Genomic DNA, 57,671 nt, shown 5'->3' with positions numbered 1-57,671 from the left:
CGCCTGCCGGACCTCGCCCTCGCCGCGCCGGCCGACACGCTGCCGGTCCGCGGCGCGACCGAGGTGCAGGGCGTGGCCGAATTGCCGGTGACCTGGTGAATGTGAATCCGTACCTGGCGGTGGACCAAGACCTGTGCATCGGGGCGGCACGCTGCGTGCTGGCCGCACCGGAGGTGTTCGACCAAGGCGACGACGGGCTGGTCCGGCTCACCGCCGCCGGTACCCGGGCGACGCCGGACGCCGTCGGCTGGGCGGCTGTGGACCGCGCGTTGCGTGCGTGCCCGTCTGGTGCGGTCCAGCGGGCCACCAGTGAGAAGGGACGCTGAGCCATGCGGGTGTTGTTCGTGCCGCTACCTTGGCCGACCCACATTTTCCCGGTCGTCGGGCTCGCCTGGGCGTGCCGCCTCGCCGGCGGCGACGTCCGGGTGGCGGTCGACGACTCGATGACCGATGTGGTCGTGACGGCCGGGCTTACCCCCGTGCCGTTGGGCGACGGCTTCGACTTCATGGCCGACCTGCGCACCACCCGTGAGTTGCCGCCGTGGGACGGACCGGGCGCCACGCTGACCGGGTCCCAGCGCAGCCGACCACTGGACCGCTACCTCAGCGTCGCCGAGGCGCAGATCGACGCCTTGTCGGCGTTCGCCGGGCACTGGCGGCCGGACGTCGTCGTGTTCGACCCGATGAACTTCGCCGGGCCGCTGGTCGCCCAGCAGCTCGGGGTGCCCGCGGTACGGCACCTGTGGGGACCGGACATCACCCGGCTGCTCGGCTGGCCGGGCATGGGCAACGCGCAGATCGAGTGGCCCGAACGGCTCGCGGACCTGTTCGCACGGCATGGCGGGAAACCGGTCGACGATCTCGCGGCGCTGACCGTCGACCCGTGCCCGGCGGTGTTGCAAGTGGACGGTCACCCGCATCGCGTCACGATCCGGCCGGTGCCCTACAACGGTCCCGGCTGGCTGCCGGACGACCTCGCGGCTGCTCCCGCGCGCCGCCGGGTTCTGGTCACCTGGGGCACCGCCGCGACGCAAGTCGGTGGGGCGAAGGAGTTCGGCGTGCCCAGGATTCTGCAGGCACTGGCCGATGAGGATGTCGACGTCGTGGTCGCGGCCACGCGACGCGACGCCGAGCAGTTGGACTCGGTGCCGGCCAACGCGCGTGTGCTGACCGGCGTGCCGCTGCACACCGTGCTGCCCACGTGCGCCGCGATCGTGCACCAAGGAGGTGGCGGAACCCTGCTCACATCGGCGTTCTACGGCGTCCCGCAGCTGGCTGTGGTCACCGAGCCCAATCAGCGGATCACCTCGGCCGGGCTGCCGGACACCGGGGCAGGGGTGCTGATGCCGGTGCAGGACGCCGAACCGGAACATGTCCGCGCAGCGGTCTGGCGGCTGCTCGACGAGCCGGCATACCAAGCCGCCGCGGCCGGCTTGCGCACGCAACTGCTTGCCCAGACCCCGCCCGCGGAGCTCGCCGCACGGCTGCGCGAGCTCGGCTGACAGGAGCACCAGTGAAACTCAATGATGTCCACTTCCTCGGCCTCGGCGTCCACCTGCCGGAGATCGTGCCGGTCGGCTGGGCGATCGAGCGGGGCTTCGTCGATCCGCAGGATGCGGCGCGCTCCGGCCTGCTCGGCGCCGCAGTGGCGGGTGATCTGCCCGCTCCTGACATGGCGCTCGCCGCTGCCCGCCAGGCCATCGAACGATCGGGACAGGACGCGGGTTCGCTCAACGCGTTGCTGTACGTGGAGGCCTACCACTCCGGCCCGGAGGGCTGGCTGTCGCATTCCTGGCTGCAGCGTCACCTGGTGGGCGGGGACGTGTTCGCCACGACCGTCAACCAAGGCTGCAACGGCATGTTCGGGGCGCTACAGCTTGCGGCCGACCGGCTGACGGTGGACCCCAGCCGTCCCGTGCTGATCGCGGCGGCGGACAACATCGGCTCGTCCAACATCGACCGGTGGCGGTGTCTGCGGCCGGACTTCCTGGTCGGCGACGCGGGCTCGGCCGTCGTGCTCGGCAGTGGCGGGCCGTCGTTCGCGCGGATGCTGGCCATCGACTCGGTCACCATCCCCGAATACGAGGGCATGCTGCGCGGCGACGAGCCGATGTTCCCGTCCAGCGCCGCCCTCGGCCACGAGGTCGACTTCACCTCCCGCCAGGAGGAGTTCGAGAAGGCCACCCCCGGGCACGAGATCGGCATGGCCGTGGTGCGGACCCGGGAGGTGCTGCTGGACCGGCTGCTCGCCGACGCCGGGATCGCGATGGGACAGATCTCCCGGGTCGCCTACAACCACGGTTCGCGCGACTTCGTCGAATCCGGTCTGATGGCCATGCTCGGCCTGCCGCTGGAGCGGTCGACCTGGGAGTTCGGCCGCGGCGTCGGCCACCTGAGCGTGAGCGACCACCTGATCGCGATCGAGCACCTGCTGACCACCGGCGAACTGCGGCCCGGCGACCACCTGCTGATGCTCGGCATGGGGCCGGGTATCAACATCGCGGGCGCGGTGCTGGAACTCACCGACGTCCCCGCGTGGGCTGGCTGAACGGATGGATTTCGGTTGGACGGACACACAACGCGCACTACGGGAGCGAACCCGTGACCGCGTCCGGACGTCGCTGGCCGGCGAGCCGGGCCCGTTCGACCGGGCGCGGTGGCGGTTGCTGGGTGAGCTCGGTGCGCTTGGCCTGCCCGTGGCGCGGGAACACGGCGGCCAAGGGCTCGGCGCTCTCGACACCGCGGCGGTGTACGAGGTGCTCGGCGAGGAATGTGCCGACACGGGCCTGGTATTCGCCGCGGCGGCCCACTTGTTCGCCTGCGTCGTACCGATCGCGGAGTTCGGCGATGACGCTGTGCGCAAACAGCTGCTACCAGGACTGTGTGCCGGTGAGCTGATCGCGGCGAATGCGATGACTGAGACCGAGGCGGGCTCGGACGTCTCAGCGATCGAAGCCGTTGCCACCGAGGTGCCTGGCGGGTTCGTGCTCAACGGCCACAAGAGCTTCGCCAGCAACGGCCCGGTGGCCGACGTGTCCGTCACGTACGCGGTCACCGATCCGGCTGCGGGTCCGTTCGGCCTCACCGCCTTCGCCGTCGACACGGCCTCGGAGGGTGTCCGGCTCGGTGAGCCGTTCGACAAACTCGGCATGCGAGGCTGCGTGGCGGGCACCGTGACCTTTGCGGACTGTTTCGTGCCGATGGAGCGGGTGCTGGGCGAACCGGGCCAGGGAGCGGCGATCTTCCAGCACTCGATGGGCTGGGAACGGGCCTGCCTGTTCGCGCTTTATCTTGGCGTGCAGGACCGTTTGCTCAAGCAGTGCGTGACACACGCCCGCACCCGGCGCCAGTTCGGCCGGCCGATCGGTGAGTTCCAGGCCGTCTCGCACCGCATCGCCGAGATGAAACTGCGGCTGGAGGCAGCGCGGCTGCTGGTGTACCGGACCTGCTGGGCGATGGACGAGGACGAGCCGGCCGGGCTGCACGCCGCGCTGTCGAAGCTCGCCGCGTCGGAGGCCGCGCTGGCCAGCGCGACGGACGCGATCCGTCTGCTCGGCGGCCAGGGTTACCTGACCGGGTCCGGCGCGGAGGCTGCGGTCCGGGACGCACTCGGCGGAATTCTGTTCTCCGGCACGACAGATGTCCAACGCATGCTCATCGCGACGGAGCTGGGACTGTGAAACTCCTGCACGATCTGGTGGTTCGAGCGGCGGCCGCGGATCCGCCCGCCGTTGCTGTCTACAGTGGACCAGACAGTACCAGCTACGGCGAGCTGGACGCGTTGGCCGGTCGCTACGCGAGCGCACTGGTCGTCGCGGGTGTCCGGCCGGGCGACCGAATCCTGGTCTGGGCCGAGAAGAGCGCCCACGTGATCGCCCTGATGCAAGGCGCGTTGCGCGTCGGCGCGGTTTACGTCCCCGTCTCCCCGGTCAATCCCGCCGAGCGGGTGAACCGGATCGCGGACAGTTGCCATCCCGCCCTGATCGTCACCGACCAGGACCGGGCGGACGCGCCATCGGTCACGCTGGCACAGTTGCTCGAGCGGGGCGGGCAAGCGGCGGCGCCCGTGGCCCTGGCCCCGGACGATCCGGCATATATCCTCTACACGTCCGGGTCCACCGGCGAGCCGAAAGGCATCTGCCTGAGCCATCGCAACGCGCTCGCGTTCGTGGACTGGGCCGTCGGGACAACCGGTCTCGGCCCGGGGGATCGGCTCGCCAGCCACGCCCCGTTCAACTTCGATCTGTCGGTCTTCGACCTCTACGGTGCGTTCGCGGCCGGCGCGTCGGTGGACCTGCTCGCCGCCGACCAGGCGTACTCGGCCGAAGGTCTCACCGAGTTCCTGCGCGGTCGTGGGATTACCTGTTGGTACTCGGTGCCTTCGGCTTTGCAGCTGATGATGCGTCAGGGCGGACTGCTCGACGCCGTCCAGCCGAGTTCGTTGCGGGTCTGTGTGTTCGCAGGTGAGCCGTTTCCATTGCCGGAGGTGCAGCGGCTGCGCCGGGCCTGGCCGGGCGTGCGGCTACTGAACTGGTACGGCCCGACCGAGACCAATGTGTGCACCTCCTACGAGGTCACGGACGCCGACCTGACGCGAACCCGGCCGTTGCCGATCGGCGCCGCGTGTTCGGGCGACACCGTGTCGCTGGCTGACGATGGCGAGATCGTCGTCGACGGGCCGACCGTGATGCTCGGCTACTGGGGCCGGCCGCGGCACGAAGGCCCGTACCACACCGGGGATCTCGGCCGTTGGGACGAGCACGGCAACCTGGAGTACCTCGGCCGCCGCGACGCGATGGTCAAGGTGCGCGGGCATCGGGTGGAACCCGGTGATATCGAAGCGGTCCTGGTCACTCACCCGACCGTCGTGTCGGCTGCGGTCGTGGTGTCCGGCACCGGTCTGGACGCCCGGCTGTCCGCCTTCGTCGTCCCGGCGGCCGGTACGCGGCCGAACTTGTTCTCCCTCAAACAGCTGTGCGCGCAACGGCTTCCGCGCTACATGATCATCGACCGGCTGACAATGCTGACCGAGTTTCCCCGCACGCCCAACGGCAAGACCGATCGCGCCGCCCTGCGTGCGATGGCGTCCGGCACGGCAGCACACCCGACAGCGACCCGAGCGGGGGTATCGTGACGATCGAGGACCAGGAACTGCTGCGGAGGATGATCCGCATCCGCGTGGTCGAAGAGGTGCTCGCGGACACCTACCGGGATGAGCAGGAGATGCGCACGCCGGTGCACTTCAGCATCGGCCAGGAGGCGTCCGCGGTGGGCGTGTGCGCCGCGCTCGGCACGTCCGATCTGGTCTACAGCGGACACCGCTGTCACGCGCAGTACCTCGCCAAGGACGGCAATCTCAATGCCATGGTCGCCGAGCTGTACGGCCGGGAGACCGGGTGCACGCGTGGCCGGGGCGGGTCGGTGCATCTGGTCGACGAGGCCGCCGGATTCGCTGCCTCGTCGGCCATCCTCGGCGAGATGATCTCTGTGGCCACCGGGGCCGCCTGGGCGCTGGCCCGGCAGGCCACCGGGAGCATCGCGGTCACGTTTTTCGGCGACGGTGCCGCCGAGGAGGGCGTCTTCCACGAATCGCTGAACTTCGCGGCACTGAACCGGCTGCCGATCATCTTCGTCTGCGAGAACAACGGATATTCGATGTCCTCGCCGCTCAGCGCCCGGCAGCCACCGGGGACGAGCATTCTCCGTTGGGCACAAGGGCTTGGTGTCCAGGGAGTGCCGGCGGACGGCAACGACGTCTTCGCTGTCGCCGCCGCGGCCGGCGAAGCCGCACGGCGGGTGCGAGCGGGCGAGGGCCCGTACTTCCTGGAGCTCGCCACGTATCGCTGGCGCGAACACGTCGGGCCCAACCGCGACGGCCGGGACGAGGCCGAAGTGGACTCTTGGGTCGCGCGCTGTCCGATCCGGCAGGCGACCGACGCGTTGCGTGCTGCGGATCCAGACATCGACCAAGCCGTCGTGCGGTGGCAGAGCGAAGCTCGCGCCGAGATCGCCGAGGCGATCGCCATGGCCAAGACGAGTTCTTTTCCCCCAGTGGCGGACCTGCTGCACGGTGCGTACGGACGTTAGAGGAGAGGCAGCAGCCGATGCGTGTTCTGAAGTACAGCGAGGCGATCGCCGAAGCGACCGTGCAATGCATGGCGGCCGACCCCTCGATCCTGCTGGCCGGCCAATGCGTCGACGACGCGAAGGGCATCTACGGCACCACAGTATCCGCGGCCCGGCGGTTCGGACCCGCGCGGGTCATCGACATCCCCAACTGTGAGACGGCGTTCGCCGGCATGGCGGTCGGCGCGGCTTCACGCGGCCTGCGACCGCTGGTGACCTATACCCGCGACGACTTCATGTTCCTGGCCATGGACGGCATCTTCAACCTCGCGGCGAAGTGGCGGTACATGTACGGCGGCCGTTCGGGTGTCCCGGTCGTGATGCGCGGCGTGGTCGGTCACGGCTGGGGGCAAGGCGCAACGCATTCGCAGAGCCTGCACACCGTCTTCGGGCATTTCCCTGGGCTGCGCGTGGCCACCCCCGCGTCGCCGGCCGACGCCAAAGGGCTGCTGGTCAGCGCGCTGCGTGGAGACAATCCCGTTGTACTGATCGAGAACCGTGGTCTCTACGAGAGCGTCGGCGAGGTGCCGGAGGAGCTGTACGAGGTTCCGTTCGGCAAGGGCCGGATCGTCCGGGCCGGCGACGACGTGACGATCGTGGCGGTCTCGTTGATGGTCCGGGAGGCCGAGCGCGCGGCGATGGCGTTGGCGGAGCAAGGAGTCAGCGCGGAAGTGGTGGATCTGCGGAGCATCCGTCCGCTGGACGAGGAGATCGTCCTCACGTCGGTGGCGAAGACCGGTCGGTTGGTCATCGCGGACACCACGTGGGCGCGGTACGGGGTGGGTGCGGAGGTCGCCGCCGTCGTGGCCGAGCAGATGCCGTCCGCGCTGCGTGCCCCGGTCCGGCGGATCGCCCCGCCCGACTGTCCCGCCCCGGTGTCGTGGCCGCTGGAGGAGGCGTACAACCCGGATGCGACGGACATCGCGCAGGCGTGCCTGGCCGTGCTGCGCTCCGGCCAGGACATCCTGGTCAAGCAGGACGAGTTGGCGCGTGACTTCGTCGGCCCGTACTGAGCGATCGCGAAAAGGCCGTTCAGCGCGCTGAACGGCCTTTTCGTCGTATCCGGTCTCAGCATGGCACGATGGCGATGAACCGGTCCTGCCAAAGCTGGTGCAACTCGGTGCGCAGCTCGTCGGTGAGTGTTCCGATCGGCGTCTGGCTGTCGGTGCGGCTGAGCACGGCGTAGGCCTCCGGCGAGACGGTGCGGCGCTTTCCCTTGGCCAGTGCGAAGAACAGCTCGTGGGTGACGACCCGGCGGCTGCCGTCGTGCTGGACTGATTCGGCCAGCCGGACCGCGGCCGGCAGGACGACGGTGCAGGTCTCCAACGCCGGACGGCCGGGCTTGTCCTTGCGGCGCACCAGGAAGTCGCCGATCACCAGCCGGTCCAGGCCGGTGGTCAGATAGGTGGCCAGCGCGTCGCGGACGTTCTGCACGATCGGCTCGGCGTGGTTGTTGAACGACGTGTTGAGCAGCACCGGCACCCCGGTCCGGTCGCCGAACCTCGTGACCAGCTCGGAGAACCGCGGGTTGGCGGCCGGGTCCACGACCTGGACCCGGGCCGTGCCGTCGACGTGGGTGACCGCGCCAAGGGCGGCCCGGTGTTCCTCCCGGACCGGCAGCACGAACGACATGAAGTCGAAATTCCCCTCGGCGGAGGGGATTTCGAAGTACTTCTCGGCGGCCTCGGTGGTGACCACGGGAGCGAACGGCCGGAAGCTCTCCCGCATCTTGATCATCGCGTTGATCCGGGTCTGGTTCTCCTTCGGCCGCGGATCGGCCAGAATGCTACGGTTGCCGAGCGCCCGCGGGCCGAACTCGGACCGGCCCTGCACCCACGCCACCACCGAGCCGTCCGCCAGCAGGTCTGCGGTACGGGCGACGATGTCGTCGCATTCCTCGAACTCGACAAGCGGTTCCCAGGCGAGCAGTTCGGTCCGGATCTGGTCGCGGTTCCCGATCCCAGGTCCCCAGTTCGCGGCGTGCAGCTGCTTCGGAGCACGGTCCCGCTGGTCGTCCGCGGCGAGCGCGGCACCCAGTGCGGCGCCGGCGTCGTGCGAGGCCGGATGGACGAAGACCCGGTCGAACAGCCCGGAGCGCAACACCTTGCCGTTCATCGTGCAGTTGTGGGCCACCCCGCCGGACAGGCACAGATCGCCCAGTCCCGTCGCTTCGCGCCAGTGTGTCAGCGCGTGCAGGGTGATCCGCTCGACCGTTTCCTGCAGTGCGGCGGCGAAGTCCTTGTGATCCTGGCCGAATCCCTCACCACGTCGCCGCCAGGTGAACCCGTTCATCGCGAAGGCCGGCAGCAGCGCGCCCAGGTCGAGGTCGAAGGCGCCCTTGTCCCGCAACGTGTAACAGCCGTCGAACGCCGGCCGGTAGCGCTCGGGATCGCCGTAGGGGGCCAGGCCCATCACCTTGTACTCGTCGCCCATCTTGTACCCGAGCATCGCCGTGCCGATCAGGTAGAGCCTGCCGAGCGAGTGCATGACCGAGTGGGTGGTCAGCTGCTCGAGTCCGCTCTCGGTGCCGCGGTAGAACGTCCAGGACTCGTCGTCCCCGCGTGCGTCGATCACGACGACGAGCGCCTCGGACATGCCTGAGTGCGCGAACGTGGCGGTGGCGTGTGCGAGGTGGTGTGGCGTGTAGCTGATCCGGTCGGCCGGGAAGTCGGTGCCCAGCTCTTCGGCAAGCCGGCGGCGCACCAGCTCCCGGGAGTACACCACCGGGATGTCCGGGTTGTTCATGTACTGCATGTGCAACTGGGCGTCGAGGAAGTCCTCACGGAAGTAGTAGGAGATCCGGTCGACGTCCGCGAGCGTGACACCCGCCTCGGCCAGGCAGGCGCGGACTGCCCTGGCCGGGAACTTCGTCGTCTGTTTGATCCGGTTGAGCCGTTCCTGTTCCACGGCGGCCAGCACGTGTCCGTCCCGCAGCAGGCAGGCGGCCGCGTCGTGGAAGAAATTATCCTGGATGTCCGGAGTGAGCTCGACGTCTTCTCGTGAGAATCCGCCGCTCAGGCCGAGAACGAGCATAGCTGTCACCGATCCCAATTCGACCGTGAAAAGACACGTCATCGCGTGGAACGCACGGATAGCCGGGCGGATTTCGAACTGCGTTCCTGGCCATGAGCAGTATCAACGCGCCCGCGCGGGTGTCAAGCCGAAAGGGTCGGCCCCGGCGGCTAGGGGGCGGTCCGGGTCGGCTAGGGGTGGGACTCGCCGCGGGCCCTACCTAGCGTGCGAAAAGGGCGGACATATTTCGGTTATCGGCACGGGATTTCACAATGCCTTGGGGACGGAATGCGGTGACAACCGAGACGACAATCGAATCAGGGCCGGTCGCGGTGGTCGGGTTGGCCTGCCGGTTGCCCGGGGCGCCGGACGCCGCCGCGTTCTGGCGGCTGCTCGCCGAGGGCGGCGACGCGGTCACCGAGGCGCCCGCGGACCGGTGGACCGATCGCGCCGGTGGCATCCGGCGTGGCGGTTTCCTCGACTCGATCGACACCTTCGACGCGGACTTCTTCGGCATCTCCCCGCGGGAAGCCGCCGCCATGGATCCCCAGCAGCGGTTGACGCTCGAACTCGGCTGGGAGGCCCTCGAAGACGCGGGCATCGTGCTGTCGACGGTCAGGGCGAAGCGGACCGGTGTGTTCGTCGGGCTGATGGCCGACGACTACGCGGCGCTTCGCGCCCAGCACGGTGCCGCGGCGGACAAGCACACGCTCACCGGCCTCAACCGTGGTGTGCTGGTCAACCGGCTCTCCTACTTTCTGGGGGCCACCGGCCCGAGCGTCTCGATCGACAGTGCGCAGTCCTCGTCCCTGGTCGCAGTCCATGTCGCCGTGCGCAGTCTGCGATCGGGCGAGTCGGAGCTGGCGCTGGTCGGCGGTGTGAACCTGAACATCCTGGCCACGACGACCGAGGCGGCCGACCGGTTCGGCGGGCTTTCCCCGGACGGCCGCTGTTTCACCTTCGACGCCCGGGCGAACGGTTACGTCCGCGGTGAAGGTGGCGTGATCATCGTGCTCAAGCCGCTGGCAACCGCGTTGGCGGACGGCGACCGGGTGTACTGCGTGCTGCGCGGCAGTGCGGTCAACAACGACGGCGCGACAGACGGGCTCACTGTGCCGAGCCGGGCCGCGCAGGAAGCGGTGTTGCGAGCCGCGTACGCCGATGCGGGGGTGCAGCCCGCCGACGTGGGTTACGTGGAACTGCACGGCACCGGCACGCGGGTCGGTGATCCGATCGAGGCCGCCGCGTTGGGCGCGGTGTTCGGTTCGTCCCGGCCGGTCGGTTCGCCACTGTTGGTCGGTTCGGTGAAGACGAACATCGGTCACCTGGAAGGTGCGGCCGGGATCGCCGGGCTGGCCAAGGCGGTGCTCGGCGTCCGGTACCGGACCGTGCCGGCCAGCCTCAACTTCGCCACACCCAACCCGGACATCGCCCTGGACGGGCTGCGAGTGGCGACTGAGCCGACGCAATGGCCCAGTGGCCCGGCCGTGGCGGGAGTGAGCTCGTTCGGCATGGGCGGCACCAACTGTCACGTCGTTGTCGCGGAGGCGCCGGAACCGTCTGCTCGCTCAGCCGGAACCGTTGCCACCGCACTGCCGTGGGTGCTGAGCGCGCCGAACGAGCCCGCGCTGCGGGCGCAGGCCGCACGGCTGGCCGGGCATCCGGTGGCAGGACTGGCTGATGTCGGCTTCTCGTTGGCCACGACCAGGGAGATGTTCGCCAACCGCGCTGTCGTGATCGCCGCCGACGAGGCCGGGTTCCGCTCGGGTCTGACGGCGCTCGCGGCTGGCGAACCGGCGCGGGAAGTCGTGCGCGGGCGAGTCGCCGACGAGGCCGGGCTCGCGTTCCTGTTCTCCGGCCAAGGCAGTCAGCGTGTCCACATGGGACTGCAGCTGAAGGCCGAGTACGGCGGTTATGCCCGCGCCTTCGACGAGGTCTGCGCGGTTGTGGATCCCTTGCTCGACGAGCCGTTGGCGCGAGTGCTGGGTGATGCCGGAAAACTCGGCCGGACCGGTTTCACCCAGCCGGCGTTGTTCGCTGTCGAAGTGGCGCTGTTCCGGCTTTTCGAACAGTGGGGTGTGCACCCGGATCTGCTGATCGGTCATTCGATCGGCGAACTGGCGGCCGCGCACGTGGCGGGGATGCTGTCCTTGGCGGACGCGGCGAAGGTGGTCGCCGCTCGCGGCCGTCTGATGCAGCGGCTTCCGTCGGGTGGCGCGATGCTCGCCGTCGACGCTTCCGAAAGCGAGCTCCGGCAACACGTTGCCGAGTCTGATGGACGGATCGACGTCGCCGCCGTGAACGCCGCCGACGCGGTGGTGCTGTCCGGCGACGCTGAGCCGTTGCGTGCCCTGGCGGCCGAGTTGACCGCAGCCGGGCACCGCACGCGCATGCTGCCGGTGAGCCACGCGTTCCACTCCCATCGGATGGACCCGATGCTTGAGGACTTCGGCCGGGTCGTCGCGGGCGTCAGCTGGTCGGCGCCGGCCATCCCGATCATCTCCACGCTGACCGGCCGGCGACTGACCACCGCGCCCGACCCGGACTACTGGGTGCGCCAGGTCCGTGAACCGGTGCGGTTCGCGGACGCGCTTGCAGCGGCGGATGCGGCCACGTTCGTCGAGATTGGACCCGACGCGGTGCTCACGGCGTCGGTACGCGCCCGCGGAGCGGCCATATCCGCGTTGCGCCGGGACCGCCCCGAGCCAGCCGAAGTGCTGTCCGCTGCGGCGACCGTGTTCGCACGCGGTGGCACGGTCGACTGGGCGGCCGTGTTCGACGGCCGGGGTGCGAGCCGCACGGCATTGCCGACCCATGCCTTCCAGCGCCAGCGTTATTGGCTGGGCGAGGCCGTAGCGCCACCTCCGGTGGAACGCGCCGCTCCGATGGCAGGTGTGACCGGGCCGGCCTTGCTCGACCTGGTCCAGTCCACGACCGCGCTGGTGCTCGGGCACGTGACACCGAGCGCGGTCGACCAAGACCGGACGTTCCGTGATCTGGGCATCGATTCGCTCGGTGCGGTGGAGCTGCGCGACCGGCTCGGTGTCGCGACCGGCCTCGATCTGCCGCCGGGGATCGTCTTCGACTATCCGACCGCACGGCTGCTGGCCGAGCACTTGCGGGCGGATGCCTCGCCGGTCTCGGACGTGCCGGCCACCCCGGCCGGTGAGCCGATCGCGATCGTGGGCATGGGCTGCCGCTATCCGGGCGGCGCGGATTCCCCGGACCGGCTGTGGCAACTGGTCACGGATGGGGTCGACGCGATCTCCGGCTGGCCGGACGACCGCGGCTGGGATCTGCCCGAAGCGTCCGCAGTGCCCAAACGCGGCGGATTCCTTCCTGATGCCCCCGAGTTCGACGCGGACTTCTTCGGCATCTCGCCGCGTGAGGCGCTGGCGATGGACCCGCAGCAACGCCTGCTGCTCGAAGTGGCCTGGGAGGCGATCGAACGGGCCGGCCTCGACCCGCTGTCGCTGAAGGCGAGCCCGACCGGGGTGTTCATCGGTGCGACCGCCCAGGATTACGGGCCACGCCTGTACGAGCGGGCCGGCGAAACCGACGGATACCGGCTGACCGGCACGACCGTGAGCCTCGCTTCCGGCCGGCTCGCCTACACGTTCGGTCTCGAAGGACCCACGATCACCGTGGACACGGCGTGTTCGTCGTCCCTGGTCGCGTTGCACCTGGCCGCACAGGCGCTGCGGCAGGGCGGATGCACGCTCGCGCTCGCCGGCGGCGCCGCGGTGCTGAGCAACCCGGGGATGTTCACGGAGTTCAGCAGGCAGGGCGGGCTCGCCCCGGACGGGCGCTGCAAGGCGTTCGGCGCGGGAGCCGACGGCACTGGCTGGGCCGAGGGCGTCGGCGTTGTTGTGCTCGCCCGGCTGTCGGAGGCACAACGGCGTGGGTTGCCGGTGCTGGCCGTGCTCCGCGGCTCAGCGATCAACTCCGACGGTGCCAGCAACGGCCTGACCGCCCCGAGCGGGCGGGCCCAGGAACGGGTGATCGGCCGCGCACTGGCCGACGCTGGACTGGAGCCGGCGGACGTCGACCTGGTCGAAGCGCACGGCACGGGCACGAAGCTGGGTGATCCGATCGAGGCCGCGGCACTGCGGGCCGGCTACGGCCGGGACCGTGATCGTCCACTGTGGATCGGATCGCTGAAGTCCAACATCGGGCACACCCAGGCCGCCGCCGGGATCGGCGGGGTGATCAAGGCCGTGGAGGCGCTGCGGCGGGGAATTCTCCCGCGCACTCTGCACGCTGACGAACCGTCGCCCTACATCGACTGGGCCACTGGCCCGCTGTCGCTGCTCACCGAAGCGCGGCCGTGGCCGGAATCCGGTGCGCCGCGCCGGGCTGCTGTCTCGTCGTTCGGGATCAGCGGGACGAACGCCCATGTGATCCTCGAACACGTGCCCGCGACGGAGATGCCCGAGACGCATCCGACCACTGTGGACCAACCGGTGCCGTGGGTGGTGTCGGCACGGAGTGCGGAGGCCTTGCGAGCTCAGTGCGACACGTTGCGGCACGCCGTTGACTCATTCCCGGCGGACATCGGATTCTCACTGGCCACATCGCGGGCCCAGCTGTCCCATCGGACCGTTGTCTTCGGCGGGAACACAGCCGAACTGCTCGAACGGCTCGTCCAAGCCGACGCCGGGCCGCCCGCGGAGCCCGGGAAGACAGCGTTTCTCTTCAGCGGACAAGGCAGTCAGCGGGCCGGGATGGGACTCCGGCTCGCGGCAGCGTTCCCGATTTTCGCGCTGGCGCTCGACACCGCGTGCGACCTGTTCACCCCGCACCTGAACCGCCCGCTGCGGGACGTCCTGTCCGATGTGGACCTGCTTGACCGCACGGAGTACACCCAGCCGGCGCTGTTCGCGCTCGAGCTCGCGCTCTACCGGTTCGCCAGGAAGTTCGGCCTGGCACCGGACTTCGTCACGGGCCACTCGGTCGGCGAGCTGGTCGCCGCACACGTCGCCGGTGTCTTCTCAGCCGAGGACGCGGCACGACTGGTCGCGGCGCGCGGTCGGCTGATGCAGCAGGCGCGGCCGGGTGGGGCGATGGTGGCTGTCGAAGCCGGCGAGTCCGAACTGGCCGGGCTGCCGGCCGGGGTGGCGCTGGCCGCGGTCAACGGGCCGCGGTCGATCGTGCTGGCCGGCGACCCGGATCCGGTTGCCGTCGTGGCGGACTCGTGGCGCGAGCGTGGCCGCAGAGTGACTGTGCTTCGGGTCAGCCACGCGTTCCATTCCCCGCACATGGACTCGGTACTGGCGGAGTTCCGGGCGGTGGCCGGGGAGATTTCCTATTCGGAGCCGCGCATACCGGTGATCGCCAACCGGACCGGCAGGCCGGCGACCACCGGTGAGTTGACCGACCCGGAATACTGGGTCCGGCACGTCCGGGACACGGTTCGGTTCGGCGACGGCGTGCGCGAACTGCACGAGCAGGGCGTCACCCGCTACCTCGAAGTCGGGCCCGGTGCGGTGCTCGGCAGCGCCGTCCTGGACTGCCTTGGCGAAGAAGCGCCTGCCCCCATGGCGTTGCTGCGAGCCGAACTGTCCGAACCAGACTCTTTCCGGACGGCGCTCGCGGCCATGTACCTCCGCGGTGCGGATGTCGACTGGACGCCATTCTTCCCTGATGCACGGCGGGTGGATCTGCCCACGACGGTCTTCCGCCGACGCCGGTACTGGCTGGCCCCCACACCGTCGACCACTGCGGCGCACCCGCTGCTCGGCACCGGCGTCGACCGTGCCGGTGGTGACGAGATCCTGTTCACCACAACACTGTCGCCGAACCAGCTGCCCTGGCTGGCCGACCACGTGGTTGGCGGGATGCCGCTGCTGCCCGCGACCGCGTTCCTGGAAATGGTGCTGGCGGCAGCACATTCCACGGGGCACGCGGCGGTCGGCAGCCTGACGATCGTCGCGCCGCTCCCGGTACCGGCCGGTGCCGAGATCGAATGCCAGGTCGCGGTGTCCGGCCATCAGTTCTCGATCCACGCTCGCCGGCCTGGGCAGGACTGGGTGCGGCATGCCGAAGGCGTCCTCACCGAGGTGAGCGAACCGCCACCGGCCGCGATCGCGCGCCCGGCGACAGCGGCCGCGGTCGAGCTAAGCGGATGCTACGAGCGACTTGCCGTACAGGGCTATGAATACGGGCCTGCCTTTCAAGGGCTGCGTGCGATGTGGCGACAAGACGGACACGTCTACGCCGAGATCGAACTGCCCACCGAAGCCGAGGATCCGCGCTTCGGCCTGCATCCGGCGTTGCTGGACATGGCCTTACACCCGCTCGTGCTCGACGCCGGGGAACTGCTGCTTCCGTTTTCGTGGAGCGGGGTAAGGCTGTACGGGACTGCGACCACGACGCTGAACGCGCATTGGGCGCCGGCTGGGCAGGCCATGTCGCTGACCCTGACCGACCCCGAGGGCCGGCTGGTGGCGGTGGTCGACGAGCTCACCTTGCGGCCGGGGGCCACGCTCAGCACACCGCTGTACCGAATGGCTTGGACACCAGTCGAAGCCCTGAGCGGCACGCCGGATGCCCATGTCTCCTTCGAGGTTTCGACCGGGCGGACCGCCGACGACGCACGGGCCGAGCTGCATCGGGCGCTGGCTCGGATCCAGGACTGGCTCGCCGCCCCGGGGACCGGCGCCCGGCTGGTGTTCGTCACCCGGCGCGCCGTGGCCGTCGAGCCCGGCGAGGAGATCGAGGGCGGCGGCGCTGTCCTCGGGCTGGTTCGCGCGGCCCAGGCCGAACATCCGGACCAGTTCGTACTCGTGGACACCGACGGGTCCCTGCCGGTCGACCGTGCGTTGACAGGCGATCCACAAGTGGCTGTACGCGACGGGCGAGTTCTGGTGCCACGGCTGACCCGGGCCGCCGTGGCACAACCCACGCCGTGGCCGGACGGAACAGTCCTGGTCACAGGAGGAACCAGCGGGCTTGGTGCCCACCTCGCCCGGCGGCTCGTCACCCATCACAACGTCCGACGGCTGCTGCTGGTGAACCGCCGTGGCCCGGAAACGCCTGGTGCCCTGCAGTTCGCCGAGGAGCTACGGGTCCTCGGGACGTCGGTACGGATGGTCGCCTGCGACATCACCGACCGGGACGCCGTCGCCGCGCTGCTGGCCGAAAATCCCGTCACCGCGGTCGTACACGCGGCGGGCGTGCTTGATGACGGGACCGTGACGACGTTGACACCAGAGCGGGTCGACAAGGTGTTCGCCCCTAAAGCCTCCGGTGCCTGGCTGTTGCACGAGTTGACCGCTGATTTCGACCTGACGGCGTTCGTGCTGTTCTCCTCGGTCGGCGGGGTGGCCGGCCGGCCAGGACAGGCCAACTACGCCGCCGCGAACACCTATCTCGACGCACTGGCCCAGCATCGGCACGCCCGTGGACTGCCGGCGGTCAGCCTGGCGTGGGGTCCGTGGATCGGGGTCGACGGGATGGTCGACCGGCTCAGTGCGGCCGACCGCGAGCACTGGACCGAAGCCGGCCTGCCGCCGTTGACAGTGGCGGAGGGTGACGCGCTCTTCGATGCCGCGTTGTCCGCCGGATCCGGGATGTTCGTGCCCGCGAAGGTGACGGCGTCGTCGACGCTGCTGCGCCGTAAGACCACACCGTCCAACGGGACGTGGGCCGCGCGGATCGCGAGCCTGCCCGAAGCCGAGCGGCACCGGCGGGTGCTCGACCTGGTTGTGGCAGCCGGTGCCGCGGTGTTGGGACACGCGGATCCCGCACACTTGCGCCCCCGGGTCGCCTTCCGCGAGCTGGGCTTCGATTCGCTGGCCGGGCTCGAACTGCGCAACCGGCTCGGCGCGGCGACCGGGCTGCGGCTGTCGCCGACTGTGGTCTTCGACCACCCGACTCCGCACGCGCTGACCCAGTTCCTGCTCACCATGCTCGGCGAGTCCACGACCACCGCTGAGCCCGTCCGCGGCACGGCCGATCCCGCGGAACCGATCGCGATCGTCGGGATGGCGTGCCGCTACCCAGGCGGTGTCACTGGTCCCGGGGAGCTGTGGCGGCTTGTCGCCGAAGGCGTCGACGCGATCGGCGAATTCCCGGTGAACCGCGGCTGGCCGACCGGACTGCACGATCCCGATCCGGAAGCAGTCGGCAAATCCATCACCCGGCACGGCGGATTCCTCTACGACGCCGATCTCTTCGACGCCGAGTTCTTCGGCATCTCACCACGAGAAGCCCTGGCCGTCGACCCGCAGCAGCGGCTACTGCTGGAAACCTCCTGGGAGGCGCTGGAACGGGCTGGGCTGGCGCCAGACTCGTTGCGGGGCAGCAAGACCGGGGTGTTCGCCGGTGTGATGTACGACGACTACGCCTCCCGGCTGGCCCGGGTGCCGGCCGAGGCCGAGGGATACGTGCTCACCGGCACGACATCGAGTGTCGTGTCCGGCCGAATCGCCTACGCCTTCGGCTTCGAGGGCCCGGCGATCACCGTCGACACGGCATGCTCGTCGTCGTTGGTGGCGTTGCACCTGGCGGCGTCCGCGCTTCGGCGCGGCGAGTGCGATCTCGCGCTTGTCGGCGGTGCCACGGTCATGGCGAGCCCGACGACGTTCATCGAGTTCTCCCGGCAACGCGGTCTGTCGCCGGATGGGCGCTGCAAGGCGTTCGGTGCCGGCGCTGACGGCACCGGCTGGGCCGAAGGCGTCGGGATGCTTGTCGTAGAACGGCTTTCCGAGGCGCGCCGCCGCGGTCACCAGGTGCTCGCCGTGGTGCGTGGATCGGCGGTGAACTCCGACGGTGCCTCCAACGGCCTGACCGCACCGAACGGCCCGGCGCAGGAACGGGTGATCCGGCAGGCGCTGGCCGACGCCGGCCTTCGGCCGTCCGATGTGGACGTAGTAGAGGGGCACGGCACCGGGACGGCGCTGGGTGACCCGATCGAGGCGCGAGCGTTGCTGGCGGCCTACGGCCAGGACCGCGACCGTCCACTGTGGCTGGGCTCGCTGAAGTCGAACATCGGGCACGCCCAAGCCGCGGCCGGGGTGGCGGGCGTGATCAAGATGGTCGAAGCGATGCGGCATGGCGTGCTACCACGAACTCTGCACGCCGACGACCCATCGCCGTTCGTGGACTGGACTTCGGGCGAGGTCGCGCTGCTGACCGAAGCCCGGGCGTGGGACGCGCCTGGACCTCGTCGGGCCGCGGTGTCGTCGTTCGGGATCAGCGGTACGAACGCGCACGTGATCATCGAGCAAGCGCCGGAACCTGTGCCGGCGAGCCAAAAACCGGCGTACGCCGGATTGGTCCCACTGCCGGTCTCGGCTCGTACGCCGGCCGGCCTGGCAGCGCAGGCGTCTCGGCTGCGGGCCTGGCTCACCGAGCGTCCGGACTACGAGCCGGCCGATGTGGCGTTCTCCGCAGCGACCACGCGGGCGGCGCTGCCACACCGTGCGGTGGTGCTGGGCCACGACCGGGCTGAGCTCGATCGCGGCCTGGCCGCGCTCGAGACCGGCCAGCCGGCCGAAGCCGTGCTGACCGGGATCGCCGGGACCGGCGGGACTGGCGGAACGGCGCTGCTGTTTCCCGGACAGGGCAGTCAGTTTCCGGGGATGGGGCTGGCGTTGGCCGAGGCCCACCCGGTCTTCGCCGAGACCTTCGACGCGGTGTGCGCCAGGCTGGACCCGTTGCTCGGCCGTTCACTGCGCGACGTGATCAGCACCGAGCCGGAGTTGCTCGCCCAGACGGCTTGGACGCAGCCGGCGTTGTTCGCGATCGAGGTCGCCGCCGCTGCGGCCGCCGCTGCGACCGGGGTGCGACCGGACTACCTGATCGGCCATTCCGTAGGTGAACTGGCCGCCGCGTACGTGGCCGGTGTGTTCAGCCTCGATGACGCGTGCACGCTCGTGGCGGCTCGTGGTCGGCTGATGCAGGCGGCGCCCGCTGGGGGTGCGATGGTGGCGATCGAAGCCACGGAGGCCGAGATCACGCTTTCCGAGGGTGTCGTGATCGCGGCGGTCAACGGTCCGCGCTCGGTGGTGGTTTCCGGTGACGCGGACGCAGTGCTCGATCTTGCCGGACAGTGGCGGGCCCGTGGGCGCCGCACGTCCCGGCTGCGCGTGAGCCACGCGTTCCACTCGCCACATATGGACGCCGTGCTGGCCGAATATCGGACGGTGGCGGCCGGGCTGACCTATGCCGTCCCCTCGGTGCCGTTGATCTCTGGGCTTACCGGCACGGGGATCACCGAAACCGACGCGGACTACTGGGTACGGCAGTTGCGGGACGGTGTCCGGTTCCTTGACGGAATGCGGTATCTCGACGAGGCCGGTGTGCGGACATTCCTCGAGGCCGGGCCCGGTGCGGCGTTGTCGGCGCTCGCCACGGACTGCGTCGACTGGCCGGATGCCGTTGTCGTGCCGCTGCTTCGCCCTGGCGTCCCGGAAGACGAGAGCTTCGTCACCGCTCTGTCCACAGTGCACGTCGCAGGTGACCCGATCGACTTGGGAGCATTGCTGACGGGGGCTCACCGGGTCGACCTGCCGACCCAGGCCTTCCAGCGCGACCGCTACTGGTTGTCGGACGCCGGTGCCGCCGAGCCGGCCGCGCTCGGCCTGCTGGCCAGTGCGCACCCCTTGCTCGGCGCGGCCACCGAACTCGCCGATGGTGGCGACCTCGTGTTCACTGGACGGTTTTCCACGGACCTGCATCCGGTACTGGCAGATCATGCCGTCCGCGGGGTGCCGTTGGTGGCAGCCGCCGTCCTGCTCGACCTGGCTGTGTCGGCCGAGGACCAGACCGCCCTTCCGGTGGTGGAAGAGCTCGCGCTTGAGGCACCGCTCCTGCTGCCTGAGATCGGTGGGGCACGCGTCCAGCTGGCTGTGCGTGGCCCGGATCCCACCGGTCGTCGGCCGTTCACCGTCCATAGTGGATCAGAGGACGGTGGCGGCTGGACCAGGATCGCGCACGGCGTGCTGGCTGCGGCGACCGATCCCGAGCCTGTCGTCGATTCGGAACCATGGCCACCCTCAGGCGCGGAGCCGATCGACCTTGATGGTGCCTATGACGCGTTGGCGGATGCCGGTTACGGATATGGGCCGGCATACCGGAACCTGACCGCGGCATGGCGACTCGGCGACGACTTGTACGCGGAAGTGCGGCTGCCCGAGGGCGCAGCATCCTTCGCGATTCACCCCGCCCTGCTGGATGCCGCGTTGCATCCGCTCGCCCTCGCCGCTGAAGGCGGGCCGAACGTGCCGTTCGTGTGGACTGGAGTGCGGTTGTGGGCTACTGGAGCGACCGAGGCGCGAGTCCGGCTGTCACGATCCGGATCGGACACTGTCGCGGTCCGGCTGAGTGATCCGGCCGGTCGAGCTGTGCTGACGGCCGAGGGGGTATCGCTACGGCCGTTGCGGCTCGATTCCGGGGACGGCGCTTTGGCCGTGCAGACCTGGGAAGCCGTCTCAGGTACCTCGTCCGCCGAAACCGTTGGCTGGTATGCGGAACTGGACGAGGCCGATCCGGTGCCAGGATACGTCGTGGAAGTCGTGCCAGAGGCATCGGATCCGCTTGAGGTGACTCGGCAGGCGCTGGCCACTGTTCAGACCTGGGTCACCGAGGAACGGTTCGCCGGCCGCGTGCTTGTCGTGGTTACGCGGGGCGCCGAGGTGGATCTCGCGGGCGCTGCAGTGTGGGGACTGATTCGTTCCGCGCAGGCCGAGCATCCCGGCCGGATCGTCCTTCTCGACATAGACCGGGAACCAAACCTCGAAGCGGTGCGCTCGGCGCTGATCGACGGCGAACCGCAACTGATGGTCCGCAACGGAGTCGTCCACACACCACGGCTCGTTCCCGCACAGCCGGCAGCACGTCCGGCAGTCGAACTCACCGGCGGGACAGTGCTGATCACCGGTGCCAGCGGAGCGCTGGCCGGGGTGGTGGCCCGGCATCTGGTCACGCAACATGGAGTTGAGCACTTGCTCCTGATCAGCCGACGCGGCCCCACAGCGACCGCGCAACTGGTGGCCGAACTCCAGGAGTTGGGTGCCATGGCGACCGCACGCGCCTGCGACGTCGGTGATCGGGCTGCCCTCGCCGCGGTGCTCGACGACATCCCGATGGCACATCCGCTGGTGGCCGTGGTGCATACGGCCGGAGTACTTGACGACGGCACAGTGACCGCGTTGACCCCGGACCGGCTGGAAAAGGTCCTGCGGCCCAAGGCAGAAGGGGCCCGGCACCTGCACGAGTTGACCGCTGGGCTCGACCTGCGAGCGTTCGTGCTCTTCTCGTCCATCGCAGGCACGATCGGCACTGCCGGGCAAGCGAACTACGCGGCGGCCAACGCGGTTCTCGACGCAGTGGCCCGGCAGCGGGCCGCCGCCGGGCTGTCCGCGCTGTCGCTGGCGTGGGGCCCGTGGGCGGGCGACGGAATGGCCGCGACCCTGTCCGCTGCGGACCAGGCCAGGCTGAATCAGGCCGGGATCGGCCTGCTGGCACCGCAGGACGGCCTGCGCCTGCTCGATTCGGCGCTCACCGGCGCCGAACCGGCGGTGGTCGCGGCCAGGCTCGACCGCACCACGGTCGGCCGGACCACAGCCCGGCGGCGCACGACGGCCAAGCCGACCGCGAGTGAACCGCTTGACCTGGTGCGGGATGCCGTCGCGGCCGTGCTCGGTCACGCGGATCCGGCTGGGCTCGATCCGAACCGGCCGTTCAACGAACTCGGCTTCGACTCGCTGACCGCGGTCGAACTCCGCAATCGGCTCGCGAAGGCGACCGGGCGGCGACTGCCGGCCACGCTCGTGTTCGACCACCCGACGCCTGTGGCAGTCGCCGAACTGCTCGGCGGCGGTCGACGGCAGACGCAGGCCACGGTCGTGCACGCGCCAACGGATGAACCACTCGCGATCGTCGGCATGGCCTGCCGGTACCCGGGAGACGTCCGTAGTCCGGCGGATCTATGGCGGTTGGTATCCGAGGGCGGTGACGCGATCGGCGAGCTGCCAACCGATCGCGGTTGGCGCGTGGACGAGCTTTATCACCCTGATCCCGGACATCCGGGCACGAGCTACGCCCGACACGGCGGTTTTCTTTATGAGGCTGCTGATTTTGATGCTGGGTTTTTTGGGATGAGTCCTCGGGAGGCGTTGGCGACGGATCCTCAGCAGCGGTTGTTGTTGGAGGTGGTGTGGGATGCGTTGGAGGATGCTGGGTTTGATCCGGGTGGGTTGCGTGGTTCGGAGACTGGTGTTGTTACGGGTGTGATGTACAACGACTACGGCAGCCGTCTGCATCAGTCCGGCCGTGCCATTCCCGGCCATGAAGGCTACCTGGTGACCGGTAGCGCGGGGAGTGTGGTTTCCGGCCGGGTGGCGTACTCCTTCGGATTTGAAGGGCCTGCGATTTCTGTGGATACGGCGTGTTCGTCGTCGTTGGTGGGGTTGCATGTTGCTGGTGGGTTGTTGCGTGGTGGTGAGTGTTCGTTGGCGGTGGTGGGTGGTGTGTCGGTGATGTCGTCGCCGGCGGTGTTTGTGGAGTTTTCGCGTCAGGGTGGGTTGGCGGTGGATGGTCGGTGTAAGGCGTTTGGGGTGGGTGCGGATGGTGTGGGGTGGGGTGAGGGTGTTGGTGTGCTTGTTGTTGAGCGGTTGTCGGATGCGGTGCGGCGTGGTGGTCGTGTGTTGGGGGTGGTGCGTGGTTCGGCGGTGAATTCGGATGGTGGGTCGAATGGTTTGACTGCGCCGAGTGGTCCGTCGCAGGTGCGGGTGGTGCGGCGTGCGTTGGCGGGTGCTGGTTTGTCGCCATCTGATGTGGATGTTGTGGAGGCGCATGGCACCGGCACCAAACTCGGGGATCCGATTGAGGCTCAGGCGTTGATGGAGGTGTTTGGGGGTCGTGATCGGCCGTTGTGGTTGGGGTCGGTGAAGTCCAACATCGGTCATGCGCAGGCGGCTGCCGGGGTCGCCGGTGTGATCAAGATGATCGAGTCGATGCGACACGGTGTGTTGCCGCGGACGTTGCATGCGGATGAGCCGTCGCCGCATGTGGAGTGGGATGGTTCGGTGCGGTTGTTGACGGAGTCTCGTGTGTGGCCGGAGACGGGGCGGCCGCGTCGGGCTGGGGTGTCGTCGTTTGGGATTAGTGGGACGAATGCGCATGTGATTGTTGAACAGGCTCCGGTGGTGGAACCATCTGTGGGTTCGGTGGTGTTGCCGGTGGTGCCGTGGGTGGTGTCGGCGCATTCGGGGCAGGCTCTGGATGAGCGGTTGGCTGGGTTGTCCGGTGTGGAGGCTGGTGCGTTGGATGTGGGTTTTTCGTTGCTGTCGCGGGCTGTGTTCGATCACCGGGCTGTGAGGGTGGGCGAACGGTTCATTCGTGGCATGGTCTCGGCCGGAACGAGTGTGGGTTTCCTGTTTTCCGGACAGGGGCCGCAGCGGCGGGGGATGGGTCGCGAGTTGCGGGCGGTGTTCCCGGTGTTCGCTCGGGCTTGGGGTGAGGTTTGTCGTGTGATGAACCCGTTGTTGCCGGAGCCATTGACCGAAGTAGTCGACGGGAATGCGGGGTTGTTGGGGCGGACGGATTTTGCGCAGGCGGGGTTGTTTGCGTTTGAGGTGGCGTTGTTCCGGTTGTTGGAGTCGTGGGGTGTGAGGCCGGATGTGTTGGTGGGGCATTCGGTCGGAGAAATCGCGGCGGCGTGTGTGGTGGGGGTGTGGTCGTTGGAGGATGCGTGTCGGTTGGTGGTGGCGCGTGGCCGGTTGATGCAGGCTTTGCCGTCGGGTGGGGTGATGGTTTCGGTCCCGGTCGGTGAGGCTGATGCTGAGAAGGTGTTGTCGGGGCTGGTGTCGGTTGCGGCGGTGAATGGTGTGCGGTCGGTGGTGCTTAGCGGTGCTGCGGATGATGTCGCGGCTGTGGTCGCACGGCTAGGTGTTCGGGGACGCGAGTTGTCGGTGAGTCATGGGTTTCATTCGGTGTTGATGGAGCCGATGCTGGCGGAGTTCGGTGCGGTGGTGGCGGGCTTGTCGTCGTCGGATCCGGTTGTGCCGATGGTTTCTACGCGGACTGGGCGGCTGGTGGAGCCGGGGGAGTTGCGGGATCCGGAGTATTGGGTGCGGCAGGTGCGTGAACCGGTCCGGTTTGCTGATGCGGTGGATACCGCGCGGGCGATGGGGATTGCTCGGTTTGCGGAGGTGGGTCCGGATACGGTGCTGGCTGGGTTGGCTGCGGATGGTCTGCCGCCGGATGCGGTCGTGGTGGGATTACAGCATCGCCGCCTGGGTGACGTCGAGGCGTTGTTCACCGGGCTGGCTGAGCTCTGGGTCAACGGTGTCGAGGTCGACTGGCGTGACGTTTTCACCGACACCGGGGCACAACGCGTCGCACTTCCGGGATATCCCTTCCAACGCACCCGATACTGGCTCGACGCACCCTCGGCTGAGCCCGGACTGTCGGGAGTCGAGTCACTGGGGCATCCGCTGCTCAGTTCCGGCGTGGAGGTCGGCGGCGTTGGCTTCGTCGCCACAGCGCGGCTTTCCCCCAACGACTGGCTCGGCGAGCACGCTGTCTTCGGCACCAGAGTGGTGCCGGGCATGGCATTGGCCGAAATGGTCGCCGCTGTTGGCGGTTTCCTGGGCGCAGGTGGGATCGGCGAGCTTACCTTCACGCGGCCGCTGCTGCTCGAGTCCGAGACCGTCGTGCAGGTCTACGTGGACGGCGACCGTTCAGTGCGAGTGCTGTCCCAAGCCGACAACGGTGAGTGGACTGAGCACGCGACCGGCACGCTTTCCGACGTGTCGTCGCTACCTGCGAAGGCAGTCACGACGGCTGGCGACGATGTGGGTATCGAGGGCCTGTACGACGACCTCGCGAGTCGTGGTTACCGTTACGGCCCGGCCTTTCAGGCTTTGCGCAGGGTCTGGAGAGCCGGCGACACCGTGACGGCGGCGGCAGAACTGCCGGATGCGCTGTCCAGCAGCGGTTTCGTGATGCATCCGGTACTGCTCGACGCGGTACTGCACAGCCTGTTCGCCGCGAACGGGACTGATCGGATGTTGATGCCCTTCAGCCTGGCCGACGTCGTCATCAGCCCCTCCGGCTCGCGGGTGGCACGTGCTGTGCTGACGACGGTCGACGCAGACACGGTTTCCCTGACAGTCAGCGACGAATCCGGAACACCAGTAGTCCATATCGGACGACTCGTTCTGCGGCCCGCCGATCCGTCAGCGCTGAGCGGGGTGTTGCACACCGTTGACTGGGAGTCGGTCACGGCGTCGAAGGGGAGCGGGTTCGAGGGATGGGCCACGCTCGGTGGCCCCAGCGTGCTCGACCTGCCACCGATCGACGACCCGGCGTCCTGCCGGACGTTGGTGCTCTCGGTTGTGGACGATGAGCCGCTGTCGGCGTGCACCAATGCTCTGGGCGCGATCCAAGGCTGGCTGGACGACGAGCGGCTGGCACACACGCGGCTGGTTGTGCTCGTCCCGGAAACAGTCGCCGGGGCCGCGGTCGCCGGTCTGGTCCACAGTACGCAGGCTGAGCATCCGGACCGGCTGACTCTTGTGCGGACGGACGGCCATCCGGATTCGACGGCGGCGCTCGCCGAACTGCCGGACGAACCCGAAGCCCTGGTGACCGGTGGCCGGATCACGGTCCCGCGGATCGCTCCCGTTCCCCCGGTGCTGACCCCACCGGCCGGCCGGCCATGGCGGCTGGACTTCGTGCGCCGAGGCAGCCTGGACCGTCTTCGGCTGGTGGCCGACCCCGCGCTGGATCGGCCGTTGGCTCCGCACGAGGTCCGGGTCGCAGTCCGGGCGGCCGGGGTCAACTTCCGGGATGTGCTGATGGCGCTGGAGATGGTGCCCGACGACGCCGGCCTGCCGGGCAGTGAGGGCGCGGGCGTGGTCGTCGAGATCGGGTCCGAGGTGCGGGAGTTCGCACCGGGCGACCGTGTGCTCGGCCTGCTCGCCGGTGGCGCCGGCCCGATGTCCGTCGCCGACTCCCGGTTGCTCGTCCGGATGCCGGAGGACTGGACCTTCGCTGAGGCGGCGGCGGTGCCCGTGGCGTATCTGACTGCGTTTCTCGGCCTGGTGGACCTGGCCGGGGTGCGCCCCGGGGAGCGGGTGCTCGTCCACGCCGCCGCGGGCGGGGTCGGCATGGCGGCCGTCCAGTTGTGCCACTGGCTCGGTGCGGAGGTACTGGCGACGGCTTCGCCGGCGAAGCAGAACGTGGTTCGTGCGATGGGAGTCGAGCAGGTGGCGTCCTCGCGGTCGCTGGAGTTCGGGGACCAGTTCGGGGAAGTCGACGTGGTGCTCAACTCGTTGGCCGGTGAGTTCGTGGACACATCCGTGGGGCTGCTGCGCCAGGGCGGCAGGTTCCTGGAGATGGGCAAGACCGACATCCGGGACGCGGCCGAGTTCCCCGGTATTCGATACCAGGCGTTCGACGTGGCCGAGCCTGGCATCGACCGGCTCGGCGAGATCCTGCGTACGCTCGTGGACTTGCTGCGCCGCGAGGTGCTGTCGCCGTTGCCGGTGCGTGCCTGGCCGATCGAACACGCGGCGGACGCCTACCGGTTCCTGAGCCAGGCACGCAACATCGGCAAGGTCGTACTCACCATCGCGCCACCGCTGGACCTGGCGTCCGTGCTGGTCACCGGTGGCACCGGTGGCATCGGCGGCCTTCTGGCCGAGCACCTGGTCCGTGCGCACGGCACCCGGCGGCTGACTTTGGTGTCACGCCGAGGAGCCGAAGCGCCTGGCGCGACCGAACTGGTGCGGCGGCTTCGCCAGTTCGGCGCCGAAGTCCACGTGCACGCCGCGGACGTCACCGATCGAAGCGCGATGAGCGCGCTTCTGCCGGACGATCTCACTGCTGTCGTGCAGGCGACCGGCGTACTGGACGACGGCCTTGTCACGGCGCTCACCCCGGACCGGCTGACGACGGTGCTAGCGCCGAAGATCGAGGCTGCAGCCGTGCTGCACGACCTGACTCGCACGCGTGACCTTTCGACGTTCGTGCTGTTCTCCTCGGCTGCCGGGATCCTCGGCACGCCTGGCCAAGCCGCCTACGCCGCGGCCAACTCGGCGCTCGACGCGTTCGCCCGCCGACGCAGGGATCAAGGCCTGCCGGCGGTCTCCGTGGCATGGGGTCTCTGGGCACACCCCGGCGGCATGGCCGCCAGTCTCACCGACACCGACGTGGCCCGGATGGCACGCTCCGGCGTCGATCCGCTGCCGGCCGAGACCGGGCTGGAGACGTTCGACCGGAGTCTCGCCTGCCCGGAACCGGTCGTCGTCGGTGTCGCGTGGAACCGGCCGGAACTGGCCGCGCAGGCCCGCAGGGGAACGCTGAAACCGTTGCTGGAGAAGCTCGTCGGCAAACCGGTCCGGGTGGATGACACGGCTCGCCCATGGGCATCTCGCCTGTCGCCGGAGACCCTGCCCGACCTGATCGCCGAGCACACGGCGGCGGTGCTCGGCCACGGCGAGACCGCGGCGATCGACCCCGCTCGTCCGTTCGCCGAGCTGGGTTTCGACTCGCTGACCTCGGTCGAGTTGCGCAACCGGTTGGCGGGGGCGACCGGGTTGCCACTGTCGGCCACAGTGCTGTTCGACCATCCGACACCGGCCAGGCTCGCCGAACACCTGCGGGCCGGGCTCGTGTCGAGCGAACCGGCGGCGGACGACGCGGAGCTGGCCCGGCTCGTCGGCGCCATCCCCTTGGCACAGCTGCGCGCCGCGGGTCTGCTCGACCGTCTCCTCGAGCTCGCCGGTGTACCGGTCGAGCCGTCGAACGGTGCCGACTCGCTGGACGGACTCGGCGCGGAAGACCTCGTCCGGCTGGCAATGGGCACACAGGACAACTGACGCACGCGGCGGAAGGTGGGAGGCCTGATGACCATGTCCGAGGAGAAGCTCGTCGAAGCCCTCCGCACGGCCATGAAGGAGACCGAACGGCAGAAGCAGCTCAATCGCGAGCTGCGCGAGGCGGCACGGGAACCGATCGCGATCGTCGGCATCGGTTGCCGGTTCCCCGGCGGGATCCGTTCTTCCGGCCAGTTCTTCGACTTTCTCATCGAGGGCCGCAGCGCGGTGCGTCCGTTCCCCAGCGATCGTGGCTGGGATCTGGCCGCGTTGTTCAACGACGATCCGGAGGCCGCCCGGACGACCTATGTCCGGGAAGGAGGGTTCCTCGATGACGCCGCGGACTTCGACGCGGAGTTCTTCGGAATGAGTCCACGGGAGGCGCTGGCGGCCGATCCGCAGCAGCGGGTGTTGCTGGAGACCACCTGGGAGGCGCTCGAACGGGCCGGCATCGACCCACAGTCGTTGCGCGGCACGGAGACCGGAGTCTTCATCGGGTTGATGAACCAGGACTACGGGCCACGACTGCACCAGGCGCCGGCATCGCTGCAAGGACACCTGCTCACCGGCAACACCGGCAGCGTGGCGTCCGGCCGGATCGCCTACACGTTCGACTTCGCCGGTCCTGTGGTGACAGTCGACACGGCGTGTTCGTCGTCGCTGGTGACGCTGCACCTGGCCAGCCAGGCCCTGCGCCGCGGTGAGTGCCCGCTGGCGCTCGCCGGCGGTGTTGCGGTCCTGCCGAATCCGGGGTCCTTCATCGAGTTCTCCCGCCAGCGCGGGCTGTCCCGGGATGGGCGCTGCAAGCCCTTCGCCGCGGCCGCGGACGGTACGAACTGGTCGGAAGGTGTTGGCGTACTGGTGCTCGAACGGCTGTCGGACGCGCGCCGCAACGGTCGTCGTGTGCTGGCGGTGATCCGTGGCTCGGCGGTGAACTCGGATGGCGCCTCCAATGGCCTGACCGCTCCCAACGGACCGTCACAGGAACGGGTGATCCGGCGTGCGTTGGCGAGTGCCGGTCTTTCACCATCCGATGTGGATGCTGTGGAGGCGCACGGTACCGGGACCGAACTGGGAGATCCGATCGAGGCCCAGGCACTCCTGGCGGTTTACGGACGGGACCGCGGCCGTCCGTTGTGGCTCGGATCGGTGAAGTCCAACATCGGGCACGCGCAGGCGGCGGCCGGGGTCGCCGGCGTGATCAAGATGGTCGAGGCGATGCGGCACGGTACGTTGCCCCGCACCCTGCTGGCGGGCGAGCCTTCGCCTCATGTCGACTGGTCTGCCGGCCGGATCGAACTGGCCACCACCGAACGCCACTGGCCGGCCGGGGTACCGTGCCGAGTGGCGGTGTCCTCGTTCGGGATCAGCGGCACGAACTGCCACCTCATCCTTGAGCACGAGCCAGAACCTCTGCCCGCCAAGGGAAAACCCGCTTCAGATCCGGTTCCGCTCGTCATATCGGCCCGCACCGGGGCCGCATTGCAGGCTCACGCCAGCGAGTTGGCCGATTTCATGCGCGCGCACCCGGAGATCTCGCCGGCTGACATCGCCGTGGCGTTGCGGTCCCGGACGCTCTTCGACCATCGTGCGGTTGTGGTCGGTGCCGACACTGCGTCGTGCGAGAAGGAACTGCGGGCCGTCGCCACCGGTGATGCTGCGGTCGCGGAAGGCGCCAGGAAGGCTGTTTTCGTCTTCCCAGGGCAGGGCGCGCAGTGGCGCGGCATGGGGGCCGAACTGTACGCCACTTCCGAGGTCTTCCGGGAGGCCATCGAGCGGTGCGCCCGGTTCCTTGACCCGTTGACCGAGTGGTCCCTGGTGGACGTGTTGCACGACGACGACCTGGATCGCGTCGACGTAGTGCAGCCCGCCTTGTTCGCCATGATGGTGGCGTTGGCCGAACTTTGGCGGTCCTATGGTGTGGAACCAGCGGCGGTCGTGGGCCATTCGCAGGGTGAGATCGCGGCCGCGTGCGTCGCCGGCGCGCTTTCCCTTGCGGACGCGGCGAAGGTGGTTGCGGGGCGCAGCCGAGCGCTGCGGTTCGTGGCGGGGAAAGGCGGCATGCTCTCTGTCGCGCTGCCTGCCGCGGCAGCCGAGAAGCGGATCTCGCCTTGGGGTGAACGGATCTCTGTCGCCGCCGTGAACGGTCCAGCCACGACCGTCATGTCCGGCGACGCCGTCGCGCTCGACGAACTGACCGCCGCGCTCGACAGCGAGGGGGTTTGGTGCAAACGGATCGCCGTCGACTACGCGTCGCATTCGGCGCACATGGATTCGCTTCGCGAAGAACTCACAACGGCTTTGGCCGGGGTCACCGCGCGCTGCCCTGACGTGCCGCTCTACTCCACCGTCACCGGCGACTGGCTCGCGGCGGGGGAGGCGGACGCCGGCTACTGGATCCGCAACCTGCGCCAGACGGTGCTTTTCGAGCGAGCCGTCGATGACCTGGGGCGGTTGGGTTTCAACGCCTTCGTGGAGGTGAGCCCGCATCCGGTTTTGTCCATGGCGGTAGCTGAGACACTCGGCGGACGTGCACTGGTCACCGGCTCGTTGTCCCGGGGAGAGGGCGGAATGGAGCGGTTCCTGCGGTCGCTGGGCACGGCGTTCTGTGGCGGCCTTCCGGTGGACTGGACCGTCGTGGTGTCCGGCGACAGCCACCTACCCGACTTGCCGACGTATCCGTTCCAGCGGGAGCGGTTCTGGTTGCCCGTGGAGTCCGCCGAGACGGCATTGCCCGGGAGCCGGAACTGGGGCCACCCGTTGGCCGGGGCCGGCACCCAGATCGGCAGTACCGGTTTCGTCGCGTCCGGCCGGATTTCCGCGTCCGGCTGGCTGACCGAGCACACCGTCTCCGGCCGGACCGTCGTGCCCGGAGCGGCGCTGCTGGAACTGGCCGCGTCGGTCGGCCGCGAACTGGGTACCGAACTCGTTGGTGAACTGGAGCTGGTCCGGCCCCTGGTGCTCAGTGACCAGGACGCGCTGCTTCAGTTCGTTGTGGATGGTGAGAACGGGTTCCGGATCTGTTCCCGGGCACAGGACGGCCAATGGACCGACCACGCTACCGGGATCCTCGCTCCGCGCGGCATCCCGCCGGTGCCCATGGAATTCCCGTCGGGTGAACCGGTCGAGCTGGTTCGCGGTTACGAGGAACTGGCCACCCTCGGCTATGGGTATGGACCGGTTTTCCAGTGCCTTGAACGTGTTCTGCGTTGCGGTGACGAGCTTGTCGCCGACATCGCCTTGCCCGCCGATGTGGAGACCGAGGGATTCCTCGTCCACCCGGCATTGCTCGACGCGACCCTGCACGCTGTGCTGGCCACCAGTGACGGTGATCGGTTGCTGTTGCCGTTCTCGTTCGCCGACGTGAACGTGCGCCCGACTGCCGCCCGGCGCCTGCGGGTGCGGATCACCCCCGTCGGCCCGGACGCGGTGAGCCTGGTCGCGGCAGCCGACGACGGCACCCCGGTCGTCACGTTCGGCCGGATTTCGATGCGTCCAGCGGACCGGCACGATTTCGGATCGCCGTTGTATACCGTGACCTGGCAACCTGTCGAGTTGCCGTCAACCGAGACTGATGTGGTGGTGTGGACGGCGACCGGTGACGACCCCGCTGAGGCGGCCACCGAGGCGCTGAGGGTCGTGCGGGACTTCCTCGGCGACGCTCAGCAGGAGCGCACCAGGCTGGTTGTCCTGGTGGGGGATTCGCCCGCCGGGGCCGCGGTCGCCGGGCTGGTCCGCAGTGCCCAGACCGAACACCCCGGCCGGTTGACGCTGGTGCACACCGGTGGCCATCCGGGCTCGATGGCGGACCTGCGTGCGGCGGCGGCGTCGGGTGAGCCGGAGCTGGACCTCTCCGAAGGCGCGGCACGCGTGCCCCGCATCGGGATCGCTGATCTGGGGACCCAGTTGGTCCCGCCCGAGGACGGCAATTGGCGACTGCACGCCGTGGACAAGGGCACTTTCGACACGCTGGCGCTGGTCCCGGCAGAGCCGGTGGATCCCCTGCCGCCCGGCATGCTGCGGATCGAAGTACGGGCGTGCGGTGTGAACTTCCGCGATGTCCTTTCGGTGCTCGGCATGTACCCGGGTGAGGCGCCTGAGCTGGGTGGTGAGTGCGCGGGCGTGGTCACCCAGATCGGCGAGGGAGTGACCGGATTCGCGCCGGGGGACCGGGTGATGGGGATGGTTCCCGGCGCGTTCGCTCCAACGGTCGTCGCGGACGCGCGGTTGATGGTGCCTGTCCCCGACGGCTGGTCGTTCGCTGAAGCGGCCGGTGTTCCCGTGGCGTACCTGACCGCTTACCACGGGCTGATCGACCTCGCTGGTGTCCGGAATGGACAGCGAGTGCTGGTGCACGCCGCGGCCGGTGGAGTGGGCATGGCGGCGGTTCAGCTGTGCCGTTATCTCGGTGCCGAGGTGTATGCCACCGCCAGCCCGCCCAAGCACGACGTGGTCCGTTCGCTAGGCGTGGAGCGAGTCGCGTCGTCGCGGAACCTCGACTTCGTCGGTGAGTTCGCCACCGGGGTCGACGTGGTGCTGAACTCGCTCGCCGGCGAGTTCACCGACGCCTCACTGTCTCTTTTGGACGTCCGTGGCCGGTTCATCGAACTGGGCCGGACCGACCTGCGCAGCCCGGAGGAGGTCTCCCAGCGCTTCCCCGGGGTGCGCTACCGGGCCTTCGACCTGTCGGCCCTGGCCCCGGACCTGCTCGGCAAGCGCCTCCGTGCCCTGTCGGAGCTGTTCGAGCAGGGCGTGCTCCGGCCGCTGCCGGTGCGCACGTGGCCTTTGCCGCGTGCTGTCGAGGCGTTTCGGGTGCTCGGGCAGGCGCGGCACACCGGCAAGGTGGTGCTGATCCCACCTCGGCGGGCGGATCTCGACACCGTTCTGGTCACCGGTGGTACAGGTGGGCTGGGCGGGCTTGTCGCCGAGCACCTGGCGAAGCAGGGCGCCCGGCGCCTCGTGCTTGTGTCCAGGCGGGGGATGGCCGCTCCGGGCGCCGAGGAACTCGTCGCACGGATTCGGGCGCTCGGTGCGGATGTCGAGGTGCACGCCGCCGATGTCGCGGATCGGGACCAGATGACCGCGATCGTCCAGCCCGAGCTGACCGCAGTCGTGCACACGGCGGGTGTCCTCGACGACGGCCTGGTCACCACCATGACGCCCGAGCAGGTGCGTGGAGTGCTTGCTCCGAAGATCGGTGGTGCTGCCCTGTTGGCCGAGCTCAGCCACGCGCACGACCTCTCGGCTTTCGTGATCTTCTCGTCGGTGGCGGGCGTGCTCGGCACCGCCGGTCAGAGTGCTTACGCCGCGGCGAACTCCGCGTCGGACAGCCTCGCGCGGCTGCTGCGGTCGCAGGGATTGCCCGCTGTGTCAGCCGCCTGGGGCTTGTGGACTGATGAACACGGCATGGCCGCCGCGCTGTCCGATGAGGACCGTGACCGGTTGGCTCGGCTGGGCGTGCGGCCGTTGTCCGTTGAGCAGGGCCTTGAGCTGTTCGATCGTCTGCTGGACTCGCCTGGTCCGGTGGTGCTGCCGGTACAGTGGGATCTCGCGGCCCTGGGCGAGCAAGCACGCGCCGGTACCTTGCCCGCGGTGCTGTCGAGTCTCGTGGCTCAGCGCCGGAGCGACGTGGGTGATACGGCACTGGACGCCATTCGATCAGCGTCGCCGGAGAAAGCGCAAGAGCTGGTACAGTCGTTCGTCACCAGCCAAGTGTCCACAGTGCTCGGTCATCTCCGCGGTACGGCGGTCCGCGAGGACCGGGCCTTCAAGGAACTCGGCTTCGACTCGCTGACCGCCGTCGAACTACGCAACCGGCTCGCCGCGGCGATCGGGCTGTCGTTGCCCGCCACGCTGTTGTTCGACCATCCGACACCGGCCGCGCTCGCCGCTCACCTGACCGGCCTGTTGGTGGGCACGTCCAGCGATCCCGTCGCGCCGGTGCTGGCCGAAGCCGACCGGCTGGAGCAGTTGCTCGGGCGGGTCACCGCCGCGGAGGACCGGGCCAGGGTGGCCGCCCGGCTGCGGGAGCTGGTACGGCACTGGGGTGGCGCCGGGAAGCCGGACGACCTGATGTCGGCCACTGATGACGAAATCTTCGACGTGCTGGAGACCGAGCTCGGCATCAGCTGAGCCACCGCCCGCGGGCAGGGAGCAAGCGAGTGACGAACGAGGACAAGATCCGCTACTACCTCAAGCGTGCGACGGCGGATCTGCGCGAGGCCAAGAAGCGCATCGAGGACTTGGAGGCCGGGCGCGCCGAGCCGCTCGCGATCGTCGGCATGGCCTGCCGGTTTCCCGGAGGGGCGGACCGGCCCGGACTGTTGTGGGACGTGCTGGCCAACGGCCGGGACGTAATCGGTGACCTGCCCACTGACCGCGGCTGGGACCTCACGGCGCTGGCCGGGACCTCCGCATCCGTAGAGGGTGGCTTTCTTCGTGGGGTCGCTGATTTCGATGCCGAGTTCTTCGGGATGAGTCCTCGGGAGGCGTTGGCGACTGATCCTCAGCAGCGGTTGTTGTTGGAGGTGGTGTGGGACGCGCTGGAAGACGCCGGGCTTGATCCACTCGCGTTGCGCGGCACCGAGACAGGAGTCTTCATCGGCACGGCGGGCGACGATTACCTGCCCCTGGTGCAGCAGCATGCGGAGCTGACCGAGGGATACACGATGACCGGCAATGCCGCGAGCATCGTGTCCGGTCGGGTGGCGTACGTGTTGGGGTTGGTGGGGCCGGCTGTGTCGGTGGATACGGCGTGTTCGTCGTCGTTGGTGGCGTTACATGTTGCTGGCGAGTCGTTGCGTCGTGGTGAGTGTTCGTTGGCGGTGGTGGGTGGTGTGACGGTGATGTCGTCGCCGCTGACCATGGTGGAGTTCACCCGGCAAGGTGGGCTAGCCCCGGACGGCCGGTGCAAGGCTTTTGGCGCCGGGGCGAACGGCACCGGCTTCGCCGAAGGCGCTGGTGTGCTTGTTGTTGAGCGGTTGTCGGATGCGGTGCGGCGTGGTGGTCGTGTGTTGGGGGTGGTGCGTGGTTCGGCGGTGAATTCGGATGGTGGGTCGAATGGTTTGACTGCGCCGAGTGGTCCGTCGCAGGTGCGGGTGGTGCGGCGTGCGTTGGCGGGTGCTGGTTTGTCGCCGTGTGATGTGGATGTTGTGGAGGGGCATGGCACTGGCACGAAGTTGGGGGATCCGATTGAGGTGAATGCTTTGTTGGAGGTGTTTGGGGGTCGTGATCGGCCGTTGTGGTTGGGGTCGGTGAAGTCCAACATCGGTCATGCGCAGGCGGCTGCCGGGGTCGCCGGTGTGATCAAGATGATCGAGTCGATGCGACACGGTGTGTTGCCGCGGACGTTGCATGCGGATGAGCCGTCGCCGCATGTGGAGTGGGATGGTTCGGTGCGGTTGTTGACGGAGTCTCGTGTGTGGCCGGAGACGGGGCGGCCGCGTCGGGCTGGGGTGTCGTCGTTTGGGATTAGTGGGACGAATGCGCATGTGATTGTTGAACAGGCTCCGGTGGTGGAACCATCTGTGGGTTCGGTGGTGTTGCCGGTGGTGCCGTGGGTGGTGTCGGCGCATTCGGGGCAGGCTCTGGATGAGCGGTTGGCTGGGTTGTCCGGTGTGGAGGCTGGTGCGTTGGATGTGGGTTTTTCGTTGCTGTCGCGGGCTGTGTTCGATCATCGTGCGGTGGTGGTGGGGGAGCGGATCGTTCGTGGTGTGGTTGCGTCTGGTTCTGGTGTGGGGTTGTTGTTTTCGGGGCAGGGGCCGCAGCGGTGGGGGATGGGTCGCGAGTTGCGGGCGGTGTTTCCGGTGTTCGCTCGGGCTTGGGGTGAGGTTTGTCGTGTGATGGATCCGTTGTTGCCGGAGCCGTTGACCGGGGTGGTTGATGGGGATGTGGGGTTGTTGGGGCGGACGGATTTTGCGCAGGCGGGGTTGTTTGCGTTTGAGGTGGCGTTGTTCCGGTTGTTGGAGTCGTGGGGTGTGAGGCCGGATGTGTTGGTGGGGCATTCGGTCGGAGAAATCGCGGCGGCGTGTGTGGTGGGGGTGTGGTCGTTGGAGGATGCGTGTCGGTTGGTGGTGGCGCGTGGCCGGTTGATGCAGGCTTTGCCGTCGGGTGGGGTGATGGTTTCGGTCCCGGTCGGTGAGGCTGATGCTGAGAAGGTGTTGTCGGGGCTGGTGTCGGTTGCGGCGGTGAATGGTGTGCGGTCGGTGGTGCTTAGCGGTGCTGCGGATGATGTCGCGGCTGTGGTCGCACGGCTAGGTGTTCGGGGACGCGAGTTGTCGGTGAGTCATGGGTTTCATTCGGTGTTGATGGAGCCGATGCTGGCGGAGTTCGGTGCGGTGGTGGCGGGCTTGTCGTCGTCGGATCCGGTTGTGCCGATGGTTTCTACGCGGACTGGGCGGCTGGTGGAGCCGGGGGAGTTGCGGGATCCGGAGTATTGGGTGCGGCAGGTGCGTGAACCGGTCCGGTTTGCTGATGCGGTGGATACCGCGCGGGCGATGGGGATTGCTCGGTTTGCGGAGGTGGGTCCGGATACGGTGCTGGCTGGGTTGGCTGCGGATGGTCTGCCGCCGGATGCGGTCGTGGTGGGATTACAGCATCGCCGCCTGGGTGACGTCGAGGCGTTGTTCACCGGGCTGGCTGAGCTCTGGGTCAACGGTGTCGAGGTCGACTGGCGCAACGTTTTCACCGACACCGGAGCGCAACGCGCCGAGTTGCCCGGCTACCCGTTCCAACGCACCAGGTATTGGCTCGATCCCATTACTGACCGCGGGTTCCCTGGCGCGGTTCCGGTCCGGCACGCATTGCTGACAGCGGAGGCAGTCCTGGGCGGCGCCCAGCGGGTCGCGACGGGGCGGCTGGTGGGAAGTGGCTGGCTGGGCGACCATCGGGTACTGGGCACCGCTGTCGTGGCCGGCGCGGTCGTGCTCGAATTGGTCGCGACCGCCGGTCTTCTGTTCGGCAGCCCCGTGATCCATGAACTTGAGCTGACACGCCCGCTGGTGCTTGCCTCAGATCTGTTGGTGCAGGTCGTGGTCGGCGACGAACGCTCGGATGGGCTGCGTCCCGTGCGCGTCTGCGCTCGCGACGACGACGGGCAGTGGACCGATCACGCGACCGGAACGCTCGCGGCGGCATTCACGTCAGAGACGCCTTCCGTTGCCCAGCTGTTCGACGGGGAACAGCTCGACGTCGATGATCTCTACCCACGCTTGGCCGAACGCGGCTACGACTACGGCCCCGCCTTTCAAGGACTACAGAGAATCTGGCGTGCCGGTGACACCGTAGGCGTTGAAATCGCTGTGCCGGAGGAAGCCGACGGCGAATTCACCGTGCACCCGGTGCTGCTTGACGCCGCCCTACAGGCACTGCCGGCCGCTGCGGGCGGACAGGCCTTGATGCCGTTCGTGTTCACTGATGTCCAGCTGTACCCCTCGCGTGCTCGCGTTGGCCAGGCTTGGCATCGCCAGGTCGGTCCGGACACGTTCACAACGCTGGTCTGCGACCCCGACGGTCAGCCGCTCATCCGTATAGGACAGGTCCGCTGCCGTCCCGCCGATCCACACGCGCTCGGTGGCACCGACCGGCTGCAGGTCCTCGGCTGGCATCCGATCGAAGACACCGGTCCAGCCGGTCCAGCCGGGTGGGTCAGTCTGGGCAGGCCGGTCGGCCACGGCATTCCCGTGGTGACCGACCTGGCGGAGGCTGTCGGCAAAGCGGTCGTGCTGGTGCCCTGTTCCGACCCGCATCACATGCTCGACGTTCTTCATGCCTGGTTCGCCACGGACTTGGACGAAACCCGGCTGGTCGTCCTTGTCGAGGACAGTGTCGCCGGTGCGGCCGGCTCGGGCCTCGTGCGTGTCGCCCAGGCCGAGCGGCCCGGTCGGATCACGGTGGTGCAGGCCGGCTCCGATGTGAGCGCGGCCGTCGGAACTCTCGTTCGGGGCATGCCGGACGTCGCTCATTGTGCGGTCCGTGATGACGCCGTGCTGGTTCCTCGGTTGGTGCAGTCGTCCGCATCCCGCTCGCGTCCGGATCTCGCCGCAGGCCCAGTCCTCATCACTGGTGGTACAGGCGCATTGGGCCGGGCTGTCGCCGAGCATCTGGTGCGGGCCTGGGGTGTACGTGAACTTTTCCTGGTGTCCCGCCGAGGGCACACGGCCGAGTTCGGCGCGGAACTCGGCGCGAAAATCCGGATACACGCCGTGGACGTGACCGATCGGGCCAGGTTGTACGAAATTCTGCCCGCCAACCTGAGCGCTGTCGTGCATGCTGCCGGTGTCCTCGACGACGTCCTCCTCGAGTCGTTGACCCCGGCCAGGCTCGACGCCCAGCTCGCCCCGAAACTCGGTGGTCTGGAAACACTGCACGAGCTGGCGCCGGATGCTCTGCATATCGTGTTCTCCTCGGTCGCCGGGCTGGTGGGGAGCGCCGGCCAGGGTGGGTACGCCGCAGCGAACGCCGCTGTCGACGCGTTCGTCCGGCAACGCCGGGCCCAAGGGCTCCCGGCTGTCTCCATCGCATGGGGGCTCTGGGCCGGCGACGGTATGGGATCGCGAGAGGTCCGTGGCCTGTTGCCGATGCCTCCCGAGGACGCGCTCGCGATGTTCGACCAGGCATTGACGGCGGCCGAACCGAATGTTGTCGCGGCTCGCTGGGACCGGGCCGTGCTCGCCGACCTGGCCCGTGCCGGGCTGCTGGCGCCCGAGCTCACCGACCTTGCCGGCGGCCCCGTACGACGTGCGGCCAGGTCCGGCATCGCCGGCCTGCCCGACGAGGAACGTGCGAAAGCCGTGCAGGCGCTTGTGCTCGACCGCATCGCCGACGTACTCGGACACCCTGTGGACCGGATCGACCCTGGCCGCGCGTTCAGCGACCTGGGAGTCGACTCGCTGACCTCGCTGGAGCTTCGCAACCGGTTGGGGATCGCGCTGGAGCTGTCCCTGCCTGCCGGCATTGTCTTCGATCATCCGACACCGGCGGCGCTCAGTGCGTTCCTCACCGCCCAGTTGGCCGACAAGAAGCCGATCCGCCCGGCGGTGACCGCACCGGTCGCAGTTGACGAGCCACTCGCGATCGTCGGCATGGCCTGCCGCTACCCAGGCGGTGTGACGTCCCCGGCCGACCTGTGGGACCTGGTCGCCGCCGGGCGAGACGCCGTGTCGTGGTTCCCGGCCGACCGCGGCTGGCCGGTGGCTGCCCTGCACGACCCGACTCGTTCCAGGACAGGGACGTCGGTCACGGCGCAGGGCGGTTTTCTTTATGAGGCTGCTGATTTTGATGCTGGGTTTTTTGGGATGAGTCCTCGGGAGGCGTTGGCGACGGATCCTCAGCAGCGGTTGTTGTTGGAGGTGGTGTGGGATGCGTTGGAGGATGCTGGGTTTGATCCGGGTGGGTTGCGTGGTTCGGAGACTGGTGTTGTTACGGGTGTGATGTACAACGACTACGGCAGCCGGCTGACCGAAATCCCCGACGAGGTCGAAGGTCAGTTGCTCACCGGCAGCGCGGCCAGTGTGGCTTCCGGCCGAATCGCGTATTCGTTTGGGTTTGTGGGGCCTGCGATTTCTGTGGATACGGCGTGTTCGTCGTCGTTGGTGGGGTTGCATGTTGCTGGTGGGTTGTTGCGTGGTGGTGAGTGTTCGTTGGCGGTGGTGGGTGGTGTGTCGGTGATGTCGTCGCCGGCGGTGTTTGTGGAGTTTTCGCGTCAGGGTGGGTTGGCGGTGGATGGTCGGTGTAAGGCGTTTGGGGTGGGTGCGGATGGTGTGGGGTGGGGTGAGGGTGTTGGTGTGTTGGTGGTGGAGCGGTTGTCGGATGCGGTGCGGCGTGGTGGTCGGGTGTTGGGGGTGGTGCGTGGTTCGGCGGTGAATTCGGATGGTGGGTCGAATGGTTTGACTGCGCCGAGTGGTCCGTCGCAGGTGCGGGTGGTGCGGCGTGCGTTGGCGGGTGCTGGTTTGTCGCCGTGTGATGTGGATGTTGTGGAGGCGCATGGCACCGGCACCAAACTCGGGGATCCGATTGAGGCTCAGGCGTTGATGGAGGTGTTTGGGGGTCGTGATCGGCCGTTGTGGTTGGGGTCGGTGAAGTCCAACATCGGTCATGCGCAGGCGGCTGCCGGGGTCGCCGGTGTGATCAAGATGATCGAGTCGATGCGACACGGTGTGTTGCCGCGGACGTTGCATGCGGATGAGCCGTCGCCGCATGTGGAGTGGGATGGTTCGGTGCGGTTGTTGACGGAGTCTCGTGTGTGGCCGGAGACGGGGCGGCCGCGTCGGGCTGGGGTGTCGTCGTTTGGGATTAGTGGGACGAATGCGCATGTGATTGTTGAACAGGCTCCGGTGGTGGAACCATCTGTGGGTTCGGTGGTGTTGCCGGTGGTGCCGTGGGTGGTGTCGGCGCATTCGGGGCAGGCTCTGGATGAGCGGTTGGCTGGGTTGTCCGGTGTGGAGGCTGGTGCGTTGGATGTGGGTTTTTCGTTGCTGTCGCGGGCTGTGTTCGATCACCGGGCTGTGAGGGTGGGCGAACGGTTCATTCGTGGCATGGTCTCGGCCGGAACGAGTGTGGGTTTCCTGTTTTCCGGACAGGGGCCGCAGCGGCGGGGGATGGGTCGCGAGTTGCGGGCGGTGTTCCCGGTGTTCGCTCGGGCTTGGGGTGAGGTTTGTCGTGTGATGAACCCGTTGTTGCCGGAGCCATTGACCGAAGTAGTCGACGGGAATGCGGAGTTGTTGGGGCGGACGGATTTTGCGCAGGCGGGGTTGTTTGCGTTTGAGGTGGCGTTGTTCCGGTTGTTGGAGTCGTGGGGTGTGAGGCCGGATGTGTTGGTGGGGCATTCGGTCGGAGAAATCGCGGCGGCGTGTGTGGCGGGGGTGTGGTCGTTGGAGGATGCGTGTCGGTTGGTGGTGGCGCGTGGCCGGTTGATGCAGGCTTTGCCGTCGGGTGGGGTGATGGTTTCGGTCCGGGTGAGCGAAGCGGACGCTGAGAAGGTGTTGTTCGGGCTGGTGTCGATTGCGGCGGTGAATGGTGCGCGGTCGGTGGTGCTCAGCGGCACTGCGGACGCGGTTGACCAGGTGGTGGCGCGGTTGGGGGTTCCGGGTCGCAAACTGTCGGTGAGTCATGGGTTTCATTCGGTGTTGATGGAGCCGATGCTGGCGGAGTTCGGTGCGGTGGTGGCGGGCTTGTCTCCGTCGGATCCGGTTGTGCCGATGGTTTCTACGCGGACTGGGCGGCTGGTGGAGCCGGGGGAGTTGCGGGATCCGGAGTATTGGGTGCGGCAGGTGCGTGAACCGGTCCGGTTTGCTGATGCGGTGGATACCGCGCGGGCGATGGGGATTACTCGGTTCGCGGAGATCGGCCCGGACACGGTGCTGGCGACATTGGCCGGGGATGGTCTCTCGGCTGGTGCGGTCGTGGCAGGGTTGCAGCATCGTCGTGTGGCTGATGTCGAGGCGTTGTTCACGGGATTGGCTGAGCTCTGGGTCAACGGTGTCGAGGTCGACTGGCGTGACGTTTTCACCGACACCGGGGCACAACGCGTCGCACTTCCGGGATATCCCTTCCAACGCACCCGATACTGGCTCGATCCCGAGCCGGCCAAGTCTGCCGGACCCGACGAAGAACTCTGGCGCGCGGTCGACGATGACGACCTCGACAGCCTGCTCGACGGCGGCGAGGACCTGGCTGCGGCGCGAGCGATGCTTCGGTCCTGGCGTCACCGCCTGACCGAAGAGTCTATAGTGGACCGGATGCGTCGACGGACGGATTGGGTCGCGTACACCCGGCTTTCCGTGCGTGGTCCGGCTGGACGGTGGCTGTTGATCGGGGCTGCCGGCGATCCGGTCATCGACCAGTGCCGGCATGCTCTGTCCGTCGATGGTGTCGAAGTGATCATCGTGGCGCCCGGAGCGGAGTACGACCAAGACGTCCAAGGTGTCCTGGCCGCGAACGTCGACGTCGACCTCACTGGTTTCGACGTACCGACCTGGGTGGTGACGGCCGGCGCCATCGGAGCGGTGCCCGGTGACGAGCCACCGGAACCGGCGACTGCGCGGCAGTGGGCCGAAGCGCAGGCGTGGCCGGTTACCGGCGTGATCGACTTGCAGGCAGCCCCGTCTCGTCCGGATGATCAGGCAAGCCTGTTGCGGCGGCTGCTTGATGGAGATGGTGGCACCTTCGCCGTGCGTGACTCCGGTGTCTTCACGCCTCGGCTGGTCCCAGCTGCACCACCGTCTGCCCACCGTCGTTGGCGCGGGCAGACTGTGCTGCTCGTCGCTGAGAGCGACACCGCTGGACCTCTGGCCAAGTTGCTTGCGCGCAGAGGTGCGGCCGGTCTGGTCGTTGTCAGCGACCGGCAGGAGCACCTCGAGCTCGATCTGCCGGTGGAGACCTTCGCCGTGGCCCCAGCCGAACTGACCGAATGGGACGGACGAACGGAGCTGAAGCGGTTTCTTGACCGGACAACTGTGACGGCTGTGGTATACGCGGCTGGTCCCGTCGAACCGGCCGAGGTGCTGGACCAGTACACCGCCGGCCTGCCGTTCACGCTCGTTTCCCTTGACCCTGTCGCGTATGCGGGACATGCCGCGCTGGTGGCCCGCCGTGGCAACGGATCCGCGATCGCAGTGCTGGGGCAGCAGGATCTGACCGAGGTGATGCTCGGTCGTCTGCTCGACTACGAGGACCCGGCAGTGGCTCTTGTGCCGGACCGGCCGGCCGAGTCCACTGTGGTCGAAGCCGACGAGCCGGTGGATCCGGAGACCCGGCTGCTACGGCTGGTCCGTACCGAAGTCGCTGACGTACTTGGGCATCCCGAAGCCGATGCCGTGGCGCCGGACGCCGACCTGGCGGAGCTTGGTATGTCCTCGCTCACCGCCGTGGACCTGCGCAAGCGGCTTGTGGTGGCGACTGGTTTGGACATTCCCGCGTCCGTCGCCTTCGACTACACGACACCGCGGGCGCTGGCCGGTTATCTGGTCGCCGAGCTGGACGCGAAGGAGACGTGAGATGTGGATCCGTCGGTTCCACCGCGCCCGGCCGGACGCTCCGCGATTGGTCTGCTTCCCGCACGCGGGCGGCTCGGCCAGCTACTTCGTGCCGTTGTCGGTTGCAATGGGACAGTCGGTCGAAGTCCTCGCGATCCAGTATCCCGGGCGGCAGGACCGGTTCGATGACCCGCCGATCGGGAGCGTCACCAGGCTGGCCGACGTGATCTCCGACGAGCTGACCGACCTGCTCGACAAGCCGCTGGTGCTGTTCGGACACAGTATGGGGGCGAACGTCGCGTTCGAGGTCGCGCATCGGCTGGGCGCCGGAGTGCGGCACCTGGTCTGCTCCGCGCGACTGGCCCCATCGCGCGGGCAGCCGGCGACGCTGGACCTGACCGACGATCGCGCCCTGATCCAGGAGTTGCACCGGCTGCAAGGCTCTGCGCCCGGTGCTCTCGACGAAGAGGTCATGCGGCTCGCCCTTCCGGCGCTGCGCAGTGATTTCCTTGCTGTCAAAGGATATCGGTGCCCACCGGACCGGCGGCTGTCCTGCCCCGTCACTGCCTTCGTCGGCGACGACGACTCGGGGGTGCCGGTGGCAGAGGTCCAGCACTGGAGCGGACACACCACCGACCGCTTTGTCCTGCGGCGGTTCCCAGGCGGTCATCACTATCTGGCGCACCAGTGGCCGACGGTGGCCGACGAGCTTCTCGCTGTGCTCGCGCCGGTGTGCGCGCCCACCACGACGGAAAGGCGGAACGACAGATGATCGAGATCACCCCCTGGGGCCTGGTCGAGGAACTCGTGTACGTCGACGGCGGCCCTCGCACGGCACTTGCCGGGATTGTCGGCAGGCACGGCGTGGATGCCGTTGTGGGCGTGCTGGTGGAGGAACTACGCACCCGGGTCGATCACCACGCCGACTTCTGCCGCGTGACGCTGCTGCTGGAAATCTCCTGGGACGGCAGTGTCTTCAAACACGTGCTCGAGTTCAAGGCCGGCCGTGTGGCTGCCCGCGTGGCTGGGACCGAGTCCGCCGACGTCGTTGTCCGGTGGGCGCTCGACGACCTCGTGCGCCGGCTGTATCCGGCCGCCATCCGGGCTGACCGAATGGGGTGGGACTACGAACCGGTGTGGGCCGAACGAATGCGGGGCGAACTGGCAGCCGTGCGGGCCGGTGAACGGCAGATGCTGGACGTACAGCGCGAGTTCGATGAAACCGTCGCGGCCATCAGCCGCGCGAGTCACCTCGTCCGAGCGGCCACGACCCGCGGCGCCGACGACCTCGACGAGCTGGCAGTGCGATTCAACTCCGACAAGTACGGCCACCACCACTGGTACACGCAGCACTACAACACGCACTTGCGTCACTTGCGCGACCAGCCGGTGCGCGTGCTTGAGATCGGGATCGGCGGTTACCAGGACACCAGTTCCGGGGGTGAGTCGCTGCGGATGTGGGAGCAATACTTCCGGCGTGGTCTCGTCTACGGCGTGGACATCCACCCGAAGCAGGGCGCCGAGTCGACCCGGATTCGCACCGTGGTCGGTGATCAGAGCGATCCGGCGTTCCTGGCCCGGCTGGGTGAGCAACTCGGCCCCTTCGACCTGATCATCGACGACGGTTCGCACGTCAACGGCGACGTGATCACTTCGTTCGAGGCACTGTTCCCGTACGTCCTGGATGAGGGCTACTACATCGTGGAGGACACGCAAACCGCGTACTGGCCGGCTTTCGGCGGCATGCCCGAGGGCTCTGCCGCTCCCGGGACGAGCCTCGGGTTCCTGACCCGTCTCAGTGACTCGCTGAACCATCGGGAGTACCGAGACTCGGACAACTACGCGCCGACTAGTTACGAGCGTTCGATCGCGGCCATCTCCTTCTACCACAACATGGTCTTCATCAAGAAGGCGGTCAACGGCGAGAACGGCTGGCCGATCTGGGCGCGTAGTCAGAACCCTGGTGGCTGAACACGACGGCCTAGGGGTGCGAGAGTGGCTCTGTCCCACTTTCGGTGGTGATGTATGTCCTCAGCCAAGGAGGATGCGGCGTCGGATTCTCTGAACTTGATCTGGGTGTTCGTGAAGCTTGGTTGATGCTCAGGAACCCCTTGTGGGAGTGGACATTCCGAGGTTTGACGGTTCTCGTAGTGTTGGTGCGTTTGTCGATTTGGGCGAGTTTGTCGTTGGCGCCGGTCAGGCTGATCCGGAGTCCTTCGACTTCGCCGAGCCATCCTTCGCGTTCGGCCTCAGAGCTCTACATGGGCCGCAGCGTCATCGGTGTCAGTTCCATCGTCATCCCCACAGTCGACGCAACCAGGATCGCCGCGACGGTGTTCGGCGGTACGGCGGTCGACGCCGGCGTGGTCGCCAGCCAAGGCGCCACCAGTGCCCTCGCTGGGGCGTGTGGTCTGACCGGCACGCTTACTTCGTGTTATGCGGAGGTCATCGCACCGACCGTGGGCAACGGTTGCGCCGGTGTGCTGGCCACGATGCTGTCGTGCGTCCCCACCGCGCCCCGCCCCGTATTCGCGAATCCCTCACCGCAGCCGGACCCCCAGAGCGAGCCGACCTGCCGGGCACGCGAAAGACATCCCAGGAGCGTAGATGTCAAGCGGCAAGCGACTCGATGTGATGAGACCAGGCGGTTGTTTCGTCGTAGAGGGTGCCGGTTTTGAGGCAGCCGTGGAGGATGCCGACGAGTCGGTTGGCGAGTTGGCGCAGGGCGGCGTTGTGCTCGCAGCCACGGGCTCGTTGCCGGTCGTAGTAGGCGCGGGCGCCGGGAGAGTGTCTCAGTGCGCTGAAGGCTTGGGTCATGAGAGCGTCGATGAGCCGGTCGTTGTGGATGAAGCGGGCCAGGGCGACCTTCTTTTTGCCGGACGCGCGGGTGATCGGGGAGGTGCCGGCGTAGTTCTTGCGGGCTTTGGCGGTGGTGTAGCGGTGCGGGTCGTCGCCGAACTCTGCGAGCACCCGGGCGCCGAGCACCTGTCCCAGGCCGGGCTGGGAGGTGATGATCTCAACGGCCGGGTGCTGGCCAAAATAGGCCTCGACCTGCCCTTGCATGGCGTTGATCTGGGTGTTGAGTACGGTCAGGACCGCGATCAGTGCCTGGACGGAGGCGGCGTAGGCGGCGGTGACGACCTCGGGCTGGCCGAGGTGCTCAGCGCGCAGCGCGGCCTGGATCGCGGCTGCTTTGTCGGCGATGTTCTTGCGGCGGGCGCGTGTGAGCGCGGCGCTGATCTGCGCGGTGGTCAGCCGGGCGGCCTGCGCCGGGGTCGGGGCCTTGGCCAGCAACTGCAGGGTGTCGGCGGCGTCCAAGTCGGTGAACGCGACCAGCGCGGCCGGGAAATAGTCGCGCAACGCGTGACGCAGACGCTGGGTGTGCCGGGTCCGTTCCCAGATCAGGGTTTTGTGGGTGCGGGTCACGACTTTGACGGCCTCGCCCTGCGCGGTGTCCCCGGCGATCGGCCGCAGCTCGTGGGCGTGGGTGCGGACCATGTCGGCCAGCACGTGTGCGTCCCCCGGGTCGCTTTTGGCTCCGGAGACCCCGAGCCGGTCACGGAACCTGGCCGCCTGCAGCGGGTTGACCGCCAGCACGGTGTATCCGGCGGCCACCAGCGCCCGCACCCAGGGGCCGCGGTCGGTCTCGATGCCCACCAGCACCTCGACCTCGTCGGCCTCGTCTCCGGCCAGCCCGCCCAGGATGGTGTGCAGCCGGGCCATTCCCGCCACGCCCTCGGGCAGCCGGGCTTTGGCCAGCCGGCGGCCGGAACTGTCCATCACCTCCACATCGTGATGATCCTCAGCCCAGTCATCACCTACGAACAACCTCAACAAGCTCTCCCGTCTCCACACTGTCGATCACCCGGTGCAGCCTGCGAGAGAACCATCAGCGACCTAATCAAGCAGTGCTCACGCCAACCAGCAGCAGGCACGACATCCCATCAGCGATCAACTCTCTCGGCCATCCGGCAGGGGCACGATCTTTCGTCAGGACTCATACGTCCAGGAGCACAAAGTGCTCACCTGCCGGCGGCTACCACCAGGAGTCTGCCGGATGGCAACTCCCAGAACTGATTAGGAGACGGAGTTCCCCGGCCAGGCTGCTACCCAGCGTGTCCGAACTCGTCAACGAGGAGGCCACCCACGACGCGGTCCTGTCGCGTTTGGAGGCGAGCGAATGGGCACACTCCGCGTGCCACGCCGCCACCGACCCGGTCGATCCCGGAACCACGTCACTCGATCTGGTCAACGAGTCGATCTGACCAACTCGTGAATCAACGCTGTGGGAAGTCCGTTCAGCCCGCGCAGGGATCGCGATCGGGGCGTTCTGGCATGAACCGAGCCCATTCCTCCGGTGTGAGGTTGCGGGACAGGGTGTCACAGATACGGCCCGCGATCCGTTCCGGATCCATGTCCCACAGGATGATGGCGCCATCGGCTCCTGCGGATGCCAAGGTCGTGCTGTCCGGGCTGAAAGCAATCGCCTGACCGCAGACAGGTGTCCGGTCAGCCGCGCGGACACCTGGCGCCGGTCGACATCCCAGAGCAAGACAGTGTTGTCGGCGTTGCTGTACGCGATGGTCTTGCCATCAGGACTGAACGCGAGGCCATGGAACAAGGCGTCCTTGTGGCCAGTGATTCGGGTGATCTGTGTGCCGGTGGTGGCGTCCCACAGGATCACAGTCTGGTCCGCGCTGGCCGAGGCGACCAACCGCCCGTCAGGGCTGAACTCGACAGTCCTGGTCCAGCCAGTGTGACCTTGTAGCTGCGCCTTACGGGTGTGAGACGACAGATCCCACAAGGTTACGAAGTCCTCGTGGTCGGCAACTGCCAGTTGCCGACCGTCTGGACTGAACGCGACACCTGTCGCCACGGCGCCGATGTCCAATGTGGCGCGCTTGGTGCGGCTCAAGACGTCCCAGAGCACCACGGTCTTGTCCTTGCCTGTGCTCGCAACGTACGCAGCCGCAGATCCCAGACCCGGACGGCAGACTGTCTATCTGGTGTGGCAGGACACCCGATTCAGTGGGGGAGTGGCGGACGCCGTGGTTCTCTCCCGTTCCGACGATGCCGGCCGGACTTGGTCGGAGCCCGTTCAGGTCAGTCCGGCGACGGGCGTTCAGGCGTTCACGCCCGCGGTCACTGTTGACTGGTTGGGGCGGGTGACGGTGGTGTACTACGACTTCACGTACGACACCGCGACCGATCCACTTGAGACGGACCTCTGGCTTACCCGTTCATTCAACGGAGGCCGGAACTTCCAGCCACGACAACGCATCACTCCGTCGTCGTTCGACATGCGTGCCGCACCCGCAGTATCACGCGGCTTCTTCGTCGGTGACAACCCAGGTATCACTCGAGCCGGTACGCAGGTGTTCACGCTGTACTCGAACAGTCAGGTCCATTTCCCTGGATCAGTCACCGGACCTCACGCCTCGGAACCGCACCTCGATCCGGCCGCTACTGGGCGTCGATCACCTGTTTGACCAGCGGCCTCAGGGCGTCGTGGGTGCCCTCGGGCAGGCGTGCGAAGAGAGTCACCCCGATCTGTTGACCGTGCGCGATCTTCATCGCACCGAAGGTCCCTCTCGTGCTTTCCGGAGTCGCGCAGTAAGAAGCGATGTCACCGACACCGGCGACCGGTGTGGCGTTCGGCGGGCAGACCTTCAGGTCGGTGATGCGTGAGTTGGGCCCGGTGGTGTCCATGGTCGTCACTGTCAGTGCGGCCAGCCAGCCGCCCCTGTCCGGAGTGGAGAAGTTGCAGGTGTAGCTGACAGCGTTGTTCGGCCCAGACGTCTTCTGCGGGTCGGTCATGGTGAACACGTGGCGGGCGCCGAGCGCCCGCCCCACTGTCTCAACCGTCAGGTACGGACACGGCTGAACCGATGTCGGCTGGGGCTGGGTTCTCGTGCTGGCCGGAGGTTTCTTCACAGTGGTGGGTGTACGCGTTGCCGAGGACGTGCCTGACCGAGTCGCTGGGAGGCTGGGGCCCGTCGGAGAGGTCGTTGCGGGCGTCACCGAAGGCGAAGATGGCTGCGCCGTTCCCACCGAACGCCCACAACCGGCTGTGCCGCACAGCAACATGATCACACCAGCCACAACACCCCAGGTTCGCACTCACCAGACGTTAAGGGCAGGCAGCGTGCCCGCAGGAGGACGTCAGCACCACGCCACACGAACGTTGGGTGAAAAGCGCGTCTCGCGGGCAGGAGCCCAGTCGTGAACGAGGCGATCTTGACGCCGTCGCGCGCAGCACATTCCCGCTCCCGGCGGGTCGGGTTGTCAATCCTTCTGTAGCTCGACTGGGAGGGCGGTGAGGGATCGCAAGACGCTTCCGGTGTCGTAGGTCAGTGTGTCCGGGTCGACGGCGAGGCGCAGGTGGGGGAACCGTTTGACGGTGGTGGCGAGTGCCGTGCGTAGTTCCAACCGGGCGAGTTGCGCGCCGAGGCAGAAGTGAGGTCCGTGCCCGAAGCCGACGTGAGGTGGGGCGTCCCGGGTGAGGTCGAGGCGCTCCGGTTGCGGATAGACGGAAGGGTCGCGATTGGTGGCGTTGAGGACCGGTACGACCGGGGCGTCCTGCGGGAGCCGGACGCCGGCCAGCTCGACGGGCTCGGTGGTGACGCGCGGCTGGGCACTGGAGACCAGTTTGGTGTAGCGCATGAGTTCCTCGACTGCGCGACCAGCCAGCGAGGGGGCGTCACGCAGCAGCTGGAGCTGGTCCGGGTGGCGGAACAGGGTCACGAACATGTTGGCCAGCTGGTTGACGGACGTGTCGTGGCCGGCGACCAGGAGTCCTTGCAGATTCGCGAGCAGCTCGCTTGAGCCGACGCAGCACCATGAGCGACACGACCACGCCGACCACGAACGGCACCGGTCGCTCCCGAACCGCTGCGGCGAACCGCTCCAGTCGTTGTGCCACTGTGGCAGGCAGCTTGTCCACCGTCTGCTGCGCGGTTTTCCACGCCGGTTCGGAGACCTCAGCAGTCTTGGCCGTAGCAACATTCCTGGCCTCGCCCGCCTTCGCCGATGCCGCGTCACGGATGGCCCTCGTGGTGCCAGCTCTTCCTCTGTCTCCTTGGGGCTGGTCCGCGTGGATGGGGGTCCCACACGATCGGCGTCCGCATGGCGATCCGGCCGAGCAGGTCACTCAGGCGTTCGTCCCGGGCGAGGCCTCTGCCGTAGTCGGAGACGAGTACCGCGTCGCCAGTCCGGACGGCGTCCAGCATCTCGTCGGTGACAGCAGGATCGCCGCGACCGCCTCGATCGATTCGCATGAGCGACTGGACTGCCGCGCGCAGCCGGGTCTTGACCGGTGTGGCGGCCCAGTTTGGCCCGGCCACGAATGGCATGTCCCCCAGTACTTTGCGTAGCCGGTCCCCATCGGTGTCGTCGGTGATCGCAGTGACCAGCGTGACATGCAGCCCGTCCGCTGCGGCCAAGGCGGCGGCCGGTCCAGCCCCGCCGGGCCGGACGAGCTCGCGCTCCAAGTCGAGCACGGGCACTGGTGCGTCCGGGCACAACCGTGTGGCGGAACCGATCAGATCGATGTCGAGCAACGTGTCACCGACCACGACCAGACTCATGACGCCTGCCGTCCGGCAGCTACACTGTCCATACGGGGCAGAGCAAGAGCGGCCTCGAATGCCTCGCACACCATGTGCACAGCGATCAGCTGGGTCTCCTGCACGGTGCAGGTGCTGCCCGGCAACACCAGTGTCTCGTCTGCCAGCTCAGCGAGCGGATTGGGACGTGCTCCGGTCATCGCCCACACGCTCATGCCCTGACGAGTGCCTGCCGTGGCCGCGCGCAGGAGGTTCTCGCTCCTGCCGGACGTGGACAGCAGCACCAGGATGTCCTGAGGCCCACCATGGGCGGCGACCTGGCGTGCGAAGACCTCTTCGTATCCGTAGTCGTTGCTGATCGCGGTGACGCTCGAAGCCTCAGCGCACAGTGCTATCGCGGAGAACGGACGGCGGTCCCGGTCGTAGCGGCCCACCAACTCGGCCGTCAGGTGCTGGGCCTCAGCGGCGGAGCCGCCGTTGCCTGCGGCGAGCAGTCGTCCGCCCGCCGGCAACCGATCGGCCATCACGCGCCCCCAACGCAGCAATGTACTCGACTGGCTGCGAAGTGCTGAAAGCGTTTCGCTCAAAGCGTTGACGTGGTCGTGGACCGGGTTCACGATCCCTCCTTCACCAAGTCGGCGGGTCGTTAGTTGCGTCGCGCCGGGCGAAGACAGTGATTTCGTGGCCGCTCCGGCACAACGCCGCGGACAGCTCGGCGACGTGCAGATTCTGTCCACCGGCGTCCACTTCGCCCAGTGCGGCCAGCGGGCCGGCGTGCTCGGAGACCATCGCGATCCTCATGAACTCACCGCCATCAGTAGCTCGTCCCACTCGTCCAGGAACTGCGCCAGCCCGTAGTTCGCGAGCGCGTGCTCCCTGGCTTTTTCTCCTATCCGGCGTGCCGACTCCGGTTCACTGACCAGCCAGTGCAGCCCGTCCACGAGCTCGTTCACATCGGTTGAGACGAGTCCGCAATCTGCTGGTACAGCGCGCAAAGCCTCGGTCGTTGCCAGTGCGACGACCGGCATTCCCAGGTGCATCGCCTCGATCAGTGAGAGGCCCAGGGACGTCCATCGAGTCGTGTGCAGGTAAACCCGTCGTTTCGCGAGTTCGTCGTACAGCCGGAGGGCCGGTAGATCACCGTGTGGCTGAAGTCGCCCGGCACAGTCATCCAGGCCGTCCAAACCCATGCCGAAGATGTCCAAGGGCACCTTCGCGGCGAACGCGGGCAGCAGATCGGTGCCGGTGACCCGGCCGCGACGGACCGGTTCGTTGATCACGACGCCGGCGCGTGCCAGTTCCCCGGTATAGCGTTCGCCCGGGTCCACAATGCCGTGTTCGATCACCGTTGTCGGTGCACGTCCGGTGTCCCACATCAGATCGTTGAAGTGGGTGACATGCACAAGCGGGATGTCGTCGCGATGGGCGATCGGGTGCCGGGCGCACGGTACGTTCCCCTTGGGAGTGTTGTGCTCCAGATAGATCATCGGCACCTGCCGCCCGACCGGTAACTGCTCGGCAAGCTGGATCTGGTCGGGCTCCTGGACTACTACGACATCGACCGCTTCCCGGTGGAGTTGGTCGAATGGAATCTCGACAGCGTTCGCGGGCCAGTCGCGGCCCATCCGTCCGCCGCCCCACGGACCTGTGGGCAGGAGATATCTGTGCCGGCCGTGGATGAACGAGGTCGTCCACGAGCCATGCACATGCCAGACAAGGACATTGAGCGTCAATGCTTCCGAACCAAACTATTCACAGCCGCGACGACATCACGCGGCAAGATGGAGTTCAGACAGGGATGCCCGTGGATTGGACATCGTGTGGCGCGGCTGCCGGCACAGGCCGCGTCCTGGTTTCCCAACAACCGGACGGGAACACCGAACGGCGCCCATCGCCGGGCGGGCACCACTGGGGCGAAGAGTGCCACCACTGGCGTGCCGACCGACGCGGCCAGATGCGCGGGACCTGTATTGCCGACCACGAGCGCGTCGGCACGAGCAAGCACCCCGGCTAGTATGGGATAGGTGGTCCGGCCGCCGAGATCGACTCCATCGGTGCCCGCGACGTAGGAGGTGAGCTCCCGTTCGCTTGAGCTTCCGGTTACGAGGACCCGATGACCGTCCTGGTGCAACGCCGTGACTGCGTTGGCGCAGCGGAGGGGTGACCAGGCTCTCGCGGGTGCCGAGGCACCTGGATGCATGACGACATAAGGACCTTCGCCGGTTGTCGCCCGGACATCCGGTGGTGGTGTTACGCGCAGGTCTCCCTTGTCGCCCGGCGGAAGGCCGAACCCCGCCCTGGATGCCACCTCCAGCGCCCGCAGTGGCTCCGGCTGGTCGTCGTCCATGTCCACGCCTGGCCGAAGCCGGTGATCCAGCAACGATCCCGGATAGTCCGGCGAGATTGCCGCGATCTCCCGTACTCCGGCCAGTCGCAGCACCAAGGCGGTGGGTAACGGCGACTGGTGGAACGACGTCAGGAGGAGTGCCGCATCGAACCGTTCGGTCGCAAGCCTTTCCACCAACGCGCCGACGTCCGCCGAGGAAACCTGCGGTGGCTCGGCCATGATCCATGGGCACGGCCACTCGATCACCTGCCGAATCCCGGGAAGCAAGCCGGCCGCCTGTCGGCCAGATGGTCCACAAAGGATTTTCACGTCCGCGGGATCGCCGTCCCGGCCGGCCGCGGCGGCTCGGATCGCCGGTCCGCTCGCCAGTACGTCACCGTCACTGTCCAATCGCACGACCAGGATGCGCTCGGTCATGACAGTGCCCAATCCACTGCGGCCTTCAGAGTGGGCGCGGTGACGGCTGCTCGCTTGATTTCCTCGAAGCGGGTGACGGCGGTGGGTACGAGTACAGACCGGGCGCCGGCGTTGTGCGCCGCGGTCATGTCGTTTTCGATGTCCCCGATCACGATCACTTCGGCCGGGCTGAGGTTCAGCGCCGCGCATGCGGCGAGCACCATGCCTGGTGCGGGCTTGCGGCACGCACAACCGTCATCGGGTCCGTGCGGGCAGATCTGCCAGGTATCGAACGCACCGAGCAGTTGCTCGACTCGGGCGTTGACCCGGTTGACCTCTTCCGCCGTGATCAGCTTGCGAGCCACACCGGACTGATTGGTGATGACTCCGGTGCGAATTCCCTTGGCACGAACCATGCCCAAGGCGTGTACCGCGGTAGGGACCGGCTCGACCCGCCGCGGGTCGCCGTTGTAGGGCACGTCTTTGATCAGCGTGCCGTCGCGGTCGAAGAGCACCGCTTTTGTCTGCCGTCCCATGCAGACGGAGATTGCCGGAGAAGAAGCAGGTAAACCCAGCAGACACCACTACTACCCTCCGTGTTCGTTCGGCCGTCGGTGTGAACCCGGATCGACGGGGTAGCCCCGTAAGAACTAGGAGAATCGACATCGCGATCCGTGACCGGGAAGGAGGCCGAGATCGATGCCTGGCCGGGAGAGCCTGCCCAGCACGCTGCTTCGTTCACCCAAGGAAGCGCAGGAGACGTGGGTGAAGGCACACGACTCGGCGATCGAGACCTATGGCGAAGGGGAACGGGCCCACCGCACGGCCTTCTCGGCGCTGAAGCATTCCTTCGAGAAAGTCGGCGACCACTGGGAGCGCAAGGAAGGCGGCAAGCGTGGGCCTTCCGACAAGCAGGCGGCCAGGGGTGCGGGCAGCCGTCGGGGCGAGACCGCAGGTGGCGTGGACACCAACGCCTCCAAGAAGCATCTCTACGACGTGGCGAAGAAACTGGACATTCCGGGCCGTTCCGGGATGTCCAAGCAGGAGTTGGCCGACGCGGTCCAGAAGGCGAACGACCGCGCCACCGCCAGTGCCCGGTCAGGTCGTTAGAACCTGGGCGAGAGCGCACTCCGGGCTACCTGGAAGAGCAGATCCGGAAACGTGGGTCCTTTGGCCGGCCGGGATTCGGGCTTCTCCATCGGGGTATTCGGTGACGGTGACAGTCACGTTCGGGGTGGAAGAGGAATTCCTGCTGGTGGATGCCAGGTCGCGGCGAACCGTGGGGAGAGCGGACGCGGTGCTGAAACGAGTGGGTTCCGGTGTGCTTCCGGACGGCGCCACCTTGCATCGGGAGTTGCTCAGCAGCCAGGTGGAGTTCGCCAGTGGGGTGTGTGCGTCGATGGGCGAGTTGCGTGCTCAGCTTGCCGCCGGCCGCCGCGTGTTGTGCGAGGCAGCTTGCGGGGAGGGGCTGGGTCTGGTCTCCGCTGGGACCGCTGTGCTTGCCGATCCTGACGTGCCTGTTGCCGAGGGAGAGCGCTTCGATCGGATCTCGGCGGTCTACGCCCAGGTCTTCCGGGACTATCAGGTGTCCGGCTGTCACGTCCACATTGGAATACCGGATCGGGATACCGCGGTCGCGGTGATCAACCATATGTCGGTCTGGTTGCCCGTGTTGCTGGCATTGTCCGCCAACTCTCCGTTCGATCGAGGCCGGGACACCGGGTACGCCAGCTGGCGGATGGTGCAGCAGTCACGTCTTCCTGGCAGCGGACTCACGCCGTGGTTCGGTTCGGCCGCCGAGTACGACCAGATGGTCGCCCGGCTTGTGGACTGTGGCGTGTTGATCGACGAGACAATGAGTTTCTGGCTCGCTCGGCCGTCGCCGCGATACTCCACAGTAGAGGTACGGGTGGCGGACGCGGTGGCCACTGTCGACGAGGCAGCGTTGCAGGCCGCGCTGACAGTGAGTTTGGCACGGTATGCACTGACCGAGCTGGCGGCGGGCCGCGAAGCCCAGCCGATCGATGGGCAGCTGGCGGCCGCCGCGATCTGGTCAGCGGCCCGTTACGGCCTGGACGGCCCTGGGATCGATCTGCGATGCGGGCGAAGCGTCGCCACGCGGCGGTTGCTGACCGAGTTGGTCGATCTTGCCGACGACTCGGCGATCGATGATCTGGTGCGCAAGGTGACCAAGCGGGGCACAGGTGCCCAGCGGCAACGTCGGACCGGCGAACCCGTCGCCGTGGTGGACGAACTGGTCGCATTGACAGCCATGGAGGAGAAATGAAGCCGCCGCCGTTGCCTGAGCCCCGTGGTGAACTGTCCGCTGTGGTGGTGGAAGCCTTGCGTGGCGAACCGGCAGATCATGGCTATCCGGATGTGGCTGCGCGGCGAGCGGACCCGTATGGCGAGGATCTGCAACTGGCGCTGCAGGTGTGCTACGAGCTGCACTACCGCGGCTTCGACTCCGTGAATCCGGACTGGGAATGGAATCCTGACCTGCTGCGGCTACGTGCGATCATGGAGGACACGTTTCTGACGGCGTTGCGTGATGAGGCCGCCGGTGGTGATGACATATCGGGAACGCTTGACGCGCTACTCACCGAACCCGTCGATGGAACGGGTATCAGTCACTACCTGCGCGACGAGGGGGAGTGGTGGCAGGCGTGTGAGTACTTCGTCCACCGGTCGATCTACCACCACAAGGAAGCCGATCCCCACGCGTGGGTGATTCCCCGGCTGCAGGGGCAGGCGAAGGCGTCCCTGGTGGCTGTCGAGTTCGACGAATTCGGCGGCGGGCGCGGGGAAAGAATGCATTCTCAGCTCTACGTCGATCTGCTGGCCGGTGCGGGGCTGGAGACGGGATACCTGCACTATCTCGAAGTGGTGCCGGCAGCCATGCTCGCCGTGGTCAACATGATGTCGCTGTTCGGATTGCGTCGCTCGATGCGGGGAGCCCTGGTCGGGCATTTCGCCGCTGCGGAGATCACCACCGCGCCGAGTGCTCAGCGGATGGCCAAGGCGTTGCGTAGGCTTGGGGCCAGTCCGGCCTGTGTGGTGTTCTTCGCCGAGCACGTGGAAGCGGATGCGGTGCACGAGCAGGTGATGCGACGTGATGTGATCGGTGATCTGCTGGCGCGTGAACCGGAGTTGACCGAGTTTGTGGTGTTCGGTGTGCAGGCGACGGATCTGTTGGAGGACCGGTTCGCCGCCGAGGTGCTCGGGGAGTGGCGGGCGGACCGATCCTCGTTGCGTCAGTCCTGATTGGAGGATTTTCGGATCCGTTTGCGGTGGCTTGTATCGCACAGTGGAAACAACTTGCTGCGGCGACATGTGCACACGGCGACCAGGAAACGGTCCGAGACCACGACAGTGCCGTCGTCGGTCACCAGTTCGACGGGGCCTTCCACAAGTGCGGGACCACCTTGGATCAACGTGATCCTTGTGGGCTCACTGCTCGATGCGGTCGGCACGGATCACCACCAGTTCCTCATGGCGCTGTCCCGCGTCGATCAGGCCGGCACTCTCCAGCCATTCGGCGCGAGCACGCATGACAGGTCCGAAGGGGACGGTCTCACGAGCCACCACCGATGCCTTGAGCCCGGTGCCGCGCAGCTGATTCAGAGTGGTCTCAGTGCCGCACAAGGCCGAGTGCACGATCAGAGCGGTGCCTCCACGATTGAGCAGAACAGGTAACAGGGGGCACAGCCGATCGAGCACTGCCCGGCCCTGCGGGCCGGCGTCCCATGCGCGTTGGAGGCCTTCCGGTAGTTCTTCGTTCCGGTACGGAACATACGGGGGATTGGACAGTACGACATCGAAAGTGCGTTTCCCCGCGAGCTGGGCGAAGTCGCTATGGATCAGCTCGAGCGGGATGCCTCGTATCCGGCTGTTGACCCATGCCGTGGCGATCGCCTGGGAGGAGAGATCCACTGCGGTCACTGCCTGGGCCCCAGCGCGTGCTGCGGCGATCGCGAGCGCGCCTGTGCCCGTACATACGTCGAGCACTGTCGCGCCGGCGGGGAACGATGCCTCGGCCATGGTGCGGGACAGCAGCCAGGTGTCTTCCTGCGGACGGTAGACGCCTCGGGATCGAATCAGCCACACAGGACGCTGAATACCACTTTCCATTGACATGAAACGCCTTCCGGTCATTGATCGGTCAAGTGGGTGACTTCTCGGGTGACAGGTTTGGACAGCGTCGCGATGACCGACTACCTCTACGGAGGCGGGAGGCGCCATGACCCAGCCGTTGCACGAGGGGGATGGCACCTTGGGTGCCGGGCTGCAGGCCTATGCCGCTTCAGTCGCGGATGCGGTCGGAGTGGGGCTCGAATCCTGCTGCCTGGAGGCAGATGAGCAGGCCATGATCTATCTGGCTGTCGACAACCGTGTGGCCGGCTTCACCGGTCGCGATGCCGCG

The 57,671-nt window shown here is 67.8% G+C and carries 32 protein-coding genes and 2 pseudogenes (2 of these 34 cut by a window edge); 19 read left to right on the top strand and 15 right to left on the bottom strand.

All coding sequences use genetic code 11. From position 1 onward, the window contains the following. The 8 genes in view from JOF56_RS44735 to JOF56_RS44700 are tightly spaced (at most 17 nt apart) and all read left to right on the top strand, a layout consistent with a single transcriptional unit that may run on beyond the window. Positions 1–99: the 3' portion of a cytochrome P450 gene (locus JOF56_RS44735; protein ID WP_209645610.1), read on the top strand. The gene continues 1,095 nt to the left of window position 1, outside the view; the window shows 99 of its 1,194 coding nt (coding positions 1,096–1,194); its start codon lies off the left edge, out of view; the stop codon is at positions 97–99. After that, the gene (locus tag JOF56_RS44730) at positions 96–326 is read left to right on the top strand and encodes a ferredoxin (protein ID WP_307855540.1); all 231 of its coding nucleotides are present in this window, start codon (positions 96–98) and stop codon (positions 324–326) included. The genes JOF56_RS44735 and JOF56_RS44730 overlap by 4 nt, the downstream gene beginning before the upstream one ends. 3 nt (positions 327–329) lie before the next feature. Continuing rightward, positions 330–1,502, top strand: coding sequence for a nucleotide disphospho-sugar-binding domain-containing protein (locus tag JOF56_RS44725; protein ID WP_209645609.1), 1,173 nt, complete (start codon positions 330–332; stop codon positions 1,500–1,502). A gap of 11 nt (positions 1,503–1,513) precedes the next feature. Then, positions 1,514–2,548 carry a ketoacyl-ACP synthase III family protein gene (locus tag JOF56_RS44720; protein WP_209645608.1) on the top strand — a complete coding sequence of 345 codons (1,035 nt, stop codon included), beginning with the start codon at positions 1,514–1,516 and terminating at the stop codon, positions 2,546–2,548. A 4-nt stretch (positions 2,549–2,552) separates the two neighbouring features. Beyond that, positions 2,553–3,680 carry an acyl-CoA dehydrogenase family protein gene (locus JOF56_RS44715; protein ID WP_209645607.1) on the top strand — a complete coding sequence of 376 codons (1,128 nt, stop codon included), beginning with the start codon at positions 2,553–2,555 and terminating at the stop codon, positions 3,678–3,680. Further along, a complete protein-coding gene (locus JOF56_RS44710) occupies positions 3,677–5,134 on the top strand; it encodes an amino acid adenylation domain-containing protein (protein ID WP_209645606.1) in 1,458 nt (485 codons plus the stop codon). Before JOF56_RS44715 ends, JOF56_RS44710 begins: the two co-directional genes overlap by 4 nt. Beyond that, entirely contained in the window at positions 5,131–6,087 is a 957-nt protein-coding gene (locus JOF56_RS44705) for a thiamine pyrophosphate-dependent dehydrogenase E1 component subunit alpha (RefSeq protein ID WP_209645605.1), read from the top strand. Before JOF56_RS44710 ends, JOF56_RS44705 begins: the two co-directional genes overlap by 4 nt. A gap of 17 nt (positions 6,088–6,104) precedes the next feature. Then, positions 6,105–7,139 carry an alpha-ketoacid dehydrogenase subunit beta gene (locus JOF56_RS44700; protein ID WP_209645604.1) on the top strand — a complete coding sequence of 345 codons (1,035 nt, stop codon included), beginning with the start codon at positions 6,105–6,107 and terminating at the stop codon, positions 7,137–7,139. A gap of 55 nt (positions 7,140–7,194) precedes the next feature. Here the strand turns inward: JOF56_RS44700 and JOF56_RS44695 are convergent, their stop codons facing one another. After that, positions 7,195–9,159 carry a carbamoyltransferase family protein gene (locus tag JOF56_RS44695; RefSeq protein ID WP_209648861.1) on the bottom strand — a complete coding sequence of 655 codons (1,965 nt, stop codon included), beginning with the start codon at positions 9,157–9,159 and terminating at the stop codon, positions 7,195–7,197. Between the two features lie 272 nt (positions 9,160–9,431). Here JOF56_RS44695 and JOF56_RS44690 point away from each other — a divergent pair, with 272 nt between their 5' ends. The 5 genes from JOF56_RS44690 to JOF56_RS44640 are packed head-to-tail and all read left to right on the top strand — an operon-like array spanning position 9,432 to position 44,911. Continuing rightward, the gene (locus tag JOF56_RS44690) at positions 9,432–27,971 is read left to right on the top strand and encodes a type I polyketide synthase (protein ID WP_209645603.1); all 18,540 of its coding nucleotides are present in this window, start codon (positions 9,432–9,434) and stop codon (positions 27,969–27,971) included. 27 nt (positions 27,972–27,998) lie between these two features. Next, entirely contained in the window at positions 27,999–34,100 is a 6,102-nt protein-coding gene (locus JOF56_RS44685; RefSeq protein WP_209645602.1) for a type I polyketide synthase, read from the top strand. A gap of 29 nt (positions 34,101–34,129) precedes the next feature. After that, the gene (locus JOF56_RS59755; protein WP_307855539.1) at positions 34,130–42,961 is read left to right on the top strand and encodes an SDR family NAD(P)-dependent oxidoreductase; all 8,832 of its coding nucleotides are present in this window, start codon (positions 34,130–34,132) and stop codon (positions 42,959–42,961) included. Between the two features lies 1 nt (position 42,962). Further along, on the top strand, positions 42,963–43,712 hold the full coding sequence (locus JOF56_RS44645; RefSeq protein WP_209645601.1) for a thioesterase II family protein: 750 nt from the start codon (positions 42,963–42,965) through the stop codon (positions 43,710–43,712). After that, positions 43,709–44,911 (top strand): class I SAM-dependent methyltransferase, encoded by a 1,203-nt coding sequence (locus JOF56_RS44640; protein WP_209645600.1) that lies wholly within the window; start codon positions 43,709–43,711, stop codon positions 44,909–44,911. The genes JOF56_RS44645 and JOF56_RS44640 overlap by 4 nt, the downstream gene beginning before the upstream one ends. Before the next feature lie 286 nt (positions 44,912–45,197). On the opposite strand, the gene JOF56_RS44635 is transcribed toward JOF56_RS44640, so the two are convergent. Together JOF56_RS44635 and JOF56_RS44630 are read right to left on the bottom strand one after the other, a co-directional pair. Next, the gene (locus JOF56_RS44635) at positions 45,198–45,362 is read right to left on the bottom strand and encodes a hypothetical protein (RefSeq protein WP_209645599.1); all 165 of its coding nucleotides are present in this window, start codon (positions 45,360–45,362) and stop codon (positions 45,198–45,200) included. A 188-nt stretch (positions 45,363–45,550) separates the two neighbouring features. Then, positions 45,551–46,768 (bottom strand): IS110 family RNA-guided transposase, encoded by a 1,218-nt coding sequence (locus JOF56_RS44630; protein WP_281065624.1) that lies wholly within the window; start codon positions 46,766–46,768, stop codon positions 45,551–45,553. Positions 46,769–47,055: 287 nt separating this feature from the next. Between JOF56_RS44630 and JOF56_RS58765 the strand changes: the two genes are divergently transcribed. Next, entirely contained in the window at positions 47,056–47,205 is a 150-nt protein-coding gene (locus JOF56_RS58765) for a hypothetical protein (RefSeq protein WP_245378654.1), read from the top strand. A 287-nt stretch (positions 47,206–47,492) separates the two neighbouring features. Here JOF56_RS58765 and JOF56_RS60905 read toward each other — a convergent pair. Next, a pseudogene (locus tag JOF56_RS60905) lies at positions 47,493–47,816 on the bottom strand (WD40 repeat domain-containing protein); the annotation flags it as partial. Positions 47,817–47,883: 67 nt separating this feature from the next. Between JOF56_RS60905 and JOF56_RS44620 the strand changes: the two are divergent. After that, entirely contained in the window at positions 47,884–48,429 is a 546-nt protein-coding gene (locus tag JOF56_RS44620) for a sialidase family protein (RefSeq protein ID WP_209645597.1), read from the top strand. Here JOF56_RS44620 and JOF56_RS44615 read toward each other — a convergent pair. From JOF56_RS44615 to JOF56_RS44575, 9 genes and pseudogenes are all read right to left on the bottom strand, one after another. Further along, positions 48,404–48,793, bottom strand: a complete 390-nt coding sequence (locus JOF56_RS44615; protein WP_209645596.1) for a hypothetical protein — start codon at positions 48,791–48,793, stop codon at positions 48,404–48,406. The genes JOF56_RS44620 and JOF56_RS44615 overlap by 26 nt on opposite strands. 4 nt (positions 48,794–48,797) lie before the next feature. Next, positions 48,798–49,019 carry a hypothetical protein gene (locus JOF56_RS44610; protein ID WP_209645595.1) on the bottom strand — a complete coding sequence of 74 codons (222 nt, stop codon included), beginning with the start codon at positions 49,017–49,019 and terminating at the stop codon, positions 48,798–48,800. A 206-nt stretch (positions 49,020–49,225) separates the two neighbouring features. After that, a complete protein-coding gene (locus tag JOF56_RS44605; RefSeq protein ID WP_209645594.1) occupies positions 49,226–49,690 on the bottom strand; it encodes a cytochrome P450 in 465 nt (154 codons plus the stop codon). A 287-nt stretch (positions 49,691–49,977) separates the two neighbouring features. After that, the gene (locus tag JOF56_RS44600; protein ID WP_209645593.1) at positions 49,978–50,526 is read right to left on the bottom strand and encodes a carbohydrate kinase family protein; all 549 of its coding nucleotides are present in this window, start codon (positions 50,524–50,526) and stop codon (positions 49,978–49,980) included. Then, positions 50,523–51,122 carry a D-sedoheptulose-7-phosphate isomerase gene (locus tag JOF56_RS44595; protein WP_307855538.1) on the bottom strand — a complete coding sequence of 200 codons (600 nt, stop codon included), beginning with the start codon at positions 51,120–51,122 and terminating at the stop codon, positions 50,523–50,525. The genes JOF56_RS44600 and JOF56_RS44595 overlap by 4 nt, the downstream gene beginning before the upstream one ends. Positions 51,123–51,144: 22 nt before the next feature. After that, positions 51,145–51,306, bottom strand: a pseudogene (locus tag JOF56_RS44590) (glycosyltransferase family 1 protein); the annotation flags it as partial. Next, positions 51,303–52,238 (bottom strand): glycosyltransferase, encoded by a 936-nt coding sequence (locus JOF56_RS44585; protein ID WP_209645592.1) that lies wholly within the window; start codon positions 52,236–52,238, stop codon positions 51,303–51,305. The pseudogene JOF56_RS44590 and the gene JOF56_RS44585, both read right to left, overlap by 4 nt. Beyond that, positions 52,235–53,269, bottom strand: a complete 1,035-nt coding sequence (locus JOF56_RS44580) for a glycosyltransferase family 9 protein (RefSeq protein ID WP_209645591.1) — start codon at positions 53,267–53,269, stop codon at positions 52,235–52,237. Before JOF56_RS44580 ends, JOF56_RS44585 begins: the two co-directional genes overlap by 4 nt. After that, entirely contained in the window at positions 53,266–53,784 is a 519-nt protein-coding gene (locus JOF56_RS44575) for a D-glycero-alpha-D-manno-heptose-1,7-bisphosphate 7-phosphatase (RefSeq protein WP_209645590.1), read from the bottom strand. Before JOF56_RS44575 ends, JOF56_RS44580 begins: the two co-directional genes overlap by 4 nt. 163 nt (positions 53,785–53,947) lie before the next feature. Here JOF56_RS44575 and JOF56_RS44570 point away from each other — a divergent pair, with 163 nt between their 5' ends. From JOF56_RS44570 to JOF56_RS44560, 3 genes are all read left to right on the top strand, one after another. Further along, positions 53,948–54,358: a ChaB family protein gene (locus tag JOF56_RS44570; RefSeq protein ID WP_209645589.1), complete on the top strand. Its 411-nt coding sequence runs from the start codon at positions 53,948–53,950 to the stop codon at positions 54,356–54,358. A 100-nt stretch (positions 54,359–54,458) separates the two neighbouring features. Continuing rightward, positions 54,459–55,535 (top strand): carboxylate-amine ligase, encoded by a 1,077-nt coding sequence (locus tag JOF56_RS44565; protein WP_307855537.1) that lies wholly within the window; start codon positions 54,459–54,461, stop codon positions 55,533–55,535. Further along, complete coding sequence (locus tag JOF56_RS44560; RefSeq protein WP_209645588.1) at positions 55,532–56,512, top strand: iron-containing redox enzyme family protein; 981 nt, start codon at positions 55,532–55,534, stop codon at positions 56,510–56,512. The genes JOF56_RS44565 and JOF56_RS44560 overlap by 4 nt, the downstream gene beginning before the upstream one ends. On the opposite strand, the gene JOF56_RS44555 is transcribed toward JOF56_RS44560, so the two are convergent. Further along, positions 56,503–56,721 (bottom strand): CDGSH iron-sulfur domain-containing protein, encoded by a 219-nt coding sequence (locus JOF56_RS44555; RefSeq protein ID WP_209645587.1) that lies wholly within the window; start codon positions 56,719–56,721, stop codon positions 56,503–56,505. The two genes, JOF56_RS44560 and JOF56_RS44555, sit on opposite strands and share 10 nt — an antisense overlap. Further along, positions 56,699–57,355 carry a HemK2/MTQ2 family protein methyltransferase gene (locus tag JOF56_RS44550; protein WP_209645586.1) on the bottom strand — a complete coding sequence of 219 codons (657 nt, stop codon included), beginning with the start codon at positions 57,353–57,355 and terminating at the stop codon, positions 56,699–56,701. The genes JOF56_RS44555 and JOF56_RS44550 overlap by 23 nt, the downstream gene beginning before the upstream one ends. A gap of 133 nt (positions 57,356–57,488) precedes the next feature. Here JOF56_RS44550 and JOF56_RS44545 point away from each other — a divergent pair, with 133 nt between their 5' ends. Then, positions 57,489–57,671 carry the 5' portion of a DUF6292 family protein gene (locus JOF56_RS44545; protein ID WP_209645585.1) on the top strand. It continues 237 nt past the right edge of the window, so only the first 183 of its 420 coding nucleotides appear in the window; it begins with the start codon at positions 57,489–57,491; the stop codon falls past the right edge of the window.

The sequence above is a fragment of the Kibdelosporangium banguiense genome (assembly GCF_017876405.1).
GTDB lineage: Bacteria > Actinomycetota > Actinomycetes > Mycobacteriales > Pseudonocardiaceae > Kibdelosporangium > Kibdelosporangium banguiense.
Note: the sequence above shows the minus strand (reverse complement) of the source record. Positions and strands in the feature narration are given on the sequence as shown.

What these genes read in the sequence shown, in the direction of transcription:
- JOF56_RS44725 (WP_209645609.1), top strand. Translation starts at nt 330, where the DNA reads ATGCGGGTGTTGTTCGTGCCGCTACCTTGGCCGACCCACATTTTCCCG.
- JOF56_RS44715 (WP_209645607.1), top strand. Translation starts at nt 2,553, where the DNA reads ATGGATTTCGGTTGGACGGACACACAACGCGCACTACGGGAGCGAACC.
- JOF56_RS44700 (WP_209645604.1), top strand. Translation starts at nt 6,105, where the DNA reads ATGCGTGTTCTGAAGTACAGCGAGGCGATCGCCGAAGCGACCGTGCAA.
- JOF56_RS44695 (WP_209648861.1), bottom strand. Translation starts at nt 9,159, where the DNA reads ATGCTCGTTCTCGGCCTGAGCGGCGGATTCTCACGAGAAGACGTCGAG.
- JOF56_RS44685 (WP_209645602.1), top strand. Translation starts at nt 27,999, where the DNA reads ATGACCATGTCCGAGGAGAAGCTCGTCGAAGCCCTCCGCACGGCCATG.
- JOF56_RS44645 (WP_209645601.1), top strand. Translation starts at nt 42,963, where the DNA reads ATGTGGATCCGTCGGTTCCACCGCGCCCGGCCGGACGCTCCGCGATTG.
- JOF56_RS44640 (WP_209645600.1), top strand. Translation starts at nt 43,709, where the DNA reads ATGATCGAGATCACCCCCTGGGGCCTGGTCGAGGAACTCGTGTACGTC.
- JOF56_RS44605 (WP_209645594.1), bottom strand. Translation starts at nt 49,690, where the DNA reads ATGTTCGTGACCCTGTTCCGCCACCCGGACCAGCTCCAGCTGCTGCGT.
- JOF56_RS44600 (WP_209645593.1), bottom strand. Translation starts at nt 50,526, where the DNA reads ATGAGTCTGGTCGTGGTCGGTGACACGTTGCTCGACATCGATCTGATC.
- JOF56_RS44580 (WP_209645591.1), bottom strand. Translation starts at nt 53,269, where the DNA reads ATGACCGAGCGCATCCTGGTCGTGCGATTGGACAGTGACGGTGACGTA.
- JOF56_RS44575 (WP_209645590.1), bottom strand. Translation starts at nt 53,784, where the DNA reads ATGGGACGGCAGACAAAAGCGGTGCTCTTCGACCGCGACGGCACGCTG.
- JOF56_RS44570 (WP_209645589.1), top strand. Translation starts at nt 53,948, where the DNA reads ATGCCTGGCCGGGAGAGCCTGCCCAGCACGCTGCTTCGTTCACCCAAG.
- JOF56_RS44560 (WP_209645588.1), top strand. Translation starts at nt 55,532, where the DNA reads ATGAAGCCGCCGCCGTTGCCTGAGCCCCGTGGTGAACTGTCCGCTGTG.